We start from the raw sequence: 55,448 nt of genomic DNA on the forward strand, positions 1-55,448 counted from the left end.
CGATCAGCGGGCCGTGCTCCTGCCCGCGCGGCGGCACCCAGCCGGCGGACTTTTCCTGGCTCGGCCCGCAAGGGACGAAGCGCTGCGCGGACAGGGCCTCCTCGGCCTGGGCGAGTTCCTGGTTCCAGGCGGGATCGAGGCAGAAGACGATGACGTTCTTGAAAAGGGACACGTTGCAAAACCTTGTGCTTGCGAGCAAGCGGTGGACGAAAAAGGGAAGAGCGAAGGGGCGTCCGGCGCGTTCCGCCGGAGCGGGGAGCGGCCCGCCGCGGGGCATGCGGCGGGCGGGGCAAAGACCGCATTGTGACCCCGGCAGGGCGCCATGAGCGCACCGGCGCCCGGGCGGCCGGCGGGCCGGCGCCGTAAAATCACCGGCTTTGCGACCCCCAAGCAAGGACAACTCATCATGAGCGCGCAACCCTCGATGGCCGACCGCGACGGCAAGATCTGGATGGACGGCGAGCTGATGGACTGGCGCGACGCCAAGATCCACGTGCTCAGCCACACGCTGCACTATGGCTGCGGCGCCTTCGAAGGCGTACGCGCCTACGACACGAAGGACGGCACGGCGATCTTCCGCCTGGAAGAGCACACCGACCGCCTCTTCAACAGCGCCAAGATCCTGCGCATGAAGATGCCCTTTTCCAAGGAGCAGCTCAACGAGGCGCAAAAGCAGGTGGTGCGGGCCAACAAGCTCGACAGCTGCTACCTGCGCCCGCTGGTGTGGATCGGCTCCGAGAAGCTGGGCGTCTCGCCCAAGGGCAACACCATCCACGTGATGGTCGCCGCCTGGGCCTGGGGCGCCTACCTGGGCGAAGAGGGCATGAAGCGCGGCATCCGCGTCAAGACCTCGAGCTACACCCGCCACCACGTCAACATCACCATGACGCAGGCCAAGGCGGTGAGCAACTACAGCAACTCGATCCTGGCCAACATGGAAGCGCTGGACGACGGCTACGACGAGGCGCTGCTGCTCGATTCGTCCGGTTTCGTGTCCGAAGGCGCCGGCGAGAACGTCTTCGTGGTCAAGGACGGCGTGGTCTACACGCCCGACCTGTCGGCCGGCGCCCTCAACGGCATCACCCGCAACACCGTGCTGCACATCTGCGAGGACCTGGGTATCAAGCTGGTGCAAAAGCGCATCACGCGTGACGAGGTCTACATCGCCGACGAGGCTTTCTTCACCGGCACCGCAGCCGAGGTCACGCCCATCCGGGAACTCGACCGCGTCGAGATCGGCGCCGGTTCGCGCGGCCCGGTCACCGAGAAAATCCAGTCGGCCTTCTTCGACATCGTCAACGGCCGCAATCCCAAGTACGCCAAGTGGCTGAGCAAGGTCTGAGCAGCATGAACGCCAAAGCAGTGGTCGAACTCGCGGCCAAGGATCTGAACTCCCAGGGCGGCGTCTACTGCCCCAGCCCCAAGGCCGACATGAAGCTGTGGAGCGGCCACCCCAAGGTGTACCTGGACGTGGCGCGCCTGGGCGAGGCCAAGTGCCCTTACTGCGGAACGGTCTACCGCCTGAAGGCGGGCGAGACGGTCGCCGGCCACCACTGAAGGCGTGCGCCCGTGCCCGCGGGCGCGGGCAGCCCTCCGCATGAGGCGCGTTCAGCGGCCCCGGGGCGCCACCAGCTTCATCCCCGGCATCAGCTCGGCGGCCAGTTCCGGCCGCTCCAGCGCGTAGTCGAGGTTCATCCTCGCGATCTCCACGTGTTCCTCGCCCAGGGCCTGCGCGCGCGAGCCCTGGCCGCGCTCGATCGCCTGCACCATGGCGTGATGCGTGCGGTGGGCCTGCTTCATCCACTGGTGGCCTTCCTGCATCGACGACTGCATCGGCAGCATCGCGCTGGGCGAGGCGAACGGCTGGCTGTCCAGCATTTCCATGATCCGCTTGACGGCGGCATTGCCGCAGCCCTCGACGACCAGCTGGTGGAAGCGGTCGTTCATGTCCACGTAGGCGGCGTAGTCGTCCAGCTCCATGGTGGGCTTGTTGACCGCCTTGTCGCCTTCGTCCAGGCAGTCGTGCAGCTGGCGCAGCAACTGGCGCGGCGCCCCGTCCTCGGCCAGCAGCCGGGCGGCAAAGCCTTCGATGACGCCGCGCACCCGGATCGCATCGGCGATCTCGCGTGAGGTGAAGCGCCGCATCTGGTAGCCCCCTGCCGGTGACGGCTCGATCAGCCCCTCGTGCTCCAGGCTGGCCAGGGCAAGGCGCACCGGCGTGCGCGAAGCCCCCAGCTTCTCCGCCAGCGGGATCTCGGCCAGGCGCTCGCCCGGACCGAATTCGCCCTTGAGGATCAGGTCGCGCAACTGGACCAGCACGCGGGATTGTTGGGAGTCCATGGTGTGTCGCTGCATGCAATGAGGCTGCGGGCATTCTAGGGCTGGCGCCCTTGTGACCCGTCGATGCACGCATCGGGGTTCTCCTGGCCCACTTTCTGCATGCACGTTGCCTCGGAAGAGGCGCTACGCGTCCCCGGATCCTCCACCTTCGGGTCGATCCGGGGTTGTCCTGGCGCTCGTACGCTGCAGAATGAATCCTGTTGCATGCAATCGCATGCACAAAGGAACGCCTCGGAGCCTCACGATGATCAGTGCCGAACAGAACGAATTGATGACCCGTGTCGGGCCGGGCACGGCCGCGGGCGGGCTGCTGCGCCGCTATTGGCAGCCCGTGGCGCTCGCCGAGGAACTGAGCGGCCCGCGCCCCCTCAAGCCGGTGCAGTTGATGGGGCAGCACTTCGTGCTGTTTCGCGACGAGACCGGCCGCGTCGGCTTGCTCGACCGCGACTGCCCGCACCGCGGTGCCGACCTGGCCTACGGCCGCCTGGAAAACGGCGGCCTGCGCTGCGCCTTCCACGGCTGGCTGTTCGACGCCACCGGCCAGTGCCGGGAAACCCCGGCCGAGCCGGCCGGCAGCCGGATGTGCGCGCACATCCGGCTAGGCGCCTACCCGGTGGTCGAGAAGAGCGGGATCGTGTTCGCATACATCGGCGAAGGCGAGCCGCCGGCCTTTCCCGAGTTCGACTGCTTCGTCGCCCCCGACAGCCACACCTTCGCCTTCAAGGGCCTGTGGGAGTGCAACTGGCTGCAGGCGCTGGAGGTGGGCATGGACCCGGCGCACGCGTCCTTCCTGCATCGCTTCTACGAGGACGAGGACACCTCCGAGAGCTACGGCAAGCAGTTCCGCGGCGCATCGGCCGACTCCGACATGGCCATCACGCAGGTACTGCGCGAGTACGACCGGCCCGAAATCCAGGTGCAGCTGGCGCCCTACGGCATGCAGCTGACCACGCTGCGCAAGCTGTCCGAGCAGCAGACCCACGTGCGCGTGACCAACGTGGTGTTCCCGCAGGCCTTCGTCATTCCGATGAGCTCGGAGATGACCATCTCGCAATGGCACGTGCCGGTGGACGACACCCACTGCTACTGGTATGCAATCTTCACCAGCTTCACCGGCCCGGTGGACAAGGTGCAGATGCGCGAGCAGCGTCTGCAGACCATCGAGCTGCCGCACTACACCTCGCGCAAGAACAAGCGCAACCAGTACGGCTACGACGTGCAGGAGCAGCTCACCCAGACCTACACCGGCATGGGCATGGACATCAACGTGCACGACCAGTGGGCCTGCGAGTCCATGGGCCCGATCCAGGACCGGACCCGCGAACACCTGGGCACCACCGACAAGGGCATCACCATGTTCCGCCGCCTGCTGGTCAAGGCGATCGAGGCTGCCCAAGCCGGCCAGCCCCTTCCCATGCGGCCCGACGCGCAAGAGGCCGCCACCCTGACCGGCCCGCGCTCGATCGACGGCGTGGCCGCCGCCGACGCGACGGATCGCTATTGCCAGGAGGCCGACCTGGCGCGCCGCCAGGGCAGCGACTGGGCTTCGGCCCGCCTGCCCGTCTGAGGCGGAGCGCAGGATGATCGACTTCGTCGAACGCCATGCGCTGTGGAGCGCCGAGCAGCTGTCCCAGGCCCGGGAGATCGTCGGCCGGCTCGATGCCGGCGAACTCGACGTGGTGCGCTTCGCCTGGCCCGACCAGCACGGCGTGCTGCGCGGCAAGACGCTGGTGGCCGGCGCCGCGCGCGGCGCGCTGCGCAGCGGCGTCAACCTCACCACCACGCTGCTGGCCAAGGACACGTCCCACCGCACCGTGTTTCCGGTGTTCACGGCCGGCGGCGGGTTCGAGGTGGAAGGGCTGCAAGGCGGCGCCGACTTCACCATCGTGGCAGACCCGTCGACCTTTCGGGTGCTGCCCTGGGCGCCGCGCACCGGCTGGGTGCTGTGCGACGCCTACATGAAGGACGGCCGGCCATGCCCCTATGCCACGCGCCGCATCCTGCAGCGCGCGCTCGGCCGCCTCGACGAACAGGGCCTGCAGTTCGTGGCCGGCCTGGAGGTCGAGTTCCACGTCTTCAAGCTCGACGAGGCCGCCATGCGGCTGACCGACTCCGGACAGCCCGGCGAGCCGCCGCGCGTGTCGCTGCTCACGCACGGCCACCAGTACCTGACCGAGCTGCGCTACGACCGCGTCGATGCGCTGATGGAGCTGCTGCGCAGCCAGCTCATGGCGCTCGGGCTGCCGCTGCACTCCCTGGAGATCGAGTTCGGCCCGAGCCAGTTCGAGCTGGTGTTCGGTCCCACCGCGGGACTGGAGCCGGCCGACACCATGGTGCTGCTGCGCAGCGCCATCAAGCAGATCTGCCAGCGCCACGGCTACCACGCCACCTTCATGTGCCGCCCGCGCATTCCCAACGTGATGTCCAGCGGCTGGCACCTGCACCAGTCGCTGCGCCATGCGGGCGACGGCCGCAACGCCTTCATGCCCGAGCAAGTCGACCAGGCGCTCAGCCCGCTCGGGCTGCATTACCTGGCGGGCCTCAAGGCCCATGCCTGCGGCGGCGCCGCGCTGGCCAGCCCGACCCTCAACGGCTACCGCCGCTACCGCCCGTTCTCGCTGGCGCCGGACCGCGCCATCTGGGCGCAGGACAACCGCGGCGCCATGCTGCGCGTGCTGGGCGCGCCTGGCGACCCGGCCTCGCGCATCGAGAACCGCGTGGGCGAACCCACGGCCAATCCGTACCTGTACCTGGCCACGCAGGTGCTGTCGGGGCTGGACGGCATGGCGCATGCCATGGACCCCGGCCCGAGCGCGGACGCGCCCTACGACACGCCAGCCGAGCAGCTGCCCCGGACGCTCGACGCGGCACTCTCCGCGCTGCGCGCCGACCCTGTGCTGGTCGAAGGACTGGGCCGCGACTTCGTCGACTACTACTGCCACATCAAGCAGGCAGAGATCGCGCGCTTCAACCTCGAAGTCACCGAGTGGGAGCACCGCGAGTACTTCGACATGTTCTGAGCCCAGCGCGTGGTGCCCGGCCGGCGCGTTGACGCGTCGCCGGCATGGCGCCGATGATCGACGCATGGCCTTTCTTCGCTTCGCCGTTCCGCCCGGCTCGCCCCCGGCAGCCTGCATTGCACGACGCCTTGCCGCGTCCGCCCTCGTTCTGGCCGCTTCGCTGCTGTCGGCCTGCAGCAGCCTGCCACCGCTGCCCGAGCGGCCGGCGGTGCACGCGCTGCCGTTCTCCGAACAGACGCCGCTGGGCAGCGCCACCGCGGCGCAGGCCCGGCCGCACCCCGGCAAGACCGGCGTGGTGGCGATCTCCGACGGGCACGTCGCGATCGCGGTGCGGCTCGCCCTGGTGCGGGCGGCCGCCCGCTCGATCGATATCCAGACGTACATCTGGCACGCCGACGCGGCCGGCACGCTGCTGTACGACGAAGTGCTGCGGGCGGCCGATCGCGGCGTGCGGGTGCGCATCCTGCTCGACGACGCCAACACGACCGGGCTCGACCCCACGCTCGCACTGCTCGACGCCCATCCCGACGTGGAGGTGAGGCTGTACAACCCCTTCGCCGGCCGCGGCTCGCGCGCGCTGGGCTACCTCGGCGACTTCGGCCGGCTGAACCACCGCATGCACAACAAGTCGTTCACCGTGGACAACGCGGTGGCCGTGGTGGGCGGGCGCAACATCGCCGACGAGTACTTCGAGACGGGCGACCAGACCGGCCTGGTCGACCTGGACGCGGTCGCCATCGGCCAGGTGGTGGGCGAAGTCTCCGGCGAGTTCGACCTGTTCTGGAACAGCGCCTCGGCGTATCCGGCTGGCATGGTGCTCGGCGACGTGGCGCCGCTCGAGCGCGCCGAACTGGACAAGCGGGCGCGCGCCATCGCCGACGACCCGGAGGCCCCGCGCTATCGCGAGGCGGTCGCCCATTCGCCGCTGGTTGCCGCGCTGCTGTCCGGCACCTTGCAGCCCGAATGGACGACGGCCAGGGTGCTGCACGACGACCCGGAAAAGACGCTGGATCCGCCCGACACGTCCAAGGACCTGCTGCTGCCCAGGCTGGCCGCGGCTTTCGGGCATCCGACGCGCTCGCTGCATATCGTCTCGCCGTACTTCGTGCCGGGCGATGCCGGCACGCAACTGCTCGCCGGGTTGGCGCAACAAGGCGTGCAGGTCGGCATCCTGACCAACTCCCTGGCGGCCAACGACGTCAAGCCGGTGCATGCGGGGTATGCCAAGCACCGCAAGGCGCTGCTGCGCGCCGGCGTGCGGCTGTACGAACTGCGGCCCGAGGCGGCCAACATCGCCATGCGCGCGAAGGAGGTCGGCCGCGGCTCGCGCGCCGGCCTGCATGCCAAGAGCTACGCCGTGGACGGGCGCGCAATCTTCATCGGTTCGTTCAATCTCGACCCGCGTTCGGCCAGGCTCAACACCGAGATGGGCCTGGTCATCGACAGCCCCACGCTCGCGCGGCACCTGGCCAGCGGCGTCGACGGGGCCTACCCCGCGCTCGCCTACCGGGTGCAGCTCAACGCGCAGGGCAACACGGACTGGGAGGACGGCTCCGGCGTCGTCCAGACGGTCGACCCCGAAACCAGCTGGCTCGAGCGCACCATCGTGCGCATCGAGTCATGGCTGCCGATCGAGTGGCTGCTCTGAAGGCTGGCGCCGGCCTCAGGGCCGGTCGATGACCCAGCTGCCCAGCGCGGGCGGCAACACGCCGCGCCAGGGGCTGCCCTGTTCCCTTGCCAGCCGCAGGCACAGGAACACGATCCACAGCAGGCTCAGGCCGATCTGCGCGTCGCGCATGGCCGAGTTCAGGCTGGCGGCGATGAGCATGGTCAGCATCGCCACGAAGGCGATGCGTCCGCTCAGGTCGGCGCGCCGCCAGGCCACCCACACGCCGGCCAGCATGATGGCCAGTAGCGACAGCAGCCCGGGCACGCCGCCTTGCGAGCCCATCCACAAGTAGTCGTTGTGGGGCATGTTCTTGTACTCGATGACCTTCGGCGCGCGGCGCTTCCATTCGCTGGTCCAGGCGCCGATGCCGAGTCCGGCCACCGGCGCGTCCAGCATCATCCGGGCGGTCTCGCGGTACATGTAGTAGCGGCTGACCCAGCTCGCTTCCGAGGCCACGCCGGCCTGCGCCTCCTCCAGCTCCTGCACGCCCAGCTCGAACTTCGTCTTGATCGACTGCGGCAGCTGCCACACGGCCGCGCCGGCCAGTGCGGTGGCCAGGACCAGCGCCACCGCGAGCCCCTTGGGATGGGTGCGCCACTGGTGGAAGCAGGCCGCGAAGATGCAGGCCAGCATGGCCAGGAGCGACGTGCGCGAGGGCAGCACCGCACTCACCACCACCGCCATCACGAGCGTCACGGCGAAGGCCGGGCCGGCCCAGTGCCAGCGCCGCAGGTCGTGCAGGTGCGCCAGCCCCGAGACGGCCGCCGCGGCGCCGACCAGCGCGAACAGCAGCGCGTCGTTGATCGACTTGTTGCCCTGCACGCTGACGATGGCGCGCCACAGCTGCACGTCCGGCAGGCCCACCGTGACGTTCAGCGCGATGGCCACCAGCGCGAGCACGGTGGCCAGCAGGAAGGCGCGCAGCGCCCAGATGGCTTCCTCGCGCGTCAGGGCCAGGGCCATCAGCATCGTGACGGCGATGCGCAGGCCGTGGAACAGGTCGTTGCCCGTTTCCGCGTAGTGCGGCCTCAGCGCCAGTACCACCAGCGTCCAGCCCACATAGGCCATGATCGGCCACCACAGGGGGTGCTGGCGGACCCGCTGGCCCCGCTCGCGCAGGTTGCCGCCGGCCAGCATGCCGGCAAGAAGAAAGACCGCCGCCGCGTAGTTCATGCCCACCGGCATGTACACCACGAAGCCCCAGAAGGCCGCAAACCAGCGCGGCAGACGTGCACGAAACATGGCGGGATTCTACGGAGCCGCGCCGGCCCGCCCGCGGCTCAGCGGGGCAGGCTGATCACGAAACTCGCGCCGCCGCCCGGGCGCTCGTCGCAACGCACCGAACCGCCGTGGCGCTCGGCGATCGACTTGACCAGCGCCAGGCCCAGGCCGACGCCACCCTCGCGCTCGCTGGCACCGGGCAGCCGGTAGAAAGGCTCGAAGATGCGCTCGCGCAGCGCCTGCGGCACGCCGGGCCCGCGGTCGTTGACCACCACCTGCACCCGGCCGCCCTGGGGCTTGAGCTCCAGGCTGATTTCGCCGGCGCCGTAGCGGCGCGCATTCTCCAGCAGGTTGCGGATGGCGCGGCGCAGCAGGCGCGGGACGCCGCGCACGGTGAGCGCGTCGGTGTCGGTGCCCTCGGCCAGGTCCAGCTCGGCGTCGGTGCGGGCGCATTCCTCGGCGGCCAGGCCGACCAGCTCGACGCTTTCGATGGTGCCCATGTCGGCTTCGTGCGAATCGAGCCGGCTGGCCAGCAGGATCTCGTCGATGAGCTGGTCGAGTTCGGCGATGTTGCGCGAGATCTCGGCGCGGGTCTGGGCGCTGGGATGCTCGCCCATCAGTTCCAGCGCCATGCGGATGCGGGTCAGCGGCGAGCGCAGCTCGTGCGACGCATTGGCCAGGAGCGACTTGTGCGAGCGCACCAGGGTTTCGATGCGCGTGGCCGATTCGTTGAAGCGATGCGACAGGTCGGCCACCTCGTCCTGGCCGTCCTCGGGCACGCGGGCCGACAGGTCGCCCTGGCCCCAGCGCTGCACGCCGCGTTGGAGCGCCTCGAGCCGCTTGGTCAGCCGCCGCACGATGGGATAGACGCCCAGCGCCACCGCCAGGCCGACCAGCACGATCAGCCAGCCCGGCCCGTACGGGGTGCGCCACCAGGGCGGGGGCGGACGGCGCCCGTCCGGGCCCGGCGTGTCCTCGCGGCGCGCCATTTCCACCGTGAACTTGCGGCCGTCGTCGAGCGACAGGTCGAACACGATGCGCGCGCCCGGCACGCGCATGGCGGTGCCTCCGCCGATGACGTGGTCCTGCTCGTCAGTGACGGTGACCACGCGCGGAATCTGCGAGACGCGCTCGCGCTCGTTCTCCACCGCCAGCCGCATCAAGTAGCTGGCCGCGAAGGTGAGCACGATCACGCCCAGGACGACGGACAGCCAGATGCGGACGTACAGGTGGCGCGAGTAGGGATTGAACATGGCGGCCGTCCGTTCCGGTGGTGCTGGGCGCGGCGGGCGCCCTTCAGTCCTGCTGCTTGGCGAACACGTAGCCCACGCCGCGCACCGTCAGGATGCGCTTGGGGTTCTTCACGTCGGCCTCGATGGCGGCGCGGATCCGGCCCATGTGCACGTCGATGGAGCGGTCGAAGGCTTCCAGTTCGCGCCCGCGCACGGCTTCCATGATCTGGTCGCGCGTGAGCACGCGGCCGGCGCGCTCGGCCATGGCCACGAGCAGGTCGAACTGGTAGGAGGTGAGGTCGGCCAACTGCCCGCCGACCGACACGCTGCGCGCGTCGCGGTCGATCTCCAGCGAGCCGAAGCGCATCATCGCCGCGCTCGCGGCAACGCTGGCGCCGGCACCCTCGCCGCCATCGCCCCGGCGGCGCAACACCGCCCGGATGCGTGCCAGCAGTTCGCGCGGCTCGAAGGGCTTGGGCAGGTAGTCGTCGGCGCCGATCTCCAGGCCGATGATGCGGTCCATGGGATCGCCCTTGGCCGTAAGCATCAGCACCGGCACCTTGGCCCGCGCGTCCGGCAGCGCGCGGATGCGGCGGCAGATGTCCAGGCCGTCGGTGTCGGGCAGCATCAGGTCGAGGATGACCAGGTCGGGCTGCTGCTCCTGCAGCGCCGCCAGGCCGCTGGCGCCGTCGGCCGCGTGGCGCACCGCCATGCCGGACTGGCCGAGGTAGTCGCTCACCATCTGTGCCAGCCGCACGTCGTCCTCGATCATCAGCAGCGATGGGGTACTCATCCGTGCATCCTCGTCCGGTCCCGCCAAGCGGTGTTGAAGGGTTCGTAAAGTTGTGTGAAGGTCAACTCGGCCGCCGGGCGAACGCGGCCCGGCGGCTACGGCCGCAACTGAAGCCGCAGGGTCAACCGCCCGGACAAGGGCATGTCCAACTGGCCGGCGTCGCCCCGCGCCAGGGCTTCGAACAGCACCAGCGCGTCCGCCATGCCGTTGCCGGCAAGCGCGCGGGCAGCGTCCGAGCGCAGCGCAGGGGCCGGCGCGCCGCGGACCAGTTCCCAGTCGAACGCGGCCACGGTCCGCTCGGTCGGTGCCGGGGCCAGCACCAGCGCGGCGGCCAGCATGCCGTCGCTGGCGACGGCCGAGGCGAGCGGGCCGACGGCCTGCACGTCGAAGCCGGCCAGCAGCACCGCCTGCGTGTCTGCCGCGCATTCGGTGGCGGCCTCCAGCAGGCCGGCGGCAAAGCTGGAGGTGAAGGCGGACACCGAGTTGCTCGCCGCCTGGCAGCCGGTGGCGATGGTCCAGTAGCCCACCGCCGCGTTGTGCACGGAGTTGTGGAAGCGGGTGGGCGACAGCATCGTCGGCTGGCTGGCCAGCGTGGCGCACATGTAGTCGTTGATCGCCAGGTCGCCGTGTGCCGAAGCGAACACGCACGGCAGGTCGGCTGCGCGGCGGCCGGACGCCTCCACGGCGGCGGAGGCCACCTCGAGGGCGATCGCCACCGAGTCGGGTGCCCGGCGCCGCTCGGCCGGCGGCAGCACCTGCGGCGCGGGCCGCTTGGCCGGCGGGTCGGCCGGCGCGCCTTCGCCGCGGAAGGCGGCACGCGCGATGTCCCAGCCGGGCAGGGTGGGCGCCCAGAAGGCCGGGCCCTCGATATACAGCGTGGGGGTCTTGCGCGCGCTCATTGCGAAGCCTCCGTGCCGAAGATCAGCGCGCAGTTGTTGCCGCCGAAGCCGAACGAGTTGCTGAGCACGCGGCGCACCTCGCCGCGCTCGCCGGCCAGCCGCAGTTGCGGCCCGCACACCGGGTCGAGCGTCCGGCTGTTGACGGTGCCCGGCATCCAGCCGGTTTCCAGGGCCAGCAGGCTCACCACGGCCTCCACGATGCCGGCGGCACCCAGGGTGTGGCCGGTGAAGCCCTTGGTCGAGCTGGCGCGCGTGCGCGCCGGGAAGCGCCGGGCCACCAGCGCGGCCTCCACCTCGTCGTTCTTGCTGCTGGCGGTGCCGTGCAGGTTGATGTAGTCGATGTCGGCGGCGTCCAGGCCGGCGCGGGCCAGGGCGTCGTCCAGCGCGCGCTCGGCACCGGCGCCTTCGGGGTGCGGCGTCGACATGTGGTGCGCGTCGCTGGCTTCGCCGTAGCCCAGCAGCAGCGGTGCGTGCGAGCCGGCCACCGGGGGCTCGACCAGCGCGAAGCCGGCCGCTTCGCCCAGGCTGATGCCGTTGCGCTCGGCATCGAAGGGCCGGCACGGCTGCGGCGAGACCAGTTCCAGCGAATTGAAGCCGTACAGCACGCTGCCGCACAGCGTGTCCACCCCGCCCACGACCGCCGCGTCGGCCAACCCCAGGCGGATCAGCCGTTCGGCCGTCGCGAAGGCCTTGGCGCTGGAAGAGCAGGCGGTGGAGATGGTCTCGCACGGGCCTTCCAGGCCGAGCGCCTCCTGCACGAACATGGCCAACGAATGCGGCGTGTGCACCAGCGGACGGCGCTGCCCGGCCGCGAATTTGCCGTCTGCATCCACCTGCGTGTAGGCCGCCTCTGTATCGCCGATGCTGGACGTGGAGGTGCCCAGCACCAGCGCGATGCGGTCTGCGCCATGGCGCCGCCGCGCCGCCGCCACCGCCTCGATGAAGCCGTCGGCCTGCAGGCCCAGCCATGCCAGCCGGTTGTTGCGGCAGTCCCAGGCCATCAGCGCCGGAGGCAGGGCCAGGTCTTCCAGGCCGTCGACGCGGCCGATCCAGGTGGGCAGCGGATCGCGGCCGAAATCGTTGGGGCGCAGGCCGCTGCGGCCTTGTTCGAGCGCCTCGAGCAGCGCGGCCTTGCCGACGCCGGCGGCGGTCGCCGCGGTGAAGGCGCTGATTTGAAGGGGTGGGGTTCTGGAAGGCACGGCAGTAGTGGGGCTTTGGCAGAAGATCAGCCGACAAGCCTACCAGCCCCGCCCGTTTTCGGGGAGCGGGCCCGGGAATCGACTGGGACTGGGACCGGCTCGCGCACCACCAGGTTCACCGCCGCCTGCACGGCATGGCCTGAGCCGCGCGGCGGCTACGGCGCGGTCCGCGTGGCGCGCATCGCAAGCGCCACCAGCAGCAGCACCGGCAGGCCCAGCGCCGCCGTGGCGATGAAGAACGCGGCGTAGCCGTGGGCATCGACGAACACGCCCGAGTAGCCGGCGATGAACTTGGGCAGCAGCAGCATCATCGAGCTGAACAGCGCGTACTGCGTGGCCGAGTAGTTGATGTTGGTCAGGCTCGACAGGTAGCCGATGAAGGCGGCCGAGGCAATGCCGCCGGCCAGGTTGTCGGCCGACACCACCGCGACGAGCGCGCGCAGGTCGTGGCCGTGGCCGGCCAGCCAGGCGAACAGCAGGTTGCTGACGGCGCTGAGCACGGCGCCTAGCATGAGGATGCGCATGACGCCCAGGCGGGCCGACAGCACCCCTCCGACGAAGGCGCCCACCAGCGTCATGATCACGCCGAAGATCTTGCTGACGGACGCCACCTCGTCCTTGGAAAAGCCCATGTCGACGTAGAACGGGTTGGCCATGATGCCCATGACCACGTCGCTGATGCGGTAGACGGCGATCAGCGCCAGGATCAGCGCCGCCTGCCACCGGTAGCGGCGGATGAAATCGGCGAAGGGCTCGACCAGCACGTCGCGCAGCCAGGCCGCGGCATTGCGCGGGGCCGGCAGCGTACGGCGCTGCGGCTCCGGCGAGAGCAGCACCGTGACCACGCCCACCAGCATCGACGCGGCCATCGCGATGTAGGCCGTGCGCCAGGCGCCGTTCTGGTAGAGGCCCGCTGCGTCCGCGACCTCGGCGCGCGCGGCGATCCACAGCACCCCCGCGCCGGCCCAGATCATGGCCGCGCGGTAGCCGGTCTGGTAGGCGGCCGCCAGCGCCGCCTGCTTGTCGCTGGCGGCCGATTCGATGCGGTAGGCATCCAGCGCGATGTCCTGCGTGGCCGAGCCGAAGGCGACCAGAAGCGCGAACAGCACCAGCGGCTCGAGGTGCGCCCGCGGGTCGGTCCAGGCCATGCCGATCAGCCCGGCGATGACCACGCCCTGGGCCAGCAGCAGCCAACCGCGGCGCCGCCCCAGGAGCGTGGTCAGCGGCGGCAGTGGCAGCCGGTCCACCAGCGGCGCCCACATCCATTTGAATGCGTAGGCCAGGCCGACCCAGCTCAGGTAGCCGATGGTGGCGCGGTCGATGCCGGCCTCGCGCAGGCGAAAGCTCAGCGTGCCCAGCACCAGCAGCAGCGGCAGCCCCGCGGCAAAGCCGAGCGCCAGCATGCGCAAGGTGGCGGGTTCGCGGTAGACGGCGACGGCGTCCCGCCACGAGCGGGCGGGCGCAGCGGATGGATCGGGGGAGACGGAAGAAATGGGCGAAGCGTCGGTTGGGTGTGGGGGCATGCCGGCGGGGCGATGGCGAGTGTTCTTATTATTCCCCCATGAACTACAAGTGCCAGTGCTGGAGGGGGCTTCCGGGTTCCAGGCGGGATTTCCTGCGCGCGGGCGGCGGCGGCATGGCCGCGCTGGCCGCAGGCGGCGCATGGGCCCAGGTCGAGGTCGGCGATGCGTCGGCGGCCCGCAACCTGGTGCCGGTGCAGGAACTCGAGGAAGCCGGCGCGCAGCAGTACGCGCAACTGCTGGCGCAAGCCAAGGCCAAGAAGGCGCTCGCCGGGCCGGACAACCCGCAGCTCAAGCGGCTGCGCGCCATTGCCGCACGCATCATTCCGTTTGCGCCCCGGTGGAACGCGCGCGCCGCCCAATGGAAATGGGAGGTCAACCTCATCGGCAGCAAGCAGGTCAACGCGTTCTGCATGCCGGGCGGCAAGATCGCCTTCTTCACCGGCATCCTCGACCAGCTCAAGCTCACCGACGACGAGGTTGCCATGGTCATGGGCCACGAGGTGGCGCACGCGCTGCGCGAGCATGCGCGCGCCCAGCTGGCCAAGCGCACCGGCACCGGCCTGGCGCTGTCGATCGGTGCGCAGCTGCTGGGCCTCGGCCAGCTTGGCGACCTGGCCGCGCGTGGCGCCACACAACTGTTGTCGCTGCAGTTCAGCCGCACCGACGAGAGCGACGCCGACCTGGTCGGGCTGGAGCTGGCGGCGCGCGCAGGCTACGACCCGCAGGCCTCGATGACACTGTGGCAGAAGATGGCAAAGGTGTCGGGCGACAGCGGCAGCCTCAATTTCCTGTCCACCCATCCGAGCGGGCCCGACCGCATCGCCAAGCTGCAGGCCAATGTGCCGCGCGTGCAGGGCTTGTACGAGGCGGCGCGGCGCAAGTAGGGCGCCGCGCGCCCTTCGCTATTTCAGCGGCGGCACGCCCGCCTGCCACGTGCCCCAGTTGGCCACGATGTAGTCCACCACGCGGCTGCCCACCAGCTCGATGTTCTGCACCGTCTCGGCGAACCCGCCGGCCGTCTGGCCGGGCGCCGGGTCGAGGTGCTCCAGCGTGGTCTCCTTCGGGTTGCCCTGGTCGAAGTTGACCGCGCCGCGCAGGCTCATCACCCGGTCGGTCCCGTGGCTGCGCTTGATCACCAGCGTGATGGCGGCCGCTTCCATCTCGGTGATGACGTAGTCGTCCGCGCCGTACAACCTGGCGATGTACTGGGCCTGCCTCGACATGCCGGGGCCATGGAAAAAGGTGTCTCCCGTCATGTGGGTGCCGGTGCCTACGAAGGGCGCGCGGCGCGCGGCGGCGTCCGGGTAGCGCATGCGGTAGGTGCGCGCCGATTCGGAATCCTTCAGCGGCGTGTCGGCGCTGAGCTTCATGGCCCAGCCCACCAGTGCCGGGTTGATCTGGAAGCGGCGGTATTCCTCGTAGCCCTTGCGCGGCATGAACGTGGGCGCGCCCGGCTTGCCTTCCTCAGGCGCCCAGCGGTGGCCGAGGTCGTAGTCCACCAGCCAGGTGGCCCAGTTGACCTCGCCGATGGTGCCGCGCGAAGGTGGCGTGCCGGCCACGCCCGACAGCACGTAGTACGCCTTCGAGAAATCGAAGCGCGGGTTCTGCAGGATGGCCTGCATCGAGGCCGACGAATTGACCTTGCCCATGCCCAGCACGGCGCCGCATACGCCATCGGCATTGCAGTACACCGGCCCGAGCGCGCCGGGCACCTGGATCGGCGCCGCGCCCTTCCAGTAGCGCTCGTACCAGTGCTGGAACTCCCCGGCGCGATCGCCGGTGTTCTGGCCGATCTCGAACATCGCCGCGACGAAGACCTTCACCTGGACCGGCGCGGGCGCTGCGGCGACGGAGGTGGCCGCCGACGGCATCGGCGACGTGGCGGCGCAGCCGGCCAGGGCGGCCGCGGCGGACAGCGCCAGCAGGCGGCGCAGGAGTGCAAGGGTGGAGATCATGGAAGTTGCTCGCTCAAAAAAAGGAAGGCCGGGGTTGGCGCGCGGCACGGCAGGCCCGCGGCTACACGCCGTGCGTGATGCCGCCGTCGACCCGCAGGTTCTGGCCGGTGATGTAGCCCGCATCGTCGGACAGCAGGAAGGCGGCGGTCTTGGCGATCTCGCCCACGCTGCCGGCGCGTCCCATCGGTACGGCGCGCACCGTCTCCGGCTTGTGGTCCAGGCTGTCCACGAAGCCGGGCAGCAGCGCATTCATGCGGATGTTGTCGGCCGCGTAGCGGTCGGCGTAGAGCTTGGTGAAAGCACCCACCGCCGCGCGATAGGTGCACGAGATCGGGAACTTCAGCGACGGCTCGAAGGCGGCGAAGGTGCTGATGTTCACGAACGCGCCCTTGCCCTGGGCCAGCATGGCGGGCGTGACCAGGCGCGCCATGCGCAGCACCGGCAGCATCACCATCTGATCGCCGGCGAGCCAGGCGTCGTCGTCCAGTTCCAGCAGGTCGCCCTTGGGCGGATGGCCGGTGTGGTTGACCACTGCGTCCACGCGGCCGAAAGCGTCCAGCGTGCCGTCGACCAGCGCCTGCAGGTCCTCCAGCCTGGCGACCGATCCGTCGAGTCCGAAGCCGCCCAGCTCCTCGGCCAGCGCCCGGGCGCTGCCGGACGGCGACATGAGGCCGAGGCGGTAGCCGCGTGCATGCAGTTCGCGGGCGATGGCCGCGCCCATGCCGCGGCCGGCGGCGGTGACGATGGCCACGGGGCCGAGAGGGTCGGTGTTGGTGTTCATGGGGTCTTCTCCGTTCGGGAGCGCCGATTAGAGCCCAGGTGCCACCCGCCTGCGCACGGCGGGGGCATGCGGTTGCCGACGCCGCGGGTGGGCAAAGAACTACATGCGCTCGGGCCAATCGCCGGCCCCGGGCGCGGCTGGGCCGCAGCAAGCTTGCAGCACTGCCGAAAGGGCAGGGCCAGGGCAGCCGGTCGGCATGTCGGGCTTCACTTATCGCGAAGGAGCGGACATGAACAAGGATCAAGTCAAAGGCACCATGGACAAGGCCAAGGGCCATGTGAAGGAGGCCGCCGGCAAGGCGGTCGGCAACGAGCGGCTGCAGGCCGAGGGCAACGCGGACAAGGCCAGCGGTGCCGTTCAGAAGAAGGTGGGCGACGTCAAGGAAGCCGCCAAGACCCTGACCAGCAAGCCCTGATCCGGGCCCTCATCCGATCCACCCATTCGAAAGGAAAAAAACCATGAAAAAGCATCTGATCGTTCTCGCCATTGCCTCCACCTGCTTCGCCATGTCGAGCGCCAGCGCCATGACAAAGGACGAATACAACGCGGCCAAGCAGAAGGTCGAGGCGGACTACAAGGCAGACAAGGCGCAGTGCGACACCATGAAGGACAACGCCAAGGATGTCTGCATGAAGGAAGCCAAGGGCAAGGAGAACGTGGCCAAGGCCGAGTTGGAGGCGCAATACAAGCCGTCGGCTGCACACACGCGCAAGGTCGCCGAAGAGAAGGCAGACATGACCTATGACGTGGCCAAGGAAAAGTGCGACGACCAGCAGGGCGACGCCAAGAAGGCCTGCGTGACCCAGGCCAAGGCCGACCATGACAAGGCCAAGGCCGACATCAAGGCCATGAAGAGCTGAACCACCGGTGCTGGCGTGCACGCCAGCACCGCCGGCGGCGCCGCCAGGTGACCGCCACCGCGAATGACAGGGCCTCCGCGCCAGCGGGTGGCCCTGTTGTCGTTTGGGCCTGGCACGTCCTTTGCATTGCATCTTGTACACAAGACAGGATGCTTGACGATGGTGCATGGGGCGACGTTGACGACAGCGCAGGCGGGAACGGCCCGGCCCGAGGCGGCGTGGATTGCCCGATTGGATGTGCCGTTGATCGGCGCGGCGGGCGGCCCGCTCGCGGGCTTGCGCTTCGCCGTCAAGGACAACATCGACGTCGCCGGTGTCCCGACCACCGCCGGCTGCCCGGCGTTCGCGCGGACGCCGGCAGTCCACGCCCACGTGGTGCAGCGCCTGCTCGAAGCCGGTGCACAGGTGCTCGGCAAGACCAACCTCGATCAGTTCGCCTGCGGCCTCAACGGCACCCGTTCGCCCTACGGCGCGGTGCCCAATGCCTTCGACGCCCGCTACGTCAGTGGCGGCTCGAGTTCCGGGTCGGCGTACGTCGTCGCCACCGGGCAGGCCGATTTCTCGCTCGGCACCGACACCGCCGGTTCCGGCCGCGTGCCGGCGGGGCTGAACAACATCGTCGGCCTCAAGCCGTCCAAGGGGCTGGTCAGCGCGCGCGGCGTGGTGCCGGCGGCCCAGAGCGTCGATTGCGTTTCCATCTTCGCGCGCACGGTCGACACCGCGGTGCGGGTGCTGCAGGCTGCCGCGGGCTTCGATCCGCAGGACCCGTACTCGCGCGCGCTGGACCTTCGGACCGATGCCTTCGTGCCGGGCTTTCGCTTCGGCGTGCCGGACGTGCTGGAATTCTGCGGCGACGCCCTGGCGCAAGCCGCGTTCGACGAGGCGATCGCGCGCATGGAAGCGCTGGGCGGTGTGCGCGTGCCGGTCGACTACGCGCCGCTGGCCCAGGCCGCCGCGCTCCTGTACGAGAGCGCGCTGGTGGCCGAGCGCTACGCCGCGGTGCGGGATTTCTTCGACACCAATGAAGACGAGGTGATCGAGCCGGTGCGCGGCATCCTGGCCGCCGGACGCGGCTACGACGCGGCCGACTACGCACTGGCGCAAACGCAACTGCGCGCACTGGCGCAACTGGCCGCGCCGATGTGGGACGCGATCGACCTGCTGCTGCTGCCGACCGCGCCGACGCACTACACGGTGCAGGCGATGTGCGCCGACCCGATCGCACTGAACCGCAACCTGGGCGCCTACACCAACTTCGTCAACCTGCTGGACTACGCCGCGCTGTCGGTGCCCAGCAGCCTGCGGCCCGACGGCCTGCCATTCGGCATCACGCTGGTCGGCCCGTGCGCCAGCGATCTTCGGCTCGCCGAACTGGGCCAGCGCTATCACCACGCGACGGGCCTGCCTCAGGGCGCCACCGGCGAGCCGCTGCCGCCGCCCATGCCGCTCGCGGGCGCGGGCGCGCGGGTTGCCGGCGGCGCCGTGCGCGTGGCCGTGGTCGGCGCGCACCTGTCGGGCATGCCGCTCAATGGCCAGCTCACCGAGCGCGGCGCACGCCTGGTCGAGACGACCCGCACCGCCTCCGCCTACCGACTGTTCGCGCTGCCCGGCACCGTGCCGCCCAAGCCCGGTCTGGTCCGGGTGGCACCGGCCGAGGGCGCCGCCATCGAGGTCGAGGTCTGGGAAATGCCCGCGGCCCACTACGGCAGCTTCGTCGCACTGGTTGGCGCCCCGCTTTGTATCGGCACCTTGCAGCTCGAGGGCGGCGCGGCCGTCCAGGGTTTCGTGTGCGAAGCGCTGGCCACGGAAGGCGCCACCGACATCACCCACCTGGGCGGCTGGCGCCGCTACGTGCAGCAGCGGCAGGCGTCCTGACGCCCGCCTGCCGCCCCCTTCCTTTTTCACCGTCCCGCAGGAGCCGACCCATGAAAACCGACACGCACAACCCGACCGCCCATGCCGGCAGCAAATCCCGGCGTCGCCAGCTGCTGCAGGCCGGCGCGGCCGGCCTGGCCACGCTGGCACTGCCTTCGCTGGTGCGCGCGCAGGCGGCCAAGGTTCGCGTGGGCTATTGGCCGATCGCGGCCGGCCTGCCGTTCTACGCCGCGGTGGAACAGGGCTACTTCAAGGCCGCCGGCATCGACGTCGAAGTGCAGCGCTACGCCGGCGCCCAGCAGATCATGGAAGCCATGCTGGCCGAACGCTGCGACGGCAGCGCCAACGGCACCGGCTCGGCCAACATCGCCATCGGCGAGATCGCGGCGCCGGGCACCTTCAAGATCTTCTGCTCCAACCCGAGCAACGAGAAGAACGTCCTCGACGAAGTGCTGGTGCCGACCGCCAGCACCGCCAGGACCATGGCCGACCTCAAGGGCAAGCGCGTGGCGTCCGGCCCCGGCATCCAGAACGTGACCCTGGCCAAGACGGTGCTCGAGCGCGGCGGCGCCACCGGCGCCACGGTGGTCGAGCTGCCGATCGGCCAGCACGTGGCCGCGCTCGCCGCCGGCCAGGTCGACGGCTGCTACACGCTCGAGCCCACCGGCACCATCGGCCGCCTCAACGGCAGCACCCGGGTGCTCGAGTCGGGCGTCATCGCCAGGTACGTCCTGGGCGACCCGCTGGCGCCGTGGTTCGGTGGCTCCGCCTCGCTGACGTCCGCCTTCATCAAGAAGAACCCGGAGGTGGCGAAGAAGTTCATCAATGCCTATGGGCAGGGCGTGCAGTACGTGCGCACCAGGCCGGACGAAGCGCGCCAGTACCTCAAGGGCTACACCGCCATCGAGGGCAAGCTCACCAGCGAGGTGCCGCTGGCCGCCTACACCATGTACAACGAGTTCACGCCGGCGGACGTCGCGCACTTCCAGAAGTTCTTCGACCTGTTCGCCGAGAAGGGCATCTTCTCGTCGCGGCTCATGGTCGACTCGATGCTCTACAAAGGCTGAGGCAGCCATGGCCGACCCTGCACCGACCGCTGCCGCGCCCTGGGCGCCGCCGGCCGCCGCCGCATCGGCGCCGCCGCGCGCCTCGCATTGGCACAAGGCGCTGCCCTTCATCGGCCCCGTCGTGCTGTTCATCGTCTGGGACCTGGCGGTGCGCCTTGGTTTCATCAAGGCGATCCTGCTGCCGGCGCCGGCCGACACCATCGCCACGCTGCTCACCGGCCTGGCCGGCGGCTCGCTGCTCGGCGACTTCGCGGTCACGGTGTGGCGCACGCTGCAGGCCTTCGTCGTGGCGGCCGTGGTCGGCGTTCCGCTGGGCGTGCTGCTCGGCAGCAACGAGAAGGCCTACCGCAGCGTGGAGTTCCTGATCGACTTCTTCCGCTCGACGCCGTCCTCGGCGCTGATCCCGCTGTTCCTCATGATCTTCGGCGTGAGCGACGTCAACAAGGTCGCCATCGCCGCCTTCGGCGCGTTGCTGATCGTGGTGTTCAACAGCGCCTACGGCGTGATGAACGCGCGCCGCCAGCGGGTGATGGCGGCCAAGGTGATGGGCGCCACGCGCTGGCAGATATTCCGCGACGTGCTGGTCTGGGAAAGCCTGCAGCCGACCTTCGTCGGGCTGCGCTCGGCCGTGTCGATGGCGCTGGTGATCGTGATCGTGGCCGAGATGTTCATCGGCTCGGATTCCGGCCTGGGCCACCGCATCATCAACTCGCAGCAGGTCATGAACGTGCGCGACATGTATGCGTCGATCCTGGCGGCCGGCGCGCTGGGCTATGCGCTCAACATCCTGTTCCTGGTGGCCGAGCGCCGCATCGTGCATTGGAGCGGCCGATGAGAACCACCGACAACGTCATCAATGGCCCGGTGTATGCCGACGTGCCGAAGCCGGCGTTCGTGCCCGGACCGGCCGGCACCCACATCACCATCCGCGGGCTGACCAAGTATTTCGCCGGCTGGCCGCTGTACGAGAACTTCGACCTGGACATACCCAAGCACAGGATCGTGTCGGTGTTCGGCCCGAACGGCTGCGGCAAGTCGACGCTGATCAACATGATCGCCGGGCTGGTGCCGATCGACGCGGGCGAGATCCTGTTCGACGGCAAGTCGCTCAAGGACACCAAGATCGGCTACGTCTTCCAGAACTACCGCGAAGCGATGTTCCCTTGGATGCGCACCATCGACAACATCGCCTACCCGCTCAAGCTGGAAGGGCGGAGCAAGGCGCAGGTGGACCGGCGCATGGCCGAGCTGGTGGCTTCGTTCGACGTCAAGTTCGACCTGAACCGCTACCCGTACGAGCTGTCCGGTGGCCAGCAGCAGACGGCCTCGATCATGCGCGCGCTGGCGCCCGAGCCGGAGGTGCTGTTCCTGGACGAGCCGTTCTCCGCGCTGGATTTCGAGATGACGCTGTTCATCCGCGAGAAGCTGCAGGAGGTCTTCATGGCCACCGGCACCACCATGCTGCTGGTGTCCCATGACCTGGAGGAAGCGGTGTACCTGGCCGACCAGGTGCTGCTGCTGACCAAGCGCCCGACACGCGTGGCCGAGATCCTGCCGTACGGCGACGCCCGGCCGCGCACCGTGGACACGCTCAGCGAAGACAGCTTCGTGCGCACCAAGAAGCGCAGCCTGGAGATATTCCAGCGCGAGGTCCGCCGGTGAGCGACATGACGCCCGAACAGATCGAATCCTTCGTGGACGCGAGCGCCCGCGCGCTCGACCTGCAGCTGCAGCCGGCGCATCGCGCCGGCGTGCTGCGCTACTTTGCACTGGCCGCCGACATGGCTGCGCTGCTGGATGCGGTGCCGCTGGCGCCGCACGTCGAGCCGGCGGTGCAGTTCGTGCCGGTCGCGCCGCAGGAGTCCAAGTCGTGAGCGCGGTGCGCACCCCCGAGGATGCCGGCGCCGCGGCGGATCTGCTGCTGCGCGATGCCGCCGCGATGGCCGACGCCGTGCGTGCCGGCGGCACCAGCGCCACGGCGTTGGCGCTGGCCGCCCTCGCGCGGATCGAGGCCACCGACGGCCGGGTCAACGCCTTCACCGCGCGGGTCGCCGAACGCGCCCTCGAACGGGCTGCGCGCCTGGACGCGCAGCTGGCCGGGCCGGAGGGTGCGCACGCACGCGCGCTGCCGTTGCTGGGCGTGCCCTTCGCCGTGAAGAACCTGTTCGATGTGGCCGGCCTGCCGACGCTGGCGGGCTCGAAGATCGAGCGCGACAGCCCGCCGGCGCAAGCGGACGCGTTGCTGGTGCAGCGCCTCGAGGCGGCCGGCGCGGTGCTGGTCGGCGCGCTCAACATGGACGAATACGCCTATGGCTTCACCACCGAGAACAGCCACGAAGGCCCGGTGCGCAACCCGCACGACCTGACCCGAATTGCCGGCGGCTCGTCCGGCGGCTCCGGCGCGGCGGTGGCTGCCGGGCAGGTGCCGCTGACGCTCGGATCGGACACCAATGGCTCGATCCGCGTGCCCGCTTCGCTGTGCGGCGTGTTCGGCCTCAAGCCCACCTTCGGCCGCCTGCCGCGCACCGGCACCTATCCCTTCGTCTCCAGCCTGGACCACCTGGGGCCGTTGGCCCGCTCGGCGCGCGACCTGGCGCTGGCCTACGACGCGATGCAGGGTCCGGAGACCGGTGCCGGGCGCGACCCCGGCTGCGCCCAGCGGGCTGCCGAACCGGTGATGCCGCGCCTGGGCGCGGGCACGCAGGGCCTGCGCATCGGGGTACTCGACGGCTACTTCCGCAACCGCGCCCTGCCGCAGGCCCTGGCGGCGCTGGACAAGGCGGCAGGCGCTCTGGCGGTGGGCGAACGGGTGGAACTGCCGATGGTGCAGGCGGGCCGGGCGGCGGCCTTTCTCATCACCAATGCCGAAGGCGCGGCGCTGCACCTGGAGGACCTGCGCCGCCGACCGCAGGACTTCGAGCCGCTGTCGCGCGACCGCTTCCTGGCGGGCGCGCTGCTGCCGGCCGCCTGGATCACGCGCGCCCAGCGCGTGCGGCGCGTCTATGCAGAGGCGGTGGCACGCGTCTTCGAGCGTTTCGACATCCTGCTGGCGCCGGCAACGCCCTGCGCCGCCACGCCGATCGGTGCCGAGTGGTTCGAGGTGGGCGGCCAGCGCCTGCAGGTGCGCCCCAACATGGGCGTGTTGACGCAGCCGCTGTCGTGCATCGGCCTGCCGGTATGCGCGGTGCCGGTGTGGACCGCCGACGGCGGCGGGCTGCCGGTCGGCGTGCAGGTGATCGGCGCGCCCTGGCGCGAAGACCTGGTGCTGCGCGTCGCCGCCGAACTCGAGGCCGCCGGCGTGGCGCGCGCGCCGGTGGCGCCCCTGGCCTGAACGCAACACAGAACATCCATCGACCATGATCGACGACAGACACGACATCAACATTCCCGAGATCCTGGCGGAAGTCGCAGCCGCGTTCGCGCGCTACGAGGACGCGCTGGTGAACAACCGCGTCGAGGTGCTGGACGAACTGTTCTGGAACAGCCCGCACACGCTGCGCTACGGCGCCGGCGAGAACCTCTACGGCTACGACGAGATCCAGGCCTTTCGCGCGGGCCGCCCGTCGCAGGGCCTGGCGCGCGACGTGTTGCGCACCGTCATCACCACCTACGGGCGGGATTTCGCCACCGCCAACATCGAATTCCAGCGCGTCGGCAGCAGCCGGCCCGGCCGCCAGAGCCAGACCTGGGTGCGCACCGCGCAAGGTTGGCGCGTGGTGGCCGCGCACGTGAGCCTGATGGGCTGAGGAAGGTGCCCTCGGCGCACCGCTTCGATGCATGACGGTGCCCGCAGGCCCATCCAGGAGCGGAAAAGCGCCGGCATGCTTTATGCATCCAATCTTGTATCCAAGTTGCCGACCGTCTTCCTTTCATCTTTCGCGAGGAGCGCACCATGCAGCAGTTCAAGGTCAACCGTCGTGATTCGCTGAAGTCGCTGGCCGCCCTTGGCGCGGCCGGTACGCTCGGCGGTTGGAGCGCCGTGGCGCGGGCGCAGAAGCCGATCACGGTCGGCGTGATCTATGTCGGCCCGCGTGACGACTACGGCTACAACCAGGCGCACGCGGCCGCGGCCGCCGAGCTCAGGAAGATGCCCGGCGTGAAGCTGGTCGAGGAAGAGAACGTGCCGGAGACGGCCGCGGTGCAGAAGACCATGACCGGGATGATCGTGCAGGACGGCGCGTCGCTGCTGTTCCCGACCTCGTTCGGCTATTTCGACCCGCACATCCTGGCATTGGCGCCCAAGTACCCGGACGTACGCTTCGCCCACTGCGGCGGGCTGTGGTCGGAAGGCAAGCCGAAGAACGCAGGCAGCTTCTTCGGCTACATCGACGAGTGCCAGTACCTCAACGGCGTCATCGCCGGGCACATGAGCCAGAGCAAGAAGATCGGCTTCGTCGCGGCCAAGCCGATTCCCCAGGTGCTGCGCAACATCAACGCCTTCACCCTGGGCGCGCGCTCGGTCGACCCGTCCATCAGCTGCGCGGCCATGTTCACCGGCGACTGGTCGATGCCCGTGAAGGAGGCCGAGGCCACGAACAGCCTGGCCGACCAGGGCGTGGACGTCTTCACCATGCACGTCGACGGCCCGAAGGTGGTGGTCGAGACGGCGGCCAGGCGCGGCAAGATGGTGTGCGGCTACCACGCCAGCCAGGCGAAGCTGGCGCCCGATGCCTACCTGACCGGCGCCGAATGGAACTGGATCACCGCCTACAAGACGATCCTCGAAGCCGCGCGCACCGGTCAGCCTCACCCCAACTTCCTGCGCGGCGGCCTCAAGGAAGGCTTCGTGAAGATGTCGGCCTACGGCCCCAAGGTGCCGGAGGCCGCGCGCAAGCAGGCCGATGACATCAAGGCCCGGATGATCGCGGGCAGCTTCGACATCTTCAAGGGGCCGCTCAAGGACAACAAGGGCGCCGAGGTGATCGCCGCAGGCAAGACCTACCAGCAGACCGACCTGCAGCTCGAGAAGATGAACTACCTGGTCGAAGGCGTGGCCGGCGCGCTCTGACGCACGCCGCGGCTGTCAACCCAAGGCCGGCGCGATGCGCAACGCCCTCGACGACATCCTCCTGCCGGTGCTGGCGATTGCCGTGGCGCTGCTGCTGTTCGGCGCGCTGGTGGCCCTGGCCGGCGTCAGTCCAGTGGAGGTCTGGGCGCTGCTGTTCCGCGGCGCCTTCGGCGACTGGTTCTCCTGGCAGAACACGCTGCAGCGGGCCGCCCCGCTCATGCTCACGGCGCTGTGCGTGGCCATTCCGGCGCGGGCCGGCCTGGTCATCATCGGCGGCGAAGGCGCACTGGTGCTCGGCGGCCTGGGCTGCGCCGCCGTCGCGCAACTGCCAGGGCTGCCGCACAACGCCGCCGGCACGGCGTTGGCCTGCCTCGCCGGGGCGCTGGCGGGCGGGGCCTGGATCGCCCTGGCCGGCTGGCTGCGCCAGCATCGCGGCATCAACGAGACCATCAGCAGCCTGCTGCTGGCCTACGTCGCGGTGGGCATCTTCAAGCATCTGGTGGAAGGGCCGCTGCGCGACCCGGCCAGCCTGAACAAGCCGTCCACGCATTCGCTGGACGAAGGCCTGCTGATCGGCGGCATCGCGGGGTCGGACGTGCACTGGGGCCTGGTGGTGGGCGTGCTCGCCTGCATCGCCCTCGGCTTCTGGCTGCGCCGCACGGCGTCGGGCTTCTCGGTGCGGGTGGTGGGCGGCAATCCGCGCGCGGCGGCGCTGGTGGGGCTGCCCGCCACGCGGCTGATCGTGCTGGCGTGCGCGCTGGGCGGCGCCTGCGCCGGCCTCGCGGGCGCGATCGAGGTGGCGGCGGTGCACACCAATGCCAACGCCTCGCTCATCGCCGGGTACGGCTATGCCGGCATCCTGGTCGCGTTCATCGCCCGCCAGAACCCAGCGGCCATCATTCCGGTGGCCATCCTGTTCGGCGGATTCGGCGCCGCCGGCTCCATGCTGCAGCGCCGCCTGGGCCTGCCCGACGCCTCGGTGCTGGTGCTGCAGGGCATCGCCTTCGTGCTGATCCTGGCGAGCGAGGCGCTGCGCGGAATGGACTGGAAGACATTCGGCGCGCGCTGGCTGCGCCTGCGCATTCCGCAGAGGGCCCCGACATGAGCGCCGACCAGTGGATCGCGTTGTTCGCGGGCATCGTCGGCGGGGCGTTGCGCGTGGGCGCGCCCTTCCTGTTCGTCAGCCTGGGCGAGTGCCTGACCGAGAAATCCGGCCGCATCAACCTCGGGCTGGAGGGCGTGCTGGTGCTGTCGGCAATGGCGTCGTTCGGCGGCGCCTACCTCACCGGTTCAGCCTGGCTGGGCGTGCTCATCGGCGCCGGCGCGGGCGCGGCGCTGGCCCTGCTGCACGGGTTGCTGTGTTCGCTCGATGGCGTCAACGATGTCGCCACCGGCATCGCGCTGATGCTGCTGGGCACCGGCCTGGCCTTCTATCTGGGCAAACCCCTGATCCAGCCGCAGGCGCCGCAGATCCCGCCGATCCCGCTGGGCGAATGGAGCAGCAGCGCCGCGGTGCGTGCCGCGCTGCAGGTCAATGCGCTGGTGCCGATCGGCGTCGCGCTGGCGGCGCTGATGTGGTGGGGCTTCGCCCGCACCCGCGCCGGGCTGCTGGTGCGCCTGGCCGGTGATTCGGCAAGTGCGACGCGCGCGCTCGGCTACTCGGTGCCTGGCATCCGCATTGCCGCGACCACCGCCGGCGGCTTCATTGCCGGCCTGGGCGGAGCCTCGCTGACGCTGTTCTATCCCGGCAGCTGGAACGAGGGCATCTCCAGCGGCCAGGGCCTGATTGCCGTGGCGCTGGTGATCTTCGCGCGCTGGAGCCCGCTGCGTTGCGTCGGTGCCGCGCTGCTGTTCGGTGGCGCCGGCGCGCTCGGTCCGGCGCTGCAGTCGGTCGGCATCGGTTGGGGCTACCACCTGTTCAACACCGTGCCGTACGTGCTGACGCTGGTCATCCTGTATGCCAGCTGCAAGCCGGGCACGGCCGCCGCGGGCAGCCCGGGCGAGCTGTCGTCGACACGGTGAACACGCCCGAAGGAGAGGCCGACATGACGCTGCACGTGGATGCCAACCCCTATCCCTGGCCCTACAACGGCGACCTGCGACCGGCCAACACGGCGCTCGTCGTAATCGACATGCAGACGGACTTCTGCGGGCCCGGCGGCTACGTCGACAAGATGGGCTACGACATCGGGCTGACGCGGGCGCCGATCGCGCCGCTGCGGCGCGTGATGTCGGCCATGCGCGCGGCCGGCCATCACGTGATGCACACGCGCGAAGGGCACCGGCCCGACCTGTCGGACCTGCCGGCGAACAAGCGCTGGCGCTCGCGGCAGATCGGCACCGGCGGCATCGGCATCGGCGACGTCGGGCCGTGCGGACGCATCCTGGTGCGCGGCGAGCCGGGCTGGGAGATCATCCCGGAACTCGCGCCATTGCCGGGCGAGGTGGTGATCGACAAACCGGGCAAGGGGTCGTTCTGCGCCACCGACCTGGAACTCATCCTGCGCACGCGCGGCATCGACAACCTGGTGCTGGCCGGCATCACGACCGACGTGTGCGTGCACACCACGATGCGCGAAGCCAACGACCGCGGTTTCGAGTGCCTGGTGCTGTCGGACTGCACCGCGGCCACCGACCCAGCCAATCACCTGGCGGCGCTGAAGATGATCACGATGCAGGGCGGCGTGTTCGGCGCCCATGCGCACTCGCAGGCGCTGCTCGCCGCACTGGGTGCGTCGGCGCCTTCGCTGGCGGAGGCGGCGGCATGATCGCGCCGCTCGAGCCGCAGCCGCGCGCGACCGGCGCGCTGGCGCTCGACACCTACCAGCTGACCAAGCGCTTCGGCAGCTTCACTGCGATGGATGCGGTGACCATGCGGGTGGAGCCCGGCACCGTCCATGCCCTGCTGGGCGAGAACGGCGCCGGCAAGAGCACGCTGGTCAAGTGCGTGGCCGGCTTCCAGGTGGCCGAGGAGGGCAGCATCCTCATCGACGGGCGCGAGCAGGCCATCGCCAACCCGATCGTCGCCCGGACGCTGGGCATCGGCATGGTCTACCAGCACTTCACGCTGGCGCCGGGCATGACGGTCGCCGAGAACCTGCTCCTGGCCGGCGGCCGCACGCCGGCGGTCATCGATTGGAAGGAAAAGCGCGCCGAGCTGCGGCGGTTCCTGTCGACCACGCCGTTCACGCTGGACCTGGACGCCCGCCCGGCCGAACTGGCCGCGGGCGAGAAGCAGAAGCTGGAGCTGCTCAAGCAGCTGTACCTGAAGCCGCGCCTGCTGATACTGGACGAGCCCACCTCGGTGCTCACGCCGCAGGAAGCGGACGAAGTGCTCAGCCACGTACGCGAGTTCGCCCGCAGCGGCCTGTGCACGGTGCTGATCATCACGCACAAGTTCCGCGAGGTGATGCAGTACGCCGACGACGTGACGGTCCTGCGGCGGGGCAGGGCGGTGCACCATTGCAGTGTGGCCGCCACCCGGCCGGCGCAGCTGGCCGCGGCCATGATGGGCGAGGCCGCCGGCACCGCCGGCGTGGCCGACCAGCTTCGCGACCGGCCCGCCTCGCGCGCGCCGGGCAGCGGGGTCGCGCCTGACGCCCCGGTGGCGCTCGAGGTGCAAGGCCTGAGCGCGGCAGGCGACCGCGGAACGCTCGCCGTGCGCGCGTTGTCGCTGCAGGTGCGGGCCGGCGAGATCCTCGGCGTGGCCGGCGTCTCCGGCAACGGCCAGCGCGAACTGGTGGAGGCGCTGGTCGGCCAGCGCCCGCGCCTGGCCGGGCAGGTCCGCGTCGACGGCCATCCCTACGCGGCCAGGCGCGAGCAGAACCGCCGTCTGAAGGTGCGCAGCCTGCCCGAGGAGCCGTTGCGCAATGCCTGCGTCGGCGACCTCAGCGTGGCCGAGAACATGGCGCTGCGCGATTTCGACCAGCCCCCGCTGGCCCGCGGCGGCCTGCTGCGCTTTGCGGCCTGGCGCGCACGGGCGCGCGAGTGGATCGCCGGCTACGGCGTCAAGACGCAGGGCGAGAACGCGCCCATCCGCAGCCTGTCCGGCGGCAACGTCCAGCGCGCCGTGCTCGCGCGCGAGCTGGCCGGCGACATCGCCGTGCTGATCGCGGCCAACCCGGTGTTCGGCCTCGACTTCGCGGCGGTTGCCGAGATTCACGCGCGCATCGTTGGCGTGCGCAACCGCGGCGGTGCCGTGCTGCTGGTCAGCGAGGACCTGGACGAACTGCTGGAGCTGGCCGACCGCATCGTGGTCATGAGCGAAGGCCGCATCGTCTACGAGACGCAGGCGGACGGCGCGCAGCGCCACGTACTGGGCGCCCACATGGGCGGCGGCGACCACCACGGCGCAGCCGCCCCTGCGCCGCCTGCCGTGCCGGCCCAGGCCGCCGACCCATCGCCGCTGCGCGAGGCGGCCTGAACGGCAACGCAAGACGCCATCCACCAACGAGAGCCGCCATGACGACGAGCCCCCGCCTGCTGCGAATCGACGCCGAACCCTTTGCCTTCGCGTGCGAAGCCGAACGCACCGCGCTGGTGCTGATCGACATGCAACGCGACTTCATCGAGCCGGGCGGCTTCGGCGAGACGCTGGGCAACGACGTCAGCCTGCTGGCGAAGATCGTGCCGGCCTGCCAGGCGCTGCTGGCCGCCTGGCGCGAGGCCGGCGGCCTGGTGGTGCACACGCGCGAAGCGCACCGGCCGGACCTGGCCGATTGCCCGCCCGCCAAGCGCAACCGCGGCAACCCCCGCCTGCGCATCGGCGACGCCGGACCGATGGGGCGCATCCTGGTCGCCGGCGAGCCGGGCAGCCAGATCATCGACGCGCTGGCGCCGGTGGACGGCGAGATCGTGCTCGACAAACCCGGCAAGGGCGCCTTCTATGCGACCGGGCTGCAGGCCCGGTTGCAGGAACGCGGCATCCGCTGGCTGCTGTTCGCCGGGGTCACCACCGAGGTCTGCGTGCAGACGAGCATGCGCGAGGCCAACGACCGCGGCTACGACTGCCTCCTGCTGGAGGACTGCACCGAAAGCTACTTCCCGCAGTTCAAGGCGGCCACGCTGGAGATGGTGCGCGCGCAGGGCGGCATCGTCGGCTGGACGGCGCCCAGCACGGCACTGCTGGCTGCGCTTGGCGCGGCCGGGCCCGCCACCTTGCCGGCGGCAGCGCGCGCGGCCTAAGATCACCCAGGTGACCGCTGCCCGCACCGCCGTCCGCCCCGTCAGGCCCGCCCGAGCCGCTGCCCCCGCGGCCGACACCGTCGCGGTCTTTCGCACGCGTGCGGACGAGGTGCATGCGCAGCTCAAGCGCGACATCGCCGGGTTTCGCCTCGTGCCGGGCGACCGCTTCACCGAGAACGAGATCAGCGAACGCCTGGGCGTGTCGCGCACGCCCGTGCGCCAGGCCCTCTTTCGCCTGCAGCAGGAGGGTTTCGTCGAGGTGCTGTTTCGCAGCGGCTGGCGCGTGCTGCCCTTCGACTTCGACCAGTTCGAGCAGCTCTACGACGTTCGCATGGTGCTGGAGACCACGGCCGTGCACCGGCTGTGCGAGACGGACCAGCGGGTGGACCGCAGCCTGCTCGAGCAACTGGCCGCGATCTGGCTGGTGCCGCCGGCGCAGCGCAGCGCCGACGCCGAGCAGGTGGCGCAATGGGACGAGCGGTTCCACTGCGACCTGGTGGCCGCCGCCGGCAACGCCGAGATGGCGCGCATCCACCGCGACGTGACCGAGCGCATCCGCATCATCCGCCGGCTGGACTTCACCCTGCAGCGGCGCATCGACGCCACCTACGACGAGCACGCCAAGATCCTCAAGGCGGTGCGCGCCAACCGCGGCGACCAGGCTGCGATGCTGCTGCGCGCCCACATCGAGACCAGCCAGTCGGAGGTGCGCAAGATCACGCTGCACCAGGTGCACATGGCCCGGCATGCCGGCGCGCCGTAGCATGGGCGCATGCAACCGGACTCCGACGACCTTGACCTGATCCGCGCCTGCAGCCGCGCCTCGCTCGACCTGCTGCAGCGCAACCTGACGCCGCACGGCATCCTGGCGGCCACTCCCAGCGCGGCATCGGTCGCGCGGCGCTACACCCGCATCTTCGGCCGCGACGCGGCCATCTGCGTGATGGCGATGTGCGGCAGCGGCGTGCCCGCGCTCGAGCAGGGTGCGGTTGCCAGCCTGGAGTCGCTGGCGGCGCAGCAGGCGGCGAACGGGCAGATCCCGAAGTACGTCGACCCGCAAGGGCAGGACGCCGATTTCTGGTACCTCGGCTGCATCGACGCGACGTTGTGGTGGCTCATCGCGGTCGACCACGCGCGCGGCCAGGGCGCGGTCGGTGCCGACCGCTGGCGGGACGAAGCCGGGCGCGCCATCGGCTGGCTGCTGGCGCAGGAGCACCAGCATTTCCGGCTGCTGCAGCAGAACGAGGCGAGCGACTGGGCCGACATCATGCCGCGCTCGGGCTACGTGCTCTACACCAACGCGCTGTGGTTCGAGGTCAAGCGCCGCTTCGGCCTGGCGCACGCGGACGCGACCGCCCACCACTTCAACCATCTGTTCAACCCGTTCCAGCGCGACCTGCCGCAATACCACCGCGCGCGGCTGTTGCGCCACTATGCGCGGCGCGGCCGGCGCGATCCGGGCATGTACCTGAGCTTCGTCAACCTGTCGGTGGTGGGCGACGAAGGCGACGTCTTCGGCAACCTGCTGGCGATCCTGTGCGGGCTGGCCGATTCGGCCATGGCGCGCCGCATCGTGCGCACCATCCATGCGGCCCGGGCGTCCGAGCCCTATCCGTTGCGGGTGGTGCTGCACCCCCTGGCGCGCCAGCATCCGCTGTGGCGTCCGTACATGGGACGCCACCAGCAGAACCTGGTGCACCAGTACCACAACGGCGGCATCTGGCCCTTCGTGGGCGGCTACTGGGTATTGGCGCTCGCGCGCCTGGGCCTGGTGCCCCAGGCCTGGTCCGAGCTGGCGGCGCTGGCCCGGGCGAACCAGGCGGACGACTGGCGCTTCACGGAGTGGTTCCACGGCCGCTCGCTGGCCGCCGGCGGCATGGCCGGACAGAGCTGGAATGCCGCCACGTTCCTGCTGGCCGAGCGGGCCCTGCGCGACGGCCCGGCCTGAACGCGGCGCCCGGATGCCCGGCCGGGCGCGCGGGCGATGTCACAAAATGGCTGCTCCGAACGTCCTGGCTGTCATGGAAGATCTCGACAAGACATTCGTCCGCCTCCGCCCGCGCCTGCAGGGCATCGCCTATCGCATGCTCGGCACGGTCGCCGAGGCCGAGGAGGTGGTGCAGGACGCCTGGCTGCGCTGGCACGAGCGATCCGGCGAGGCCGGGCCCGACAGCACCGAGGGCTGGCTGGTGACGGTGACCACCCGCCTGGCGATCGACCGGCTGCGCGCCGCGCGCGTGCAGCGGGCCCACTACGCCGGGATGTGGCTGCCCGAGCCGGTGCTGGGCGACGCGCCCGACAACCCGGAGCAGATGCTCGAGCGGGCCGACCAGATCTCGGTGGCGTTCCTGCTGCTGCTCGAACGGCTCTCGCCCGAGGCGCGCGCCGCCTACCTGCTCAAGGAAGTGTTCGACGCCGACTATTCCGAGGTCGCGCAGGCGGTGGGCAAGTCCGAGGCGGCATGCCGCCAGCTGGTGCACCGGGCCCGCGCGCAGCTGCACGACGAACGCCCGCGCCAGACGGTCTCGCCGGCGGCCCACGAGCGTCTGCTGCAAGGTTTCGCCCGTGCCGTCACGCACGGCGACATGGCCGCCATGCGCGCCATGCTGGCCGAGGGCGCCGAGCTGATCGGCGACGGCGGCGGGCGGGTGCCGACCTTTCCCAAGCCGCTGCAGGGCGGCGAGCGCATCGCCCGCCTGTACCTGGCCAGTCATCGCCGCCACGGCGACGGGCAGCGCCTGGCCGTGGCGCGCATCAACGGCCAGTGGGGCATGTTGCGCTTCATCGACGGTGTGCTGGAGTCCGCGCAGACCTACGAGATCGACGACGGGCGCATCGTCCGCATCCACGTGCAGCGCAATCCGGACAAGCTCGCGCGCGTCGCCGCGGCCTGGGCGCACTGAGCCTTCCCGGCTTTTCCTGTGCGGCGATGTCACAAGCGACGCGTGCCGAACGTCTTCAGGGTTGCGGATGGACAACATCCGCGCGTTCCTCCCAACCCCCTTGTCTCAACAGGAAATTTTCATGACGCAACGCCTCAATGCCATGCAGCAAGTGCCGGACATGTTCAATAAGCTGGTCGAACTCGGCGCACTCACCCGCGGCGCCGGCCTCGAGCCGGCGATCCATCACCTGGTGGAGATCCGCGCCTCGCAGATCAATGGCTGCGCCTTCTGCCTCGACATGCATGTCAAGCAGGCCCACATGCACGGCGAACGCCCGCTGCGGCTGCACCACTTGCCGGTGTGGCGCGAGTCGCCGTTGTTCAGCTCGCGCGAGCGCGCGGCCCTGGCCTGGACCGAAGCGGTGACCAGCCTGGGCGCGCATGGCGTGCCCGATGACGTGTTCGCCGAGGTGCGCGAACAGTTCAGCGAAAAGGAACTGTCTGCGCTGACCTTCGCGGTGATGACCATCAACGCCTGGAACCGCCTCAACGTGGCCTTCCGCACCCCGCCCGGCGTGCTCGACAAGGCTTACGGCCTGGACAAGGCCGGACTGGACTGATACGACATGCGGGGCGCCGGGCCGTCAGGCCTGGGGATTGCGTGTCAAATCCATCCCAAGCTTGCCCGTCATCCCATGCACCACGACACTCCCCGCGAAATCGACTGCGCCTGGCTCCTGCCCGACCCGGGCGCGCAGGCCCCGCAAGCGGACATGCGCATCCGCATCGACGCCGACGGCCGCATTGCCGGCATCGCGCCGATCGGCAGCGCGGCCGCCGGTCGGCGGCTTCTGGCCATGCCGGCGCTGTCCAATGCGCACGACCATGGCCGCACCTTCCGCAGCGCCACGCTCGGGGCCTACGACAAGCCGCTGGAAAGCTGGCTGCCGTTCAACGGCGTGGTCCCGGGCCTGGACCCTTACCTGTGCGCCGCCACGTCCTTCGCGCGATCGGTCCGGCACGGCGTCGCCAACCTGATGGTGCACTACACCCGCGTGCAGGGCGGCATGCCCTACGTCGAAGAGGCGCGGCACGTGGCGCGCGCGGCGCGCGACGTGGGCGTGCGCATCGGCTTCGCGGTGGTGATGCGGGACCGCAACGGCATCGGCTACGAGGGCGACGCAGCCGTCCTGCGCGCCCTCCGCCCGGGCATCCGCGACGCGGTTGCCGGCCGCCTGGCGGCGAAGTCGGCCGCCCCGGCGCAGCAGATCCACCAGGTCGACGAGGTCGCGCAGATGCTGCGGGACGGCGGCTTCGACGCGAACGTCACCGCGCAGTACGGGCCCGCGGCGGTGCAGTGGTGCAGCACGCCGCTGCTCGAGGCCATTGCGCGCGCATCGGCCGACACCGGCCGGCCGGTGCACATGCATTGCCTCGAGACGCCTTACCAGCGTGCCTGGGCCGACCGGCATCATCCGCAGGGCATGCTGCGATTCCTGGACGACATCGGCCTGCTGAGCCCGCGCCTGACGCTGGCCCACTGCGCCCATGCGCGGCCCGACGAACTGGCCTTGCTGGCCGAACGCGGCGTGACCATTGCCGTCAACACCAGTTCGAACCTCTACCTCAAGTCCGGCATCGCCCCGGTGCAGGAGATGCTCCGCCAGGGCTGCCGCGTGGCGATGGGCCTGGACGGCACCGGATTCGACGAAGACGACGACGCGTTGCGCGAGATGCGCGTGGCCTACATGCTGCACCGCGGCTGGGGGTTCGACACCCGCATGACGCGCCAGCAGCTGTGGGCGTTCGCCGGCGGAAACGGCCCGCGCAGCGTGAGCGGCGCCGGGGCGATCGCGACCGGCCGCCTGCAGGCCGGCGCGCCGGCCGACCTGGTGCTGCTCGACTGGGACGCGCTCGACGACGACGCCCTTTTCGACGACGTCGACCCGATGGACCTGCTGCTGGCCCGCGCGAACGGCAGCCACGTCGCCCGCGTGATGGTGGGCGGGCGCAGCGTTGTCGAGGCGGGCCGCGTCACCGGCATCGACGAGGCGGCGCTGCGCGCCGAACTGGTCGCGCGCGCACGCGCCGCGCTGGCGGCCGACCCGCGGCATGGCGAGTGGCTGCAGACGCTTCGCGCGCTGGCCCAGGACCTCGGGCCGTACTACCTGGAGGGGGCGCAGGGCTGCTGCGGCTGAGGCGGCGGCACTGGCGCCGGCTGCACCTTCAAGCCTCGGGGCGGCTCAGAGCGTGAACTCGTAGTCCACCGTGATCGGCGCGTGGTCGGAGAAGCGCACCGTCCGGTAGATCTCCTCGCTGCGTGCCAGCTCGGCGATGGCCGGCGTGGCCAGGTGATAGTCGAGGCGCCAGCCCACGTTCTTCGCGCGCGCCTGGCCACGGTTGCTCCACCAGGTGTAGCACTCGTCGGTGGTGTCCGGCTTGAGCCGGCGGTAGACGTCGACCAGGCCCGCGCCCTCGGCACCGGCGTCGAGCAGGCGCGTCATCCAGGCGCGTTCCTCGGGCAGGAAGCCGCTGTTCTTCAGGTTTCCCTTCCAGTTCTTCAGGTCGGCTTCCTTGTGGGCGATGTTGATGTCGCCGCACAACACGAACTCGCGCTCGCGCTTGAGTGCCAGCAGGTAGGGGAAGAAGCCCGCCAGGAACCGGAACTTGGCGGCCTGGCGCTCCTCGCCGGACGATCCGCTGGGAAAATAGCAGCTGATCACCGAGAACTTGCGCGTCGGCGTGTCGAAGCGCAGTTCGAGGTAGCGGCCCTCGGCGTCGAATTCCTGGTCGCCCCAGCCGATGACGACCCCGCTCGGTTCATGGCGGCTGTAGATGGCGGTACCGGCGTAGCCTTTCTTCTGAGCGAAATGGAAATGGCCCTTGAGGCCGGCCATTTCCTCGAAGCGGCCCTCGATGTCGCTGGCCTGGACCCGGATTTCCTGCATGCAAATACAATCCGGCGCGAGTTCCGCCACCCAGTCGGCGACGCCTTTGGTCGCAGCGGAACGCAGGCCATTGAGATTGAGGCTGGTAAGTTTGAACAAGGAAAGGTCCCCGATGGCTTCGGCTGGTGGCAATCAAAATGGGCAAAGCGCAGTCGCACAGGACTTTGTGCAGTTCGCGCTGGATTCGGGGGTGCTTCGCTTCGGCCAGTTCAAGACCAAGGCCGGCCGCATGAGCCCCTACTTCTTCAACGCCGGTCTGTTCGACGACGGCGCCAAGCTGATGCGGCTGGCGCAATTCTATGCAGACCGGCTGATCGAGAGCGCGGTCGAGTTCGACATGATCTTCGGGCCGGCGTACAAGGGCATCCCGCTGGCCGCCACGGTGGCCGCCGAGCTGGCGCGGCGCGGGCGCAGTGTCCCTTTTTCGTACAACCGCAAGGAAGCCAAGGACCACGGCGAAGGCGGCACGCTGGTCGGGGCCGCCCTGAAGGGCCGGGTGCTCATCGTCGACGACGTGATGTCCGCCGGCACCGCCGTGCGCGAGTCCATCGCCGCGATCCGTGCCGCGGGCGCCGAGCCGCATGCGGTGGTCATCGCGCTGGACCGGCAGGAAAAGGCCACCGAGAACGGCCGCGACGTCGACCACAGCGCGGTCCAGTACGTGCGCAACCAGCTGGGCATGGCGGTTGTCGCAATTGCCACGCTCGACGACTTGCTTCACTATCTGAGCAATCGCGCCGACGACGGCCTGCAGGAGCACCGGCAGGCCGTGCTGGACTACCGCGCGCGCTACGGCGCGGGGTAGTCCGGGTGCAATACCCTCAACAGAACCAATTCCATACGTGGCGCGGCTGACTACTCTTTCCAACCTCGCCCTGGCCGCCGGCCTGATGCTCCTCGCGCAGACAGCCTCGGCCCAGGGCGGCCAGCCGCTGGTCCGGGAGGTCTTCACCTGCGTCGACGCCCAGGGGCGCACGCTCACGGCCGACCGCCCCATCGCTGCCTGCTCCGATCGCGAGCAGCGCGTGCTCAGTCCCGGCGGCACCGTGATCCGCGTGCTCGGCCCGACCCTCACGGCGCGCGAGCAGGCCGAGCAGGAGGAACGCGAGCGCCTGGCCATGCAGGAAGCCCAGCGCGCGCTCGAGGAACGCCGCCGCGCGCGCGCGCTGCTGGTCCGCTACCCGACGCCGGCGGCGCACGACCGCGAGCGCACCGAGGCCCTGGCGCAGATCGACGTCGTGATCCAGGCGGCGCGCAATCGGGTCGAAGAGCTGGCGCAGGAGCGGACCAAGGTCGACCAGGAGCTGGAGTTCTACGGCCGCGACCTGTCGCGCGCGCCCGACTCGCTGCGGCGCCAGGCCGAGGGAATCGAGCAGAGCACCAAGGTGCAGTTGCGCTTCATCGCCGATCAGAACGAGGAAAAGCGCCGGGTGTCGGCGCGCTTCGACGAGGAGCGGGCCCAGCTCATGCGCTTGTGGCCGCCCTCCGTGCTCAAGGGCGCCACGACGCCGGCGTCGGTCAGCCCAGCTTCGCCTTCAACAAGGCGTTGACCTGGGCCGGGTTGGCCTTGCCGGCACTGGCCTTCATCACCTGGCCGACCAGGGCATTGAATGCCTTTTCCTTGCCGGCGCGGTATTCGTCGATGTTCTTCTGGTTGCTGGCCAGCACGTCGTCGACGATCTTCTCCAGCGCGCCGGTATCGCTCATCTGCTTGAGGCCCTTGGCCTCGATGATGGCGTCGACGTCGCTGCCGTCGCCGCTCCACAGGGCTTCGAACACCTGGCGCGCGGCGTTGTTCGACACCGTGCCGTCCGCAATGCGCGTGATCAGCCGGGCCAGTTGCGTGGCGCCGACGGGCGCGGCGTCGATGCCGATGGCGTCCTGGGCGTTGAGCCGCCGCGCGATCTCGCCGTTGATCCAGTTGCTGGCCAGCTTGGGGGCGGCGCCGGCCGCAACGGCGGCCTCGAAATAGCGCGCGTGCGCCTGGCTCTGCGTGAGCAGGCTGGCGTCGTAGGCCGGCAGGCCGTGTTCGCTCTGATAGCGCTCGGCCATGGCGCGCGGCAGCTCGGGCATGCCCAGGCGCACCTGCTCGATCCAGTCGGCGCCGATCGCCAGAGGCGGCAGGTCGGGGTCGGGAAAGTAACGGTAGTCGGCTGCGTCTTCCTTGGTGCGCATGGCGCGGGTCTCGCCGGTGTCGGGGTCGAACAGCACGGTCGCCTGTTCGATCGCGAGCCCGTCTTCCAGCCGCTCGATCTGCCAGCGGATCTCGTAGTCGATCGCCTGCTGCATGAAGCGGAAGCTGTTGAGGTTCTTGATCTCGCGGCGCGTGCCCAGGGGCTGGCCCGGCCGCCGCACCGACACGTTGGCGTCGCAGCGGAACGAGCCTTCCTGCATGTTGCCGTCGCAGATGCCGATCCAGGTGACGATCTTGTGCAGCTCGCGGGCATAGGCCACGGCCTCGGCGGTCGAGCGCATGTCCGGCTCGGTGACGATCTCGAGCAGCGGCGTGCCGGCGCGGTTCAGGTCGATGCCGGACTGGCCGACGAAGTCCTCGTGCAGCGACTTGCCGGCGTCTTCCTCGAGGTGGGCGCGCACCAGGCGCACCGTCTTGTGCTCGTCGCCGACGAAGAACGACACTGCGCCGCCTTGCACCACCGGAATCTCGTACTGGCTGATCTGGTAGCCCTTGGGCAGGTCGGGATAGAAGTAGTTCTTGCGCGCGAACACCGAGCGTTCGGCGATGGTGCTGCCCAGCGCCAGGCCAAGCCGGATGGCGCGTTCGACCGCGCCCTTGTTCATCACCGGCAGGGTTCCGGGCAGGGCCAGGTCGACCGCGCAGGCCTGCGTGTTCGGTTCGGCGCCGAAGGCAGTGCTGGCGCGGCTGAAGATCTTGCTGGCAGTGGACAGCTGCGCGTGGGTCTCGAAGCCGATGATGACCTCGTAGCCCTGCACCAGCGGGCCGGTCGGACGGCCCTGCTGCTGTTGCTCGAAGGGGTTGGCGATCTCGCTCATGGTGTCTGTTCGCTCAGAAGCCGGGGGGCGTGCGCAGGTGCCAGTCGGTGGCCTGCTGGAACTGGTGCGCCGCATTGAGCAGGCGCGCCTCGCCGAAGTAGTTGCCGATCAGCTGCAGGCCCACCGGCATCGCGCCGTCGAAGCCGGCCGGCACGCTCATGCCGGGCAGCCCGGCCAGCGAGGCGGGCAGGGTGAAGATGTCGGCCAGGTAGTCGGCCACCGGGTCGTCGCCGTGTTCGCCGAGCTTCCAGGCCACCGTGGGGGCGGCCGGGCCGGCGATGACGTCGCAGTCCCGGAAGGCCTGCTGGAAGTCGTCGGCGATCATGCGGCGCACCTTCTGCGCCTGCAGGTAGTAGGCGTCGTAGTAGCCGTGCGACAGCACGTAGGTGCCGATCATGATGCGGCGCTTGACCTCGTCGCCGAAGCCCTGCTCGCGCGTCTTGCGGTACATGTCGGCCAGATCGCGGTATTCGGGGGCCCGATAGCCGAACTTGACGCCGTCGAAGCGGCTCAGGTTGCTCGATGCCTCGGCGGCGGCCAGGATGTAGTAGACCGGGATCGACAGTTCGGTGCGCGGCAGCGACACCTCGACGCGGCGGGCGCCCAGCTTCTCGTATTCGGCCAGCGCCGCCTCGATCGCCGCGCGCACGCCCGGCGCCACGCCTTCGCCGACGAATTCCCGCGGCACGCCGATGCGCAGGCCCTGCAGCGAATCGCCCAGGTGGCGGGTGTAGTCCTCGGCCGGCCGGTCCAGCGAGGTGGCGTCGCGTTGCGGGTCGGGCCCGCACAGGGCGCCGAGCAGCAGGGCGCAGTCCTCGGCCGAGCGCGCCATCGGCCCGGCCTGGTCCAGGCTGGAGGCGAAAGCCACCATGCCGTAGCGCGAGGCCCGGCCGTAGGTCGGCTTGATGCCGGTGACGCCGCAGAAGGAGGCCGGCTGGCGGATCGAGCCGCCGGTGTCGGTGCCGGTCGCCGCCGGCGCCAGGCCGGCCGCCACCGCGACCGCGCTGCCGCCGGACGAGCCGCCCGGCACGCGGCCGGTGTCCCAGGGGTTGCGCACCGGGGTGGCCTGCTGCGCGCCGACGGCGGGCACGGCCACGTTCTCGTTGGCCGAGCCCATGGCGAATTCGTCGCAGCTGAGCTTGCCCAGCGTGACCGCGCCGGCCTCGGCGAGCTTGCGCACCACGGTCGCGTCGAAGGGCGAGCGGTAGCCCGCCAGCATGCGCGATCCCGCCGTGGTGGGGAAGTCGGTGGTGACGAAGATGTCCTTGTGCGCCACCGGCACGCCAGCCAGGGCCGGAGCGCCGCCGGCGGCGATGCGCGCGTCGGCCGTGCGCGCCTGGGCCAGCGTGACCGACTCGTCGATCGCCAGGAAGGCGCCCAGCGCCTGGCGATCGCGCGCGCGGGCCAGGAAGTGCTGCGCGGCCTCGGTGGCGGACACCTCGCGGGCGGCCAGCGCGCGCGACAGTCCGGCAACGCCCAGGTGGTGCAGATCCTTGGCGGCGCTCATTCGATCACCTTCGGCACGAGGAACAGGCCGGCTTCGACCGCCGGGGCGTTCTTCTGGTTGGCGGCCCGGTTGTCGGGCTCGCTGACCACGTCGTCCATCAGGCGCAGGGTGACGTCCTCGATCGCCGCCACCGGGTGGGCCAGCGGCGCCACGCCGGTGGTGTCGACCGAGCGCATGCGCTCGACCAGGTCGAAGAAGCCGTTGATCTGCGTGAGCATGCGCTCGCTTTCTTCGACGCCAAGGTCGAGCCGGGCGAGCGAGGCGATGCGCGCGATATCGGAAGAAGACAGGGACATCGGTGAAATTCCGACCGGAAACCGGCCTCAAACACGCCGCACGGAGGCTTCGGCGGCGCTGTATTCAGGGGGGATTCGGGTATTATCCCGCCTTTGCCGCGCACCCCACGCGCGCGCCGGCAAATGGCGCAAGCAACCCATTTCACCCCTTCAAGACAAGAACAGGGCGACGACATGCCGAAGCGCATGCGTGCCCTCAAGGACCCTGCACATGTTCGGAGCATTCCGTCGGTACTTTTCCACCGACCTGGCCATTGACCTCGGAACCGCCAACACCCTCATCTTTGCCCGCAACAAGGGCATCGTGCTCGACGAGCCCTCGGTCGTGGCCATCCGCCACGAAGGCGGCCCGCACGGCAAGAAGGTGATCCAGGCCGTCGGCGCCGAGGCCAAGGCCATGCTGGGCAAGGTGCCCGGCAACATCGAGGCAATCCGCCCGATGAAGGACGGCGTGATCGCCGACTTCGTCATCACCGAGCAGATGATCAAGCAGTTCATCAAGATGGTGCACCCGCGCACGCTGCTCACGCCGAGCCCGCGCATCATCATCTGCGTGCCGTGCGGCTCGACGCAGGTCGAGCGCCGTGCCATCAAGGATGCGGCCGAGGCCGCAGGCGCCACCTCCGTCTACCTGATCGAGGAGCCGATGGCCGCCGCCCTGGGCGCCGGCCTGCCGGTATCGGAAGCCAGCGGCTCGATGGTGGTGGACATTGGCGGCGGCACCACCGAGGTGGGCGTCATCTCGCTCGGCGGCATGGTCTACAAGGGCAGCGTCCGCGTCGGCGGCGACCGCTTCGACGAGGCCATCATCAACTACATCCGCCGCAACTACGGCATGCTCATCGGCGAGCCCACCGCCGAGGTCATCAAGAAGACCATCGGCTCGGCCTTCCCGGGCTCCGAAGTCAAGGAAATGGAAGTCAAGGGCCGCAACCTGTCCGAAGGCGTGCCGCGCAGCTTCACCATCAGCTCCAACGAGGTGCTCGAGGCGCTGACCGAGCCGCTGAACAACATCGTCTCGTCGGTCAAGAACGCCCTCGAGCAGACGCCGCCCGAACTGGGCGCCGACATCGCCGAGCGCGGCATGATGCTGACCGGCGGCGGCGCGCTGCTGCGCGACCTGGACCGGCTGCTGGCCGAGGAAACCGGCCTGCCTGTGCTGGTGGCCGAGGACCCGCTCAGCTGCGTGGTGCGCGGCTGCGGCATCGCGCTCGAGCGCATGGACCGGCTGGGCAGCATCTTCACGAGTGAATAGTCTCGACCCCAGGCTGCGCGCACTGCGTGTCGCTTCGCCAACCCCCTTCCGGGGGCAGCGCCTGCGGCCCGGCGAAGCCGGTTCCGCGGCACTTCCCGAATGGGTGGCCGGCGGATGCCGGATATGCAACTGAAGCGCGGCTCGTGGCATAAACACGCATGCCGCTCGGCACTCTCGACCGTACTGCGCCGCCCCTGTTCCACCAGGGGCCGTCGGCGCTGTCCAAGCTGATCTTCTTCAGCGCGCTGGCGCTTTTCCTGATGGTGGCCGACGGGCGCTTCCACCTGGTCCAGCCGATCCGCAAGGCGATCGGCACCGTGCTCTACCCGGCCCAGTGGCTGGCGCTCAAGCCCGTCCAGCTGGTGCTGGGCGGCGGCCGCTATTTCGATGACCTGCGCGAGGCGCAGCGCGCCGAGGCGCAGGCGCGCCAGGCCATGGCGCGGCTGGCCGAGCGGGCCAACCAGACCGAGGCCCTGTCCCAGGACAACGCGCGGCTGCGCCAGCTGCTGGAGCTGCGCCAGACCACGCGCGTCGCTACCCAGGCCGCCGAGGTGCTGTTCGACGCGGCCGATCCGTACTCGCGCAAGATCGTCATCGACCAGGGCCGCAGCCATGGCGTGCTGCCCGGTTCGCCGGTGATCGACGCCGACGGCGTGCTGGGGCAGGTCACGCTGGTGCAGGCGCTGACCAGCGAGGTGACGCTGGTGGTCGATCGCGACCAGGCCATCCCCGTGCAGGTGGCGCGCACCGGCGCGCGCAGCGTGGCTTTCGGCGACGCCAACGCGCATGGAGGCGGCCTCGAGCTGCGCTTCATGTCTGCCGACGCCGACCTGCGCGAAGGCGACCTGCTGGCCACCAGCGGCGTGGACGGCGTGTATCCGGCCGGCCTGCCGGTCGCGCGCGTGGACCGCATCGAGCGGCGCGCCGACTCGCCGTTCGCCCGCGTCCATTGCGTGCCGCTGGCCGACGTGACGGGCGTGCGCTACGTGCTGGTGGTCCAGCCGGTGGGAGCGCCACCGGGCGTGGCAACCCCGGCCGAGGCGGCGGCTGCCGGCGTTCCAGGCGAAGCGCCGGCCAAGGCCGACGCGCGGGACAAGTCCGACGGCAAGGGCAAGGCCGACGCCAAGGGCAAGCCGGCCGCCAGGCCCGCCGAGGGCGCCGGCGCGAAGCCTGCCGAGAAGGGCGCCGAAAAGGGCGGCGAGAAGGCTGTAGACAAGCCCGCCGAGAAAGCCGCCGAGAAAGCAGCCGAGAAGGCCGCGCCCGAGCGGAGCACGGCCACGAGGCCCGCGCCGCCGAAGCCGCCCGCCAGGCCGGCGCAATCGCAGAACCGCACCGCGGAGGGACGCACGCCATGATCATGCGACCCGGGCAGCAGCAACTGCTGCTGCCGCTCAATCCGGTCTTCCTGTGGGGCAGCCTGCTGGTGGCCTTCCTGATCAACATGCTGCCGCTCGGACGCCTGCCGTGGCGGCCGGATCTGCTCGCGCTGGTGATCGTCTTCTGGAGCGTCCACCAGCCGGCGCGCATCGGGGTGGGCACGGCCTTCGTGTTCGGCCTGCTGATGGATGTCCAGCAGTCGGCCATGCTGGGCCAGCATGCGCTGGTGTACTCGGCGCTGGCCTTCCTGGCGATCATGATGCATCGGCGGCTGCTGTGGTATCCGCTGTTCTCGCAGTCGCTCCAGGTGCTGCCGCTGTTTGCCCTCGCGCACGTGCTCGCGCTGGGCGTGCGCATGATCGGCGGCGGCATCTTCCCCGGCTGGGGCGTGCTGCTGGCGCCGATCATCGAGGCCGCGCTCTGGCCAGTGGCCAGCATGCTGCTGCTGGCGCCGCAGCGGCGCGCGCCGGAGCCGGATGCCAACCGGCCGCTGTGATGAACTCCGGCGCGCCGCCAGGCTCTGAATCCGCATGACGGAAATCCGCAATGTCGCCGGCGACGTCGCCCGCTTCCGGCGCCGCGTGGTCGTCACCGTTCTGGTGGTGCTGCTCGGATTCGGCCTGGTCGCGGCGCGGCTGTACTACCTGCAGGTACTTCGGCACGAGGAGCTCGCCGACCGCGCCGAGAACAACCGCACGGCCGTGGTGCCGGTGGTTCCGAACCGCGGGCTCATCCTCGACCGCAACGGCATCGTCCTGGCTTCGAACTATGCGGCCTACACGCTCGAGATCACGCCGTCCAAGGCCGGCAATATCGAGGAGGTGCTGGACCAGCTGTCGGAGATCATCGAGATCACGCCGCGCGACCGGCGGCGCTTCAAGCGCCTGCGCCAGGATTCGCGCAGCTTCGACTCGGTGCCGGTGCGCACCCGACTGAGCGACGAGGAGGTGGCGCGCTTTGCCGCGCAGCGCTACAGATTCCCCGGCGTCGAGGTCAACGCGCGGCTGTTCCGCAGCTACCCGAATGGCGAAACCGGCAGCCACGTGCTGGGCTACATCGGCCGCATCAACCAGTCCGAGAAGGAGGCCATGGAGGAATGGCCGGACGAGGAACTGGCCAACTACAAGGGCACCGAGTACATCGGCAAGCTGGGCATCGAGCAGAGCTACGAGCAGCAACTGCATGGCCAGACCGGCGTCGAGCAGATGGAGACCTCCGCCGGCGGCCGCGCCGTGCGGCGCCTGGGTAGCCATCCCGCCACGCCGGGCGACACGGTCAAGCTGAGCCTGGACATCAAGCTGCAGAAGCTCGTCGAGGACATGTACGGCGACCGCCGCGGCGCGCTGGTGGCGCTCGACCCACGCACCGGCGAGGTGCTGGCGCTGGTGAGCAAGCCCACGTTCGACCCGAACCTGTTCGTCGAAGGCATCGACTCCGAGAGCTGGAAGGAACTCAACGAGTCGATCGACAAGCCCTTGCTCAACCGGGCGTTGCGCGGCACCTATCCGCCCGGCTCGACCTACAAGCCGTTCATGGCGCTGGCCGCGTTGCAGACGGGCAAGCGCGGACCGAACGTGCAGGTGCTGGACCCGGGCTACTTCAATTTCGGCGGCCGTCGCTTCGGCAGCCCCGAGGGATACCTGGGCAACGTCGACATGCGCCGCTCGATCCAGGTGTCGAGCAACATCTACTACTACTCGCTGGCCAACGAGATGGGCGTGGACATGATCCACGACTTCATGAAGCCGCTGGGTTTCGGCCAGATCACCGGCATCGACCTCGGCGGCGAGGTGCGCGGCGTGCTGCCCTCGACCGAGTGGAAGCGCAAGGCCTACAAGCGGCCGCAGCAGCAGCAATGGTATGCGGGCGAGACCATTTCGCTGGGCATCGGCCAGGGCTACAACTCGTTCACCATGTTGCAGCTGGCGCAGGCGACCGCCATCGTGGCGGCCGGCGGCATCAAGCACCGGCCGCACCTGGTCAAGAGCCTGCGCGATTCGGTGTCCGGCGAACTGCGCGAGGTGGAGCAGCCGCCTGCGATCAACCTGGGGTTCAAGCCGGCCAATGTGGCGGTGGTCCGCGAAGGGCTGGTCAGCGTCGTCACCGGCGGCACCGCGCGCGGCGTGTTCGCCGGCGCAGGCTACCAGGCGGCCGGCAAGACCGGCACGGCGCAGGCGGTCGGCATGGCGCGCAACACCAAGTACAACGCCAAGGCGTTGGAGGAGCACCAGCGCGACCACGCGCTGTTCATGGCCTTCGCGCCGGCGCAGGATCCGAAGATCGCGGTCGCGGTGATCGTCGAGAACGCAGGCTGGGGTGCCGGCGCGGCGGCGCCGATCGCACGGCGGATATTCGACTACTGGCTGCTCGACCAGTACCCGAGCGAGGCCGATCTCCTGGCCATCCGCCAGGGCAAGGCCACGGCGCCCATCGGCAAGCCGAGGGTAGCCAGCGAGATGGCCTGGCCGCCGCCGCCGATCGTGCCCGCACCCGCACCCTGATGGTGCGTGCACGGCGAGGGCGCCGTGCAGCGGTCACGGGGCGCGAAAGCTGGAGCGACGCGATTCTGGCAGCGCCAAAAGAAAAGGCGCCGACCAGCGGCGCCTGAGAAAATAGCTGTGGCACTTTGTTTTTTTGGTGCCTTCTTCGTGTTCTTGGATCGGATACCGAATTTGTCTCCTCGGCCCCCGCGCCGCGGGGCAAGGCCCGTTTGCGAGTGGCACTAATTGTGTAGGACGCACCGCACAAGTGCATCGGGATTAACCCGGTCCGGCCGCTTCGCGGACCCAGGCAGCGGCCATCTCGGCCATCATGAGGGTGGGACTGTTGGTGTTGCCGCTGGTGATGGTGGGCATGGCGCCCGCATCCACGACGCGCAGCCCGGCGATGCGCCCGCCGCGCCCGTCGCGCACACGCAGTCGCGAATCGAGCACCGCCATCGGATCGCCGTCGCTGCCCATGCGCGTGGTGCCGACCGGATGGAAGATGGTGGTGGCGATGTCGCCGGCCAGGCGGGCCAGGTCCTCGTCGCTCTGGTATTGCACCCCGGGTTTCCATTCCTGCGGCTGGTAGGCCGCCAGCGCTGGCTGGGCGACGATCCGACGCGTCACCCGCAGCGAATCGGCCGCGACCTTGCGGTCTTCCGGCGTGCTCAGGTAGTTGGGTGAGATCGCAGGAGCGTCGGCAAATCGGGCGCTGCGGATGCGCACCGTGCCGCGGCTGGTCGGGTTGAGGTTGCACACGCTGGCGGTGAAGGCGCTCTCGCGGTGCAGCGGCTCGCCGAAGGCCTCGAGCGACAGCGGCTGCACGTGGTATTCCAGGTTTGGCCAGGCGTGCTCGGGCGAGCTGCGGGTGAAGGCGCCCAGTTGCGACGGGGCCATGCTCATCGGGCCGCTGCGCGAGAGTGCATATTCGAGCCCGATCCTGGCCTTGCCCAACCAGGAGCTGGCCAGCACGTTGAGCGTCTGCGCGCCCTGCACGCGGAACACGCTGCGGATCTGCAGGTGGTCCTGCAGGTTCTCGCCCACGCCCGGCAGGTCGGCCTGGACCTCGATACCCAGCGACTGGAGGAGCGCCCCGGGTCCGATGCCCGACAACTGGAGGATCTGGGGCGAGCCGATGCTGCCGGCGCACAGCACCACTTCGCAGGCCGCGTGGGCCTGAACCATCTGCTGGCCGTCCCAGACCTCGACGCCGGAGCAGCGCAGGCCCGCGTCGCCTGCCGGCTCGGTCAGCAGGCGCGAGACCTGGGCGCCGGTCCACAGCTCGAAGTTGGGGCGTCCGTAGCAGGTCGGCCGCAGGAACGCCTTGGCCGTGTTCCAGCGCCAGCCGCTCTTCTGGTTGACCTCGAAGTAGCCCACGCCTTCGTTGTTGCCGCGGTTGAAGTCGTCGCTGGCCGGCACCCCGGCCTGCACCGCCGCCTGTGCGAACGCGTCTAGGATGTCCCAGCGCAGCCGCTGCTTCTCGACGCGCCACTCGCCACCGACGCCGTGGAACTGCGAGAACGCCGGATCGGCGCTTTCCGTCGCGCCGCGGTAGTGATCCTCGTGCCGCCGAAAGGCCGGCAGCACGTTTTCCCAGCGCCAGGCCTCGTCGCCGGTGACCTGCGCCCAATGGTCGTAGTCGCGCGACTGCCCGCGCATGTAGATCATGCCGTTGATGCTGGAGCACCCGCCGAGCGTCTTGCCGCGCGGGTAGCGCAGGCTGCGCCCGTTCAGCCCTGTGTCGGGCTCGGTGTTGTAGAGCCAGTCGGTGCGCGGGTTGCCGATGCAATAGAGATAGCCCACCGGAATGTGGATCCAGTGGTAGTCGTCCCGGCGCCCTGCCTCGATCAGCAGCACACGGCGTCCGGCGTCCGCCGACAGCCGGTTGGCCATCAGCGAGCCGGCCGTGCCCGCTCCGATCACGATGTAGTCGAACTCAGCCTGACTCACAAGCGTCTCCAGTTTCTTCTTGTTGTTCCCCCTGGGCGGGCGTGACCGACCCGCCAGGGGAGGATGGCCCGGAGGGCTACTTGCTCGTGGGCATGACGAATTCGGCGCCCTTCTCGATCGACTCCGGCCAGCGCTGCATGATCGACTTCTGCTTGGTGTAGAAGCGCACGCCCTCTTCGCCGTAGGCGTGCATGTCCCCGAACAGCGAGCGCTTCCAGCCGCCGAAGCCGTGCCACGCCATGGGCACCGGGATCGGAACGTTGATGCCGACCATTCCGACCTGGATGCGGCGGCCGAACTCACGCGCCACGTTTCCGTCGCGGGTGAAGCAAGAGACGCCGTTGCCGAACTCGTGCGCGTTGATCAGGTCGACCGCCTCCTTGAGGTCGTGCACGCGCACGCAGGAAAGCACCGGGCCGAAGATCTCTTCCTTGTAGATGCGCATTTGCGGCGTGACGTGGTCGAACAGCGTACCGCCCATCCAGAAGCCGTCGCCGCAGCCTTCGCCCGCGGCATTGCCGTCGAACTGGCGGCCGTCCACCAGCAGCTTCGCGCCTTCCTTCTCGCCCTGTGCGATGTAGCCGCTGATGCGCTCGTGCGCCGCGCGCGTGACGATCGGGCCCATCTCGGCCGCGAGATTGGTGCCGTTGAGCACCTTCAGGGCCTTGGCCCGCTCGACCAGCTTGGGCACCACCTTGTCGGCCACGTCGCCGACCAGGACCGCGACGCTGATGGCCATGCAGCGCTCGCCGGCCGAACCGTAGCCCGAGCCGATCAGGGCGTCGACGGTCTGGTCGATGTCGGCGTCGGGCATCACCACCATGTGGTTCTTGGCGCCGCCGAGCGCCTGCACGCGCTTGCCGTGGCGCGCGCCGGTTTCGTAGATGTAGTTGGCGATGGGGGTGGAGCCGACGAAGCTGACGGCCTTGACGTCGGGATGCTCGAGCAGCGCGTCGACCGCCGCCTTGTCGCCCTGCACCACGTTGAACACGCCATCGGGCAGGCCGGCCTTCTTCAAGAGCTCGGCCATCATCAGCGAGGCGCTGGGGTCGGTCGGGCTCGGCTTGAGCACGAACGTGTTGCCCGCGGCGATGGCAACCGGGAACATCCACAGCGGCACCATGACCGGGAAGTTGAACGGCGTGATGCCGGCCACGACGCCCAGCGGCTGGCGCAGCGTCCAGTTGTCGATCCCCGTGGAGACCTGCTCGGTGTAGTCGCCCTTGAGCAGTTGCGGAATGCCGCAGGCGAATTCCACGATCTCGATGCCGCGCGTGACTTCGCCCTGCGCGTCGGTGAACACCTTTCCGTGCTCGGCCGTGATGAGGTGGGCCAACTCGTCGCGCCGTTGGTTGAGAAGCTCCAGGAACTTGAACATCACTCGCGCACGGCGCACCGGCGGCGTGTCGGCCCAGGCCGGGAAGGCGGCTTGCGCCGCCGCCACGGCAGTATTTACTTCCTCGCTGCCGGCCAGCGTCACCTTGCCGGTGACGCGGCCCGTTGCGGGGTTGGTCACGTCCTGGAAACGGCCGGACGCGCCGGCCGCCAACTGGCCGCCGATGAAGTTGTCAATATTTGCAATGCTCATGATGTGTCTCCGCTGAAGAGGCCCGAGTTTGGGCAATGGTCGGGAGGAAATCCAATGATTTCGGGCAAACTGCCTTATAAGTCCAGTTAATACCCATGGCCCTGCCGACCGACCTGCAGATTCTGCGCGCCTTCGCAGCCGTCGCGCGCGAGGGCAACGTCTCGCGTGCGGCGGCGCGGCTTCACCTGACGCAGCCGGCGGTGAGCCTGCAACTCAAGCGACTGGCAGGTGTCACCGGCCTGACGTTGTTCAGCCGCACGCCCCAGGGGCTGGCTCTCACCGGCGACGGCGCGGCGCTGCTGCCCCAGGCCGAGCGCGTGCTGGCGGCCATCGCCGATTTCGAGCAGACGGCGCAGCGCCTGCACAGCACCGTGCGCGGCACCTTGCGCATCGGCACCATCCTCGATCCCGAATTCACGCGCCTGGGGGCCTTCCTGCGCGAGCTGGTCGAGCATGCCCCGCAGGTCGCCACCGAGCTTCGCCACGGCATGAGCGGCAGCGTGCTGGCGCAGGTGGAGGCCGGCGACCTCGACGTCGGCTTCTACCTGGGCGACGCCGCGCGCCAGTCCGGCGGGCGCGTCCAGGCCCGCACGCTCAGCCGCTTCCACTACCGTGTCGTGGCGCCGGCCGGGTGGGGGCCGCAGGTGGTCGGGCGCGACTGGAAGGCGCTGGCGGCGCTGCCGTGGCTGGCCACGCCCCCGGCGTCGGCGCACCATCGCCTGCTGGCCGAGGTTTTCGGGCCGCTCGGCCTGACGCCGCGCCAGGTGGCGCTGGTGGACCAGGAGGCATCCATGCTCGACCTGCTCAAGTCCGGCGTGGGCCTGAGCCTGGTGCGCGACTCCATCGCCATGCGCGAGAGCCAGGCACACGGCCTGGTGGTGGCCGACCGGGTGCAGCTCGACTGCGCGCTGCAGTTCGTCTCGCTGGCGGCCCGTGCGCGCGACCCGGTGGTGGCCGGGGCCTGGGCCGCTCTGGAACGCGCATGGTCTTGAGTGCCGATGCGGCTGCCGGGGCGGTAGGATGTCGGATTCCCGCCCACTCGTTCAACTTCGCGGCCGGCGCGCGCCGGTCCCATGCATCGCCTTTGACTGCGCTGGAGCCCTTGCACGAATCCGATCCCCCGAGCGACCCCGCCGATGCGGCGGCAGCCGCCCGTCCACGCGTGGAGCGGCAGCGTGCGGCGTCCGCCGACGGCGCGGCGGCGCAGGACGAAGTGGTCGCGCTGGGCCGGTGGACGGCGCTGGCTTTCTCGTCGGCGCGCGACTGGAAGGCGCTGTCGGCGCAATTGGCCGAACTGCGGCCGGGCAGCCGCTGGGACCTGCGGCCGATCCTTCAACTGGACCACCTGGGCGCGCAACTTCTGTGGAACCACTGGCAGCGCCGCTGGCCGGCGGAACTGCAGGCCAGCGCACCGCAGCGCGCCGTGCTCGAGCAGGTCGCGCAATTCACCGTCGACGAGCCCAAGGATGCGCCGGTCACCCTCTTCGACAGGTTCAGGCGCTTTGCCGGCCTGGGCTGGCATGCGCTCGAGACCTCGCAGCGATTCCTGCAACTGATCGGGCAGTTCGTGCTCGACCTGGGCCGGATGCTGCGCGCCCCTCACCAGGCGCCGTGGCGCGACATCTCCGGCCATCTCTACAGCACCGGCGCCACCGCGCTGCCAATCACCGCGCTGGTGGGCTTGCTCATCGGGGTGGTGCTGGCCTACCTCATGGCGCAGCAGCTGCGCCAGTACGGCGGCGAATCCTTCATCGTCAACATCCTGGGCCTGGCGCTGATCCGCGAACTCGGGCCGGTGTTGGCCGCAGTGCTGATCGCCGGGCGCTCCGGCTCGGCCATGACGGCCCAGATCGGCGTGATGCGCGTCACCGAGGAGCTCGACGCCATGCGTGTCATGGGCATCCCGCGCGGCATGCGGCTGGTGCTCCCGCGCGTGCTGGCGCTGGCCCTGGCCATGCCGCTCATCAGCATGTGGACCTCCGCCGCCGCCATGATCGGCGGCATGATCGCCGCCGACGTCACGCTGGGCATCTCGCCGGGGTTCTTCATGGAGGCATTGCCGCGCGCCGTGCCGCTGCCGAACGTCTGGCTGGCCCTGGGCAAATCAGCGGTGTTCGGCATCGCCATCGCGCTGATCGCCTGCTACCACGGGCTGCGCGTACTGCCCAACACCGAAAGCCTGGGCCGGCGCACCACCAGTTCGGTGGTCATCTCCATCACCACGGTGATCCTGGTCGACGCGCTGTTCGCGGTGCTGTTCCGCGGCGTGGGGTTCCGCGGATGACGCGGGCCGCCGAGGTGGCCATGCAGGCGCCGCCGGACGCGGGCGGCGCCGATGCGGTCGAGATCCGCAAGCTCTGGACGGTGTTCAAGTCGCCCGGACGCGAACAGGTCGTCCACCGCGACCTGGACCTGACCATCCGCCGGGGCGAGGTGCTGTCGCTCGTCGGCGGCTCCGGCACCGGCAAGACGGTGCTGCTGCGCCAGATCCTGGGCCTGGAAAAGCCCACCCGCGGCGACGTGACCGTGTTCGGCGTCCGCCCGGGCGAACTCAGCGCCGCCGGCGCCGCCAAGGTCGGCATGCTGTTCCAGCGCGGCGCGCTGTTCTCGGCCTTCAATGTGCTCGACAACATCGCGTTCGCACTGCGCGAACTCAAGGTGCTGCCGGAAGACCTGATCCGCGACGCCGCGATGGCGCGGCTGCAGATGGTCGGACTCGAACCCGAGCATGCGCACAAGATGCCGTCGGCGTTGTCCGGCGGCATGATCAAGCGGGTGGCGCTGGCGCGCGCGCTCATCATGGACGCGCCGCTGCTGCTGCTCGACGAGCCCACCGCCGGGCTCGACCCGGAAAGCGCCGACGACTTCTGCGATCTGCTGCGCAATCTCCACCGCGAGCTGGGGCTGACGGTGGTGATGGTCACGCACGACCTGGACACGCTGTTCGACCTGTCCACGCGCATTGCGGTGCTGGCCGACCAGAAGGTCATCGTGACCGGCAGCGCGCAGGAAGTGATGGCTTTCGAGCACCCGTTCATCAAGAAATATTTCCTGGGCGGGCGCGGCCAGCGCGCTGCACTCGCCCTGCATCCCGGCCGCCCCGATGCGCCGCCGGAAGACGCGAGGTAGGCACACATGGAAAACAAAGCCCACGCGCTGGCTGCCGGCGCCTTCGTGATCGCCCTCATCGGGATGATCGTGGCCCTGGTGATGTGGTTCACGCGCGACCAGACGGTGCGCAACACCTACGAACTGACCACCAGCGAGGCGGTCAGCGGGCTGCAGCCGCAGGCCCAGGTGCGTTATCGCGGCATCGCCGTCGGCCGCGTGACCGCGATCGATTTCGACCCGAAGATCCGCGGCAACGTGCTGGTGCGCATCTCGGTGGACGAGCGCGTGCCCCTGACCGAGTCGAGCTACGCCGCGCTGAGCTACCAGGGCGTGACCGGTCTGGCCTCGATCGCGCTCAACGACGACGGCAAGTCGCAGGTGCCGCTCAAGCCGGACAACGGCAATCCGCCGCGCATCCCGCTGCGGCCGTCCACCTTCGCCATGCTGCAGGAGCGCGGCGAGGCCATTCTTGCCCGCGTGGAGCAGACGGTCGACGAACTGCACCAGCTGATGGACGAGAAGAACCGCCAGCGCGTGTCCGACGCGCTGGAGAACATTGCCCAGGCGGCGGCCAGCGCCAACAACCTGACGCGCAGCCTGGACGCCGCCGTCAAGGATGGACTCAACCCGGCGCTCAAGGCCGTGCCGACCCTGGCGAAGAACGCCACCACCACCCTGGCCGGCGTGAACAAGGCGGCGAGCGACGTCTCGCGCGTGGCCAACAACCTCAACACCACGGTGACCCGCCTGAACGCGCAGGGCGGGGCGATCGAGCGGCTGGGCACGGGCACCGAGGGCCTGAGCCATGCGCTCGACAGCTTCAGCGTCACCACGCTGCCGCGCGTGAACCGGATGGCCGACGACACCGCGCAGGCGGTGCGCCGTCTGGGCCGCGCGGCCGACAACATCAACCAGAATCCGCAATCGCTGCTGTTCGGCAGCGGCGAAGTCCAACCCGGGCCGGGCGAGCCCGGCTTTGCGCCGCCGGCAGCGAACGCAGCCAAGCCCGCGCGCCCATGATGGAGCCCTGCATGCGTCCTAGCCATACCCACCTCGAGCAGCGCCGCGCATTGCTGGCGTCCCTCGGGCTGGCCCTGCCGCTGGCGTTCGCCGGCTGCGGCGCGCTGCCCGACAAGCCTGCGCGCGCCACGCTGTACGACTTCGGGCCCGGCCCGCTCGCCGCCGGCGCCGAGCCTGCCGCCCCGAGCCTGCCGCCGGTGCTGCTGGCCGACGTGGATGCCCAGGCACGGCTGGACGGCACGCAGATCCTCTACCGCCTCGTCTATGGCGACGGCAACGAACTGCGCCCGTACGGGCAATCGCGCTGGAGCATGGCGCCGACCCAGTTGCTGCGCGACCGCGTGCGTGACGGACTGGCCCTGCGGCGCGTGGTGCTGGGCCCGGACGAGAGCGCCAACGTCGCGCGCGTGGACGGGCGTCTGCCGCTGCGCCTGCACCTGACCCTCGACGAGTTCTGCCAGTACTTCGAGTCGCCTGCCAGCAGCTACGGCCTCGTGCGCGTGCGCGCCACGCTGCTGGCCGCCAGCGCGTCGGGCGATCGCGTGGTCGGACAGCGCGGCTTCAGCGCGCGCCAGGCGGCGCCGAGCGCCGATGCGCCCGGCGGCGTCAAGGCGCTGGCCCTGGCCAGCGATGCGCTGGTCGCCCAGCTCGTGCAATGGGTCGATACGCTGCAGGCGCAGCAGTCCCAGCCGGCGGCGCGCTGAAGGGAGCGCACATGCCGTCGACCCGCATCGGCCTCATCTCCGACACGCACGGCCTGCTGCGGCCGCAGGCTCTCGAATTCCTGGCCGGGTGCGATCACATCGTGCATGGCGGCGACATCGGCTCGCCCGAGATCCTGGCGCAGCTGGCCGCCATCGCGCCGGTGACTGCGGTGAGGGGGAACAACGACCGCGCCGAGTGGGCGGCGCAGGTTCCCGAGACCGAGTTCCTGCAGGTGGGCGAGGTGTTCATCTATGCGCTGCACGACCTGGCCCTGCTCGACATCGATCCGGCCGGTGCCGGCGTGCAGGTGGTGGTGTCTGGGCATTCGCATCAGCCGCTGATCGACGAGCGCGGCGGCGTGCTGTTCGTCAATCCGGGCAGCGCGGGGCCGCGGCGCTTCAAGCTGCCGATCTGCGCCGGAGAACTCGTCGTCAGCGGCGCGCAGGTGACGGCGCGCATCCATCACTTCGACATCCCGCCCGGCACGCCGTGAGCTGCGTCGGAGCTGGTCGGCTCAACGCCCGCCGGCGACGTCGATGAAACTGCCGGTCACGTAGCCGGCCTCGGGCGAGAGCAGCCAGACGATGGCCGCGGCCACTTCGTCGGCAGTGCCCACGCGCTTCATCGGCACCGTGCCGGCGAGGTCGAAGGCCCGCTGCGGCATGCCGCCGGAGGCATGGATCTCG

At 70.1% G+C, this 55,448-nt stretch carries 54 protein-coding genes and 1 pseudogene (2 of these 55 running past the window's edge); 38 read left to right on the top strand and 17 right to left on the bottom strand.

Annotated elements, in window-relative coordinates:
- Nucleotides 1-172, bottom strand: partial view of a recombination-associated protein RdgC gene (locus VES41_RS17785; protein WP_324819771.1) — the start only. The gene continues 833 nt to the left of window position 1, outside the view; 172 of the gene's 1,005 nt are visible here — the first part of the coding sequence; its start codon is at nucleotides 170-172; its stop codon lies off the left edge, out of view.
- A gap of 234 nt (nucleotides 173-406) precedes the next feature.
- Between VES41_RS17785 and VES41_RS17790 the strand changes: the two genes are divergently transcribed.
- Nucleotides 407-1,342: a branched-chain amino acid transaminase gene (locus VES41_RS17790; protein ID WP_324819773.1), complete on the top strand. Its 936-nt coding sequence runs from the start codon at nucleotides 407-409 to the stop codon at nucleotides 1,340-1,342.
- A 5-nt stretch (nucleotides 1,343-1,347) separates the two neighbouring features.
- The gene (locus VES41_RS17795) at nucleotides 1,348-1,557 is read left to right on the top strand and encodes a zinc-finger domain-containing protein (RefSeq protein ID WP_324819775.1); all 210 of its coding nucleotides are present in this window, start codon (nucleotides 1,348-1,350) and stop codon (nucleotides 1,555-1,557) included.
- Between the two features lie 51 nt (nucleotides 1,558-1,608).
- Here the strand turns inward: VES41_RS17795 and VES41_RS17800 are convergent, their stop codons facing one another.
- Entirely contained in the window at nucleotides 1,609-2,340 is a 732-nt protein-coding gene (locus VES41_RS17800) for a GntR family transcriptional regulator (protein WP_324819777.1), read from the bottom strand.
- Between the two features lie 244 nt (nucleotides 2,341-2,584).
- Between VES41_RS17800 and VES41_RS17805 the strand changes: the two genes are divergently transcribed.
- The 3 genes from VES41_RS17805 to VES41_RS17815 all read left to right on the top strand — a co-directional run bounded on the left by VES41_RS17805 (nucleotide 2,585) and on the right by VES41_RS17815 (nucleotide 7,008).
- The gene (locus VES41_RS17805; protein WP_324819779.1) at nucleotides 2,585-3,907 is read left to right on the top strand and encodes an aromatic ring-hydroxylating dioxygenase subunit alpha; all 1,323 of its coding nucleotides are present in this window, start codon (nucleotides 2,585-2,587) and stop codon (nucleotides 3,905-3,907) included.
- A 13-nt stretch (nucleotides 3,908-3,920) separates the two neighbouring features.
- Nucleotides 3,921-5,360: a glutamine synthetase family protein gene (locus tag VES41_RS17810; RefSeq protein WP_324819781.1), complete on the top strand. Its 1,440-nt coding sequence runs from the start codon at nucleotides 3,921-3,923 to the stop codon at nucleotides 5,358-5,360.
- Nucleotides 5,361-5,424: 64 nt separating this feature from the next.
- On the top strand, nucleotides 5,425-7,008 hold the full coding sequence (locus VES41_RS17815) for a phospholipase D family protein (protein ID WP_324819783.1): 1,584 nt from the start codon (nucleotides 5,425-5,427) through the stop codon (nucleotides 7,006-7,008).
- Between the two features lie 15 nt (nucleotides 7,009-7,023).
- On the opposite strand, the gene VES41_RS17820 is transcribed toward VES41_RS17815, so the two are convergent.
- From VES41_RS17820 to VES41_RS17845, 6 genes are all read right to left on the bottom strand, one after another.
- A complete protein-coding gene (locus tag VES41_RS17820; protein ID WP_324819786.1) occupies nucleotides 7,024-8,271 on the bottom strand; it encodes an O-antigen ligase family protein in 1,248 nt (415 codons plus the stop codon).
- Nucleotides 8,272-8,309: 38 nt separating this feature from the next.
- Nucleotides 8,310-9,503 (bottom strand): ATP-binding protein, encoded by a 1,194-nt coding sequence (locus VES41_RS17825; protein ID WP_324819788.1) that lies wholly within the window; start codon nucleotides 9,501-9,503, stop codon nucleotides 8,310-8,312.
- Nucleotides 9,504-9,546: 43 nt separating this feature from the next.
- A complete protein-coding gene (locus VES41_RS17830) occupies nucleotides 9,547-10,275 on the bottom strand; it encodes a response regulator transcription factor (protein ID WP_324819790.1) in 729 nt (242 codons plus the stop codon).
- 95 nt (nucleotides 10,276-10,370) lie between these two features.
- Nucleotides 10,371-11,174: a beta-ketoacyl synthase chain length factor gene (locus VES41_RS17835; RefSeq protein ID WP_324819792.1), complete on the bottom strand. Its 804-nt coding sequence runs from the start codon at nucleotides 11,172-11,174 to the stop codon at nucleotides 10,371-10,373.
- The gene (locus tag VES41_RS17840; RefSeq protein ID WP_324819794.1) at nucleotides 11,171-12,373 is read right to left on the bottom strand and encodes a beta-ketoacyl-[acyl-carrier-protein] synthase family protein; all 1,203 of its coding nucleotides are present in this window, start codon (nucleotides 12,371-12,373) and stop codon (nucleotides 11,171-11,173) included. Before VES41_RS17840 ends, VES41_RS17835 begins: the two co-directional genes overlap by 4 nt.
- A gap of 155 nt (nucleotides 12,374-12,528) precedes the next feature.
- On the bottom strand, nucleotides 12,529-13,896 hold the full coding sequence (locus VES41_RS17845) for an AmpG family muropeptide MFS transporter (RefSeq protein WP_324819796.1): 1,368 nt from the start codon (nucleotides 13,894-13,896) through the stop codon (nucleotides 12,529-12,531).
- Nucleotides 13,897-13,934: 38 nt separating this feature from the next.
- Between VES41_RS17845 and VES41_RS17850 the strand changes: the two genes are divergently transcribed.
- A complete protein-coding gene (locus tag VES41_RS17850; protein WP_414719171.1) occupies nucleotides 13,935-14,780 on the top strand; it encodes a M48 family metallopeptidase in 846 nt (281 codons plus the stop codon).
- A gap of 18 nt (nucleotides 14,781-14,798) precedes the next feature.
- Here the strand turns inward: VES41_RS17850 and VES41_RS17855 are convergent, their stop codons facing one another.
- A complete protein-coding gene (locus VES41_RS17855) occupies nucleotides 14,799-15,851 on the bottom strand; it encodes a purine nucleoside permease (RefSeq protein ID WP_324819798.1) in 1,053 nt (350 codons plus the stop codon).
- A gap of 61 nt (nucleotides 15,852-15,912) precedes the next feature.
- The gene (locus VES41_RS17860) at nucleotides 15,913-16,632 is read right to left on the bottom strand and encodes an SDR family oxidoreductase (protein WP_324819800.1); all 720 of its coding nucleotides are present in this window, start codon (nucleotides 16,630-16,632) and stop codon (nucleotides 15,913-15,915) included.
- A gap of 229 nt (nucleotides 16,633-16,861) precedes the next feature.
- Between VES41_RS17860 and VES41_RS17865 the strand changes: the two genes are divergently transcribed.
- From VES41_RS17865 to VES41_RS17960, 20 genes are all read left to right on the top strand, one after another.
- Complete coding sequence (locus VES41_RS17865; protein WP_324819802.1) at nucleotides 16,862-17,047, top strand: CsbD family protein; 186 nt, start codon at nucleotides 16,862-16,864, stop codon at nucleotides 17,045-17,047.
- A gap of 43 nt (nucleotides 17,048-17,090) precedes the next feature.
- A complete protein-coding gene (locus tag VES41_RS17870; RefSeq protein ID WP_324819804.1) occupies nucleotides 17,091-17,492 on the top strand; it encodes a hypothetical protein in 402 nt (133 codons plus the stop codon).
- A gap of 159 nt (nucleotides 17,493-17,651) precedes the next feature.
- Nucleotides 17,652-19,367 carry an allophanate hydrolase gene (atzF, locus tag VES41_RS17875; protein WP_324819806.1) on the top strand — a complete coding sequence of 572 codons (1,716 nt, stop codon included), beginning with the start codon at nucleotides 17,652-17,654 and terminating at the stop codon, nucleotides 19,365-19,367.
- Nucleotides 19,368-19,417: 50 nt separating this feature from the next.
- On the top strand, nucleotides 19,418-20,434 hold the full coding sequence (locus VES41_RS17880) for an ABC transporter substrate-binding protein (RefSeq protein WP_324819808.1): 1,017 nt from the start codon (nucleotides 19,418-19,420) through the stop codon (nucleotides 20,432-20,434).
- 7 nt (nucleotides 20,435-20,441) lie between these two features.
- Entirely contained in the window at nucleotides 20,442-21,269 is an 828-nt protein-coding gene (locus tag VES41_RS17885) for an ABC transporter permease (RefSeq protein WP_324819810.1), read from the top strand.
- On the top strand, nucleotides 21,266-22,096 hold the full coding sequence (locus VES41_RS17890) for an ABC transporter ATP-binding protein (protein ID WP_324819812.1): 831 nt from the start codon (nucleotides 21,266-21,268) through the stop codon (nucleotides 22,094-22,096). The genes VES41_RS17885 and VES41_RS17890 overlap by 4 nt, the downstream gene beginning before the upstream one ends.
- A 5-nt stretch (nucleotides 22,097-22,101) precedes the next feature.
- Nucleotides 22,102-22,308, top strand: coding sequence for an AtzG-like protein (locus tag VES41_RS17895; protein WP_324819909.1), 207 nt, complete (start codon nucleotides 22,102-22,104; stop codon nucleotides 22,306-22,308).
- A 5-nt stretch (nucleotides 22,309-22,313) separates the two neighbouring features.
- Nucleotides 22,314-23,765, top strand: a complete 1,452-nt coding sequence (locus tag VES41_RS17900) for an AtzE family amidohydrolase (RefSeq protein WP_324819911.1) — start codon at nucleotides 22,314-22,316, stop codon at nucleotides 23,763-23,765.
- Nucleotides 23,766-23,790: 25 nt separating this feature from the next.
- Nucleotides 23,791-24,180: an oxalurate catabolism protein HpxZ gene (gene hpxZ / locus VES41_RS17905; RefSeq protein ID WP_324819814.1), complete on the top strand. Its 390-nt coding sequence runs from the start codon at nucleotides 23,791-23,793 to the stop codon at nucleotides 24,178-24,180.
- A gap of 146 nt (nucleotides 24,181-24,326) precedes the next feature.
- Nucleotides 24,327-25,442: a BMP family ABC transporter substrate-binding protein gene (locus VES41_RS17910; RefSeq protein ID WP_324819817.1), complete on the top strand. Its 1,116-nt coding sequence runs from the start codon at nucleotides 24,327-24,329 to the stop codon at nucleotides 25,440-25,442.
- Between the two features lie 34 nt (nucleotides 25,443-25,476).
- Nucleotides 25,477-26,547 carry an ABC transporter permease gene (locus VES41_RS17915; protein ID WP_324819819.1) on the top strand — a complete coding sequence of 357 codons (1,071 nt, stop codon included), beginning with the start codon at nucleotides 25,477-25,479 and terminating at the stop codon, nucleotides 26,545-26,547.
- Nucleotides 26,544-27,464, top strand: coding sequence for an ABC transporter permease (locus VES41_RS17920; RefSeq protein WP_324819821.1), 921 nt, complete (start codon nucleotides 26,544-26,546; stop codon nucleotides 27,462-27,464). Before VES41_RS17915 ends, VES41_RS17920 begins: the two co-directional genes overlap by 4 nt.
- Before the next feature lie 23 nt (nucleotides 27,465-27,487).
- Complete coding sequence (locus VES41_RS17925) at nucleotides 27,488-28,210, top strand: isochorismatase family cysteine hydrolase (protein WP_324819913.1); 723 nt, start codon at nucleotides 27,488-27,490, stop codon at nucleotides 28,208-28,210.
- On the top strand, nucleotides 28,207-29,865 hold the full coding sequence (locus VES41_RS17930; RefSeq protein ID WP_324819823.1) for an ABC transporter ATP-binding protein: 1,659 nt from the start codon (nucleotides 28,207-28,209) through the stop codon (nucleotides 29,863-29,865). The genes VES41_RS17925 and VES41_RS17930 overlap by 4 nt, the downstream gene beginning before the upstream one ends.
- Before the next feature lie 38 nt (nucleotides 29,866-29,903).
- On the top strand, nucleotides 29,904-30,626 hold the full coding sequence (locus VES41_RS17935) for an isochorismatase family cysteine hydrolase (protein ID WP_324819825.1): 723 nt from the start codon (nucleotides 29,904-29,906) through the stop codon (nucleotides 30,624-30,626).
- Nucleotides 30,627-30,636: 10 nt separating this feature from the next.
- Complete coding sequence (locus VES41_RS17940) at nucleotides 30,637-31,389, top strand: GntR family transcriptional regulator (protein ID WP_324819827.1); 753 nt, start codon at nucleotides 30,637-30,639, stop codon at nucleotides 31,387-31,389.
- A 9-nt stretch (nucleotides 31,390-31,398) separates the two neighbouring features.
- Nucleotides 31,399-32,574: an amylo-alpha-1,6-glucosidase gene (locus VES41_RS17945; protein ID WP_324819829.1), complete on the top strand. Its 1,176-nt coding sequence runs from the start codon at nucleotides 31,399-31,401 to the stop codon at nucleotides 32,572-32,574.
- A gap of 73 nt (nucleotides 32,575-32,647) precedes the next feature.
- The gene (locus VES41_RS17950) at nucleotides 32,648-33,529 is read left to right on the top strand and encodes an RNA polymerase sigma-70 factor (protein ID WP_414719177.1); all 882 of its coding nucleotides are present in this window, start codon (nucleotides 32,648-32,650) and stop codon (nucleotides 33,527-33,529) included.
- Nucleotides 33,530-33,650: 121 nt separating this feature from the next.
- Nucleotides 33,651-34,130, top strand: a complete 480-nt coding sequence (locus VES41_RS17955) for a carboxymuconolactone decarboxylase family protein (RefSeq protein ID WP_324819833.1) — start codon at nucleotides 33,651-33,653, stop codon at nucleotides 34,128-34,130.
- Between the two features lie 75 nt (nucleotides 34,131-34,205).
- Complete coding sequence (locus VES41_RS17960; protein ID WP_324819835.1) at nucleotides 34,206-35,708, top strand: amidohydrolase family protein; 1,503 nt, start codon at nucleotides 34,206-34,208, stop codon at nucleotides 35,706-35,708.
- Between the two features lie 45 nt (nucleotides 35,709-35,753).
- Here the strand turns inward: VES41_RS17960 and VES41_RS17965 are convergent, their stop codons facing one another.
- Complete coding sequence (locus tag VES41_RS17965; protein WP_324819837.1) at nucleotides 35,754-36,557, bottom strand: exodeoxyribonuclease III; 804 nt, start codon at nucleotides 36,555-36,557, stop codon at nucleotides 35,754-35,756.
- Between the two features lie 13 nt (nucleotides 36,558-36,570).
- Here VES41_RS17965 and pyrE point away from each other — a divergent pair, with 13 nt between their 5' ends.
- Entirely contained in the window at nucleotides 36,571-37,263 is a 693-nt protein-coding gene (gene pyrE / locus VES41_RS17970; protein ID WP_324819839.1) for an orotate phosphoribosyltransferase, read from the top strand.
- A 37-nt stretch (nucleotides 37,264-37,300) separates the two neighbouring features.
- Nucleotides 37,301-38,008 (top strand): DUF4124 domain-containing protein, encoded by a 708-nt coding sequence (locus tag VES41_RS17975; RefSeq protein ID WP_324819841.1) that lies wholly within the window; start codon nucleotides 37,301-37,303, stop codon nucleotides 38,006-38,008.
- Here VES41_RS17975 and gatB read toward each other — a convergent pair.
- From gatB to gatC, 3 genes are read right to left on the bottom strand one after another with little or no spacing between them, the layout of a single operon-like run.
- A complete protein-coding gene (gene gatB / locus VES41_RS17980) occupies nucleotides 37,977-39,470 on the bottom strand; it encodes an Asp-tRNA(Asn)/Glu-tRNA(Gln) amidotransferase subunit GatB (protein WP_324819843.1) in 1,494 nt (497 codons plus the stop codon). The genes VES41_RS17975 and gatB overlap by 32 nt on opposite strands.
- A gap of 13 nt (nucleotides 39,471-39,483) precedes the next feature.
- Complete coding sequence (gene gatA, locus VES41_RS17985) at nucleotides 39,484-40,977, bottom strand: Asp-tRNA(Asn)/Glu-tRNA(Gln) amidotransferase subunit GatA (RefSeq protein WP_324819845.1); 1,494 nt, start codon at nucleotides 40,975-40,977, stop codon at nucleotides 39,484-39,486.
- Complete coding sequence (gene gatC / locus VES41_RS17990) at nucleotides 40,974-41,273, bottom strand: Asp-tRNA(Asn)/Glu-tRNA(Gln) amidotransferase subunit GatC (protein WP_324819847.1); 300 nt, start codon at nucleotides 41,271-41,273, stop codon at nucleotides 40,974-40,976. Before gatC ends, gatA begins: the two co-directional genes overlap by 4 nt.
- A gap of 211 nt (nucleotides 41,274-41,484) precedes the next feature.
- On the opposite strand from gatC, the gene VES41_RS17995 reads away from it, so the two are divergent.
- The 4 genes and pseudogenes from VES41_RS17995 (at nucleotide 41,485) to mrdA (ending at nucleotide 46,406) form a co-directional block, all read left to right on the top strand.
- Entirely contained in the window at nucleotides 41,485-42,528 is a 1,044-nt protein-coding gene (locus VES41_RS17995; protein WP_324819849.1) for a rod shape-determining protein, read from the top strand.
- 158 nt (nucleotides 42,529-42,686) lie between these two features.
- A pseudogene (mreC, locus tag VES41_RS18000) lies at nucleotides 42,687-43,655 on the top strand (rod shape-determining protein MreC); the annotation flags it as partial.
- 224 nt (nucleotides 43,656-43,879) lie between these two features.
- The gene (gene mreD, locus VES41_RS18005; protein ID WP_324819851.1) at nucleotides 43,880-44,401 is read left to right on the top strand and encodes a rod shape-determining protein MreD; all 522 of its coding nucleotides are present in this window, start codon (nucleotides 43,880-43,882) and stop codon (nucleotides 44,399-44,401) included.
- Nucleotides 44,402-44,435: 34 nt separating this feature from the next.
- Nucleotides 44,436-46,406 (top strand): penicillin-binding protein 2, encoded by a 1,971-nt coding sequence (mrdA, locus tag VES41_RS18010; protein ID WP_324819853.1) that lies wholly within the window; start codon nucleotides 44,436-44,438, stop codon nucleotides 46,404-46,406.
- Between the two features lie 258 nt (nucleotides 46,407-46,664).
- Here the strand turns inward: mrdA and VES41_RS18015 are convergent, their stop codons facing one another.
- Together VES41_RS18015 and VES41_RS18020 are read right to left on the bottom strand one after the other, a co-directional pair.
- On the bottom strand, nucleotides 46,665-48,338 hold the full coding sequence (locus VES41_RS18015; RefSeq protein ID WP_324819855.1) for a GMC family oxidoreductase: 1,674 nt from the start codon (nucleotides 48,336-48,338) through the stop codon (nucleotides 46,665-46,667).
- Nucleotides 48,339-48,414: 76 nt separating this feature from the next.
- Nucleotides 48,415-49,926 carry a CoA-acylating methylmalonate-semialdehyde dehydrogenase gene (locus VES41_RS18020; protein ID WP_324819857.1) on the bottom strand — a complete coding sequence of 504 codons (1,512 nt, stop codon included), beginning with the start codon at nucleotides 49,924-49,926 and terminating at the stop codon, nucleotides 48,415-48,417.
- 95 nt (nucleotides 49,927-50,021) lie between these two features.
- On the opposite strand from VES41_RS18020, the gene VES41_RS18025 reads away from it, so the two are divergent.
- The 6 genes from VES41_RS18025 (at nucleotide 50,022) to VES41_RS18050 (ending at nucleotide 55,255) form a co-directional block, all read left to right on the top strand.
- Nucleotides 50,022-50,918: a LysR family transcriptional regulator gene (locus VES41_RS18025; protein WP_324819859.1), complete on the top strand. Its 897-nt coding sequence runs from the start codon at nucleotides 50,022-50,024 to the stop codon at nucleotides 50,916-50,918.
- 110 nt (nucleotides 50,919-51,028) lie between these two features.
- Nucleotides 51,029-52,210 (top strand): ABC transporter permease, encoded by a 1,182-nt coding sequence (locus VES41_RS18030; RefSeq protein WP_324819861.1) that lies wholly within the window; start codon nucleotides 51,029-51,031, stop codon nucleotides 52,208-52,210.
- Nucleotides 52,207-53,055: an ABC transporter ATP-binding protein gene (locus VES41_RS18035; RefSeq protein ID WP_324819863.1), complete on the top strand. Its 849-nt coding sequence runs from the start codon at nucleotides 52,207-52,209 to the stop codon at nucleotides 53,053-53,055. Before VES41_RS18030 ends, VES41_RS18035 begins: the two co-directional genes overlap by 4 nt.
- Before the next feature lie 6 nt (nucleotides 53,056-53,061).
- Nucleotides 53,062-54,057, top strand: coding sequence for an MlaD family protein (locus tag VES41_RS18040; protein WP_324819865.1), 996 nt, complete (start codon nucleotides 53,062-53,064; stop codon nucleotides 54,055-54,057).
- An 11-nt stretch (nucleotides 54,058-54,068) separates the two neighbouring features.
- A complete protein-coding gene (locus VES41_RS18045; RefSeq protein WP_324819866.1) occupies nucleotides 54,069-54,761 on the top strand; it encodes an ABC-type transport auxiliary lipoprotein family protein in 693 nt (230 codons plus the stop codon).
- 11 nt (nucleotides 54,762-54,772) lie between these two features.
- The gene (locus tag VES41_RS18050; protein WP_324819868.1) at nucleotides 54,773-55,255 is read left to right on the top strand and encodes a metallophosphoesterase family protein; all 483 of its coding nucleotides are present in this window, start codon (nucleotides 54,773-54,775) and stop codon (nucleotides 55,253-55,255) included.
- 21 nt (nucleotides 55,256-55,276) lie between these two features.
- Here VES41_RS18050 and VES41_RS18055 read toward each other — a convergent pair whose 3' ends face one another.
- Nucleotides 55,277-55,448, bottom strand: partial view of an SDR family oxidoreductase gene (locus VES41_RS18055; protein WP_324819870.1) — the 3' end only. 578 nt of this gene lie beyond the right edge of the window; 172 of the gene's 750 nt are visible here — the last part of the coding sequence; its start codon lies off the right edge, out of view; the stop codon is at nucleotides 55,277-55,279.

The organism is Variovorax sp. (assembly GCF_035634955.1).
Taxonomy (GTDB): domain Bacteria; phylum Pseudomonadota; class Gammaproteobacteria; order Burkholderiales; family Burkholderiaceae_C; genus Variovorax.

What these genes read in the sequence shown, in the direction of transcription:
- VES41_RS17790 (WP_324819773.1), top strand. Translation starts at nt 407, where the DNA reads ATGAGCGCGCAACCCTCGATGGCCGACCGCGACGGCAAGATCTGGATG.
- VES41_RS17795 (WP_324819775.1), top strand. Translation starts at nt 1,348, where the DNA reads ATGAACGCCAAAGCAGTGGTCGAACTCGCGGCCAAGGATCTGAACTCC.
- VES41_RS17800 (WP_324819777.1), bottom strand. Translation starts at nt 2,340, where the DNA reads ATGGACTCCCAACAATCCCGCGTGCTGGTCCAGTTGCGCGACCTGATC.
- VES41_RS17805 (WP_324819779.1), top strand. Translation starts at nt 2,585, where the DNA reads ATGATCAGTGCCGAACAGAACGAATTGATGACCCGTGTCGGGCCGGGC.
- VES41_RS17810 (WP_324819781.1), top strand. Translation starts at nt 3,921, where the DNA reads ATGATCGACTTCGTCGAACGCCATGCGCTGTGGAGCGCCGAGCAGCTG.
- VES41_RS17815 (WP_324819783.1), top strand. Translation starts at nt 5,425, where the DNA reads ATGGCCTTTCTTCGCTTCGCCGTTCCGCCCGGCTCGCCCCCGGCAGCC.
- VES41_RS17820 (WP_324819786.1), bottom strand. Translation starts at nt 8,271, where the DNA reads ATGTTTCGTGCACGTCTGCCGCGCTGGTTTGCGGCCTTCTGGGGCTTC.
- VES41_RS17825 (WP_324819788.1), bottom strand. Translation starts at nt 9,503, where the DNA reads ATGTTCAATCCCTACTCGCGCCACCTGTACGTCCGCATCTGGCTGTCC.
- VES41_RS17830 (WP_324819790.1), bottom strand. Translation starts at nt 10,275, where the DNA reads ATGAGTACCCCATCGCTGCTGATGATCGAGGACGACGTGCGGCTGGCA.
- VES41_RS17835 (WP_324819792.1), bottom strand. Translation starts at nt 11,174, where the DNA reads ATGAGCGCGCGCAAGACCCCCACGCTGTATATCGAGGGCCCGGCCTTC.
- VES41_RS17845 (WP_324819796.1), bottom strand. Translation starts at nt 13,896, where the DNA reads ATGCCCCCACACCCAACCGACGCTTCGCCCATTTCTTCCGTCTCCCCC.
- VES41_RS17850 (WP_414719171.1), top strand. Translation starts at nt 13,935, where the DNA reads ATGAACTACAAGTGCCAGTGCTGGAGGGGGCTTCCGGGTTCCAGGCGG.
- VES41_RS17855 (WP_324819798.1), bottom strand. Translation starts at nt 15,851, where the DNA reads ATGATCTCCACCCTTGCACTCCTGCGCCGCCTGCTGGCGCTGTCCGCC.
- VES41_RS17860 (WP_324819800.1), bottom strand. Translation starts at nt 16,632, where the DNA reads ATGAACACCAACACCGACCCTCTCGGCCCCGTGGCCATCGTCACCGCC.
- VES41_RS17865 (WP_324819802.1), top strand. Translation starts at nt 16,862, where the DNA reads ATGAACAAGGATCAAGTCAAAGGCACCATGGACAAGGCCAAGGGCCAT.
- VES41_RS17870 (WP_324819804.1), top strand. Translation starts at nt 17,091, where the DNA reads ATGAAAAAGCATCTGATCGTTCTCGCCATTGCCTCCACCTGCTTCGCC.
- atzF (WP_324819806.1), top strand. Translation starts at nt 17,652, where the DNA reads ATGGTGCATGGGGCGACGTTGACGACAGCGCAGGCGGGAACGGCCCGG.
- VES41_RS17880 (WP_324819808.1), top strand. Translation starts at nt 19,418, where the DNA reads ATGAAAACCGACACGCACAACCCGACCGCCCATGCCGGCAGCAAATCC.
- VES41_RS17885 (WP_324819810.1), top strand. Translation starts at nt 20,442, where the DNA reads ATGGCCGACCCTGCACCGACCGCTGCCGCGCCCTGGGCGCCGCCGGCC.
- VES41_RS17890 (WP_324819812.1), top strand. Translation starts at nt 21,266, where the DNA reads ATGAGAACCACCGACAACGTCATCAATGGCCCGGTGTATGCCGACGTG.
- VES41_RS17895 (WP_324819909.1), top strand. Translation starts at nt 22,102, where the DNA reads ATGACGCCCGAACAGATCGAATCCTTCGTGGACGCGAGCGCCCGCGCG.
- hpxZ (WP_324819814.1), top strand. Translation starts at nt 23,791, where the DNA reads ATGATCGACGACAGACACGACATCAACATTCCCGAGATCCTGGCGGAA.
- VES41_RS17910 (WP_324819817.1), top strand. Translation starts at nt 24,327, where the DNA reads ATGCAGCAGTTCAAGGTCAACCGTCGTGATTCGCTGAAGTCGCTGGCC.
- VES41_RS17915 (WP_324819819.1), top strand. Translation starts at nt 25,477, where the DNA reads ATGCGCAACGCCCTCGACGACATCCTCCTGCCGGTGCTGGCGATTGCC.
- VES41_RS17920 (WP_324819821.1), top strand. Translation starts at nt 26,544, where the DNA reads ATGAGCGCCGACCAGTGGATCGCGTTGTTCGCGGGCATCGTCGGCGGG.
- VES41_RS17925 (WP_324819913.1), top strand. Translation starts at nt 27,488, where the DNA reads ATGACGCTGCACGTGGATGCCAACCCCTATCCCTGGCCCTACAACGGC.
- VES41_RS17930 (WP_324819823.1), top strand. Translation starts at nt 28,207, where the DNA reads ATGATCGCGCCGCTCGAGCCGCAGCCGCGCGCGACCGGCGCGCTGGCG.
- VES41_RS17935 (WP_324819825.1), top strand. Translation starts at nt 29,904, where the DNA reads ATGACGACGAGCCCCCGCCTGCTGCGAATCGACGCCGAACCCTTTGCC.
- VES41_RS17945 (WP_324819829.1), top strand. Translation starts at nt 31,399, where the DNA reads ATGCAACCGGACTCCGACGACCTTGACCTGATCCGCGCCTGCAGCCGC.
- VES41_RS17950 (WP_414719177.1), top strand. Translation starts at nt 32,648, where the DNA reads ATGGAAGATCTCGACAAGACATTCGTCCGCCTCCGCCCGCGCCTGCAG.
- VES41_RS17955 (WP_324819833.1), top strand. Translation starts at nt 33,651, where the DNA reads ATGACGCAACGCCTCAATGCCATGCAGCAAGTGCCGGACATGTTCAAT.
- VES41_RS17960 (WP_324819835.1), top strand. Translation starts at nt 34,206, where the DNA reads ATGCACCACGACACTCCCCGCGAAATCGACTGCGCCTGGCTCCTGCCC.
- pyrE (WP_324819839.1), top strand. Translation starts at nt 36,571, where the DNA reads ATGGCTTCGGCTGGTGGCAATCAAAATGGGCAAAGCGCAGTCGCACAG.
- gatB (WP_324819843.1), bottom strand. Translation starts at nt 39,470, where the DNA reads ATGAGCGAGATCGCCAACCCCTTCGAGCAACAGCAGCAGGGCCGTCCG.
- gatA (WP_324819845.1), bottom strand. Translation starts at nt 40,977, where the DNA reads ATGAGCGCCGCCAAGGATCTGCACCACCTGGGCGTTGCCGGACTGTCG.
- gatC (WP_324819847.1), bottom strand. Translation starts at nt 41,273, where the DNA reads ATGTCCCTGTCTTCTTCCGATATCGCGCGCATCGCCTCGCTCGCCCGG.
- VES41_RS17995 (WP_324819849.1), top strand. Translation starts at nt 41,485, where the DNA reads ATGTTCGGAGCATTCCGTCGGTACTTTTCCACCGACCTGGCCATTGAC.
- mreD (WP_324819851.1), top strand. Translation starts at nt 43,880, where the DNA reads ATGATCATGCGACCCGGGCAGCAGCAACTGCTGCTGCCGCTCAATCCG.
- mrdA (WP_324819853.1), top strand. Translation starts at nt 44,436, where the DNA reads ATGACGGAAATCCGCAATGTCGCCGGCGACGTCGCCCGCTTCCGGCGC.
- VES41_RS18020 (WP_324819857.1), bottom strand. Translation starts at nt 49,926, where the DNA reads ATGAGCATTGCAAATATTGACAACTTCATCGGCGGCCAGTTGGCGGCC.
- VES41_RS18025 (WP_324819859.1), top strand. Translation starts at nt 50,022, where the DNA reads ATGGCCCTGCCGACCGACCTGCAGATTCTGCGCGCCTTCGCAGCCGTC.
- VES41_RS18035 (WP_324819863.1), top strand. Translation starts at nt 52,207, where the DNA reads ATGACGCGGGCCGCCGAGGTGGCCATGCAGGCGCCGCCGGACGCGGGC.
- VES41_RS18040 (WP_324819865.1), top strand. Translation starts at nt 53,062, where the DNA reads ATGGAAAACAAAGCCCACGCGCTGGCTGCCGGCGCCTTCGTGATCGCC.
- VES41_RS18045 (WP_324819866.1), top strand. Translation starts at nt 54,069, where the DNA reads ATGCGTCCTAGCCATACCCACCTCGAGCAGCGCCGCGCATTGCTGGCG.
- VES41_RS18050 (WP_324819868.1), top strand. Translation starts at nt 54,773, where the DNA reads ATGCCGTCGACCCGCATCGGCCTCATCTCCGACACGCACGGCCTGCTG.